This is a genomic window from Haloferax sp. AB510 (assembly GCF_024136985.1).
Taxonomy (GTDB): Archaea; Halobacteriota; Halobacteria; order Halobacteriales; family Haloferacaceae; genus Haloferax.
The window spans coordinates 1-55,046 of record NZ_JAMYJY010000011.1 but is presented as its reverse complement, the minus strand read 5'-3'; the positions used below and the strand labels follow the sequence as shown (position 1 = coordinate 55,046).

Here is a 55,046-nt window from a genome sequence, read left to right as displayed (position 1 = left end):
CGGGAGGTCGCTCCGTGCGGACGCTGACGTGGGCCGCCGAGCGCGCCGAGTCGACCGACGACCCGCGGCGGGCGACCGAGTATCTGACCGCCGCGCGCGAAGCCGCCGAGGCTATCTCCGCGCTCGACCGATAAGCGACCGGCGCACCGTCATCGCTCTCGGCGGTTGAAATCGCCATACAGCAGTCCCTCTGTTTCGGAGCCGCGCACTCATTCTCATCGGCGCTTCAGCGGTACTCCGAGCCGACGACCTCGCGGATTCGCTCGGCGGTGACTTGACCGACGCCGCGGACCGCTTTGAGGTCGTCCTCGTTGGCGGTCATCACCGCCTCGACGCTCCCGAACGCTTCGAGCAGGGTCCGCGCCGTGACCGGACCGATGTCGGCGATGGCGGAGACGACGTACTCCTGTTGTTCGTCGAGCGTCTTCGCGCTCTTGCCGCCGTGGACGCTCACGGTGCGCTCGCGGTCCGTCTGCTCGCGGGTGGCGATGGTCGCCAGCATCTCCGCGGTGTCGTCTTCGTCCTCGGTGAACAGCACGCTCACGTTGAAGTCGACCGCGACCGACGACAGCGCCCCGCGAATCGCGCCGGGGTGGATGTTGCGCTCCTCGTAGAGGTCGCGGCCCTCGATGATGAGAAGCGGCCGGGCGTAGTGGCGCGTGAGGTCCGCTACCTGTTCGAATATCGACCGGTCGCCGCCCGTGAGCGTGTCGAGGAAGTCCGAGACGCTCTTTCGCTCGACCGCGACCCGGTCCGAGAGGACGTAATCGCCGACAGCGAGCGTCTCCAGTCGGGTCGTCAGGTCCTCGCGCTTCGAGAGGGTTCGGGCGATGGTGGAGTCGAGTTCGCGCTGGTCGACGACGATTTCGACGGTCTCCTCGTCGTCCGTTCCCGCCGTAGCGACGGTGGCCGGTTCGTCCGACTCGTCGGCTTCGGACTCCGGCGAGGGGTCGGTATCCGAGTCGGCCGGGTCGCCGTCCCCATCAGCGGACTCCTCGTCGCCGTCCTCCGCCCGCGCCAACTCCTCGTCAGAGGGGCCGAAGTCGGCGAGGCCGGACTGCCCGTCCGAGTCGGTCGTCGCGGCGGCCGCGGTCTGTCCGTTCGAGGCGGACGACGCGGCGGCCGACGCCCCGTTTGCACCGTTCTCGGTCGCGTCGTCGACCCCCCCGTTTCCGGTGGAACTCCCCGCGTTGCCGCCGGAGTTTCCGTCGTCTCCCGCGAACGCCGAGAGGTCGCGCTGGGAGGGGTCGAGTTCCGCCTCGAGGTCGTCGGCCGCGCCCTTGAGGTCGCGAAGCTCGTTTTGCATCGTCTTCTCGCGGCGGCGCGATATCCAGAAGTACGCCTCGTCGCGGGTGTCCTCCGCGAGGAGGACGACCACGCGGCCGTCGGCCTGCCGGCCGGTCCGACCCTTCCGCTGGATGGACCGGATGGCCGTCGGCACAGGTTCGAAAAAGAGCACGAGGTCGACCTCGGGCACGTCGAGGCCCTCCTCCGCGACGGAGGTCGAGACCAGCACCTCGAACTCGCCGTTTCGGAACTTGTCGAGGGTCTCCTGCTGTTCGTTCTGCGTCATCCCGTCGGAGCCCTCGCGGTCGCCCTGTCCGACGAACCGCCGGACAGAGAAACTCTCCGAGAGGAACTCCGTGAGCGCCTCGGCCGTGTCGCGGGACTCGGTGAAGACGATGACGCGCTCGCCATCCTGAATGCCGAGCGTCTCCGCGAGGAGGATGCGCGTCTTCCTGAACTTCGGGTGGAGGCCGTCGAACGACTCGGCTTTCCGCATCGCCTCGCGGACCTTCGGTTCGGCGACGAGTCGCTGGCTGGCCTTCGACGCGCCCGACGACCGGGCCGCGTTACGCTGGCGCTCGAAGTACCGCCGGACCGACTCGACCGATTGGGTCTCCACGAGTTCGACAGCCCGGCGGAGCTTCATCACCTCCGCGTGCGTGGACATCCCCTTGTAGCCCTCCGACTTGTCCGCGTTCATCAGCCGCTGTAGCTCCGCGCGCATCCGGTTGAGCTTCTTCTGCGAGATATCGGGCTTCGTCGACTTGGTGACGCCCAACTGCTTGAGCTTCTCCAGTCGGTCGGTGATGACCTCGTTGAGGGCGTCGCGTATCTCCAGAATCTCGTCGGGGAGTTGGATACGGTTCCACTCCACGTCCGTGTCGTGGGTGTACTCCGACACGTCGGCGTCCTCCTCGGTCATCACCTCCACGTCGACGATACCGAGGTTCTCACAGACTTCGAGGATGGCCTCCTCGTCGCCACCGGGCGAGGCGCTCATCCCCGTGACGAGCGGGTCTTCGGCGTCGGCGTGGTAGCGCTCTGCGATATAGACGTAAGCGTAGTCGCCGCTCGCGCGGTGGCACTCGTCGAAGGTGAGGTGCGTCACGTCCCGAAGCGAGATGCGGTTGCCGATGAGGTCGTTTTCGATGACCTGCGGCGTGGCGATGACGATCTGGGCCTCCTGCCAGAGCGCGGCTCGGTCGTCGGGCCGAACGTCGCCGGTGAAGACGACGATTTCGTCGTCCGGGACGTTCAGCGCCTCGCGGTAGAAGTCGGCGTGCTGCTGGACGAGCGGCTTCGTCGGCGCGAGGAACAGCGACTTCCCGCCGACGTCGTAGAGTCGTTGGGCCGTGACGAGCAGACTGACGGTCGTCTTCCCGAGACCGGTGGGGAGACAGACCAGCGTGTGGCCGTTGCGCGCGGTACCGGCGAGGCGAATCTGATAGAGCCGTCGCTCGATGAACGACGGCGCGAGTAGCGGGTGGTCCACGTACGCAACGTCCTCGGAGGCCGGCATCGGTGACGATTACTCGTCCTTGCCGATAAGGGTTCGCAGAGCGGGGTGAAAGTAAAGCAGTCCGCCGGTGGAAACCGCGGCGGTCGTTACCCCGCGCTGTCGGCGGTGTCGAGGTCGGGGTCGTCTGGTCGCGCGGACGGGAGCGACGCCCCGAGGAGCGACGCCCACTCGGCGACCTTTTCGTTGTGCGGATTGGACATAGCGCTTCCCCAAGGAGATATACTCTCAACTATCGTATATAACGATTGTGCCGATTCGACGGACGGACTCGTACGCGAGACCGGGGGGTCGGCGTTCCACCGGAAACAACGGGGTCAAAAAATCAGGTCGCGCGAGGAACGCGCTCAGTCTTCGCGGTTGCCGGGGCCCCAAGTGTCCGGGACTTCGATGACGTAGCGGCCGTCCTCGCGGAGGGAGATAATGTACTCGTCGCGGTCGTACAGCTCCATGAGATTGAGCTCGTACTGCCCGGGATTGACGATTTTGATGCTCTCGAACTGGTCGTTGAGCTCCTCGCGGAGCTGGTCTAGGTTGGGTCGGTCGTCGGACGACGGCTCGATGACCGTGCCGTCCGCGTCCGTGGGCGCGTCCTCGGCCGTCTGACCGGCCGCCGCGTCGGGGTCTGGGGGCGCTTCGGACGGCGTCTCGGCCGCCGGACCGCGTCGATTCGCGTCGGCGGCCGCGAGTTCTTCGGGCGTGACGACGTCGCTTCGAGCGCTCTTCTGGGAGTTATCCTCGTCCGTTTCGCGCGCGTTGATTTTACCGGGTGCGCGGTCCGGAGGAGAAGCCGAGTCCGCCGAGCTACTGGGTCGCTCCGTTGCGGACTCACCTCGGGATTCGTTCCGCGACGCTGGGGGCTCCTGCGGATCTGCTCCCGGAGACTCACCGGGCGCGGACGGCCACTCGCCCCAACCGCGGGGTTTGTCTTCGGGTTCACTACCCGCGTCGGCCGCGTCACTTGCGTCGGCCGCGTCGGTCGGCGATGGCTCGTTCTGGGTCGAGTCGGCGGTGTCGCCGGTCTCGGTTCGCTGTGGGGCGTCCGGGTTCGCATTCGCGTTTGCCCAGTCGCTGACGGTCATCGACTCCTCGTCGGTCGCGTCGGGGTGGGACTGCTGCTGCGCGCGGTCTCGGACGGCGTCCGCCGCCGAGGAGGTAAGGTCCCGCGTTCCGGCGCCGCCCGTCGACGGCGTGTCGTCGCTGGCGCTCGCGGGAGCGCTCCCGCTCGACGCGGGCTTGAACTGAAACTTGTTGCCGCCGCAGTTCGGGCACCCCGAGAGCATCTCCTTCGAGCCGTCGGGGAACACCTTACCGCACGTGGTGCATTGATGTGGCATTGATGGATGTTGGCGCCGGATGGCGCGTGAGGGCGTTCGTGGTGCCCCCTACTTTCGCGAGACGAGCGCGCTGATGAGATTCTCGTCCTTGTGAAGCGTCTGAATCTGGTTCGCGGGACCAATGACGGTGAGCTTCTGGGTCGACTGTCGGCCCATGAGTCGGTCGAGGAAGCTCTGGTCTGCAGTCTGCGAACGCGGATACGTCTCGATCTCGATTCCGTTGAACTCGTCGGGGCTTATCTCGGCCATCGTGACCTCGATGAGCTTCGACTCCTCGTCGGGCGAAAGGCCCTCCTCGAGGATGACGATGTTGCCGTCGCGGACGCCGTCGAGGATGAGCCGAATCTTCTCCATGCTCGTGAGGTTTGCCATCCGATTCCCGCTGAAGAGGTCTATCTGGACCCCGTCGGAGCCGTTGTCGGAGGCGGTTGCTTCAGGCATGGTGAATCACGCGAAGTACTCCGCGATTTTGGCGTACACTTCGTCCATGTTCTCCCCTTCGAGCGCCGACAACTCGACTGTTTCGTGCTGTGGGTACGCGTTCGCGATGCGCTCGACGTTCGAATCTTCGAGGTCGATCTTGTTCGCGAAGATGAGCACGGGCAGGTCCTGGCTCTCGATGATGCCGATGAGCATCGTGTTGACCTGCGATATCGGGTCCTTCGTGCTGTCGAGCACGTAGATGACGCCGTCGACGTCCTCGCGGAGCCAGTGCATGGCCTCCGCGACGCCCTCGGTCGCCTCACGGGACCGGCGGACGGCGTCGTCTTTCTCCATGTCGTGTTCGAGGAACTCTTTGTAATCGACCTTCGTCGTGACACCCGGCGTGTCGACGATGTCGATGGTGACTTTCTTGCCGTTCCGCTCGATTTCGACGTTCTCTTTCCGCCTGGCGCGGCGAGTCTCGTGAGGGATGTGGCTCTCGGGACCGATGGCGTCACCAGTCCAGTCACGGGCGATACGGTTTGCGAGAGTCGTCTTCCCGGCGTTGGGCGGGCCATATATACCGATCCGCTTCGGCTCGCTCTCCGAAAAGAGCCGGTCGACGACTCGTGAGATGCTGTCTCTTAAATCTGTGAGCAGTCCCATCCTGGGCCTCCCGCACCTCCCGAACGCGTCGTGGAGGGCGTATGGAGGTATCACCCAACCGGACTCACTTAAGCACTACGTCAGACACCAGTCACGTGGGAGACAGGACGACAGAAAGGAACGTCGTGGACAGCGGTCGCGACGGACCGACGCGAGCGGTTCAGAGACGAACGACGAATGAGCGTTCAGCCGCAGCGTACCGAGCGGTCGAACGCGGCCGACCGACCGCCGACAGGGTTCACACGCCGGGACACCCGCTCTTCCAATTGCTACTTCGGGCGTACACGTGTGCGTGCTGAAGAGATTCCTACCGGGAAGTCCACCTGTCTCGCGAAGTCCGTGCCTCGTAACCCCGTCCGTTTCGTCTGCGGGCCGATCCGTGGATATCAGTCGGTCAGTTGGTCAGTCGGGTGAGCACGGACCGAACAGGACGAACCACCCAATGGACCAACAGTATGGGCCGATCGACACGAACAGTAACCACGCGGTCCGGGTTCGGACTCGCGTCGGGGGTCGAGGTAGAGGCCCGCTTCGACGGAGGTGAACATCTCGTCTCGGGACACCCCCACCCCTTCGTTTCGGGTGGAACGGCCCGAAGGGGTGGGTGGGGGGAGACCGCTAGACGGCGGTCGGACGTTAATTCTATTCTAGGGGAGTACGATAATATCTCTTTTTGCCCCAGTACGGTTACGGTATGCGAATATGCGTGATAAAACTATCCCTATGTAAAGGCCACCGAGACCCCCTCCCTCCCCTCTCACGTCTCCACCCGAAACGAAGGGGTGTGGGGCATTCGAGGCCCAGGGGTTTCCCGTCGAACTGGAGATCGACCACTTAATTGCATAGGAAACGGAGGGGTTAGACCGGCCGCAAAATCGATCTCGCCTCAGATTTCACCGAAATCGTGTTTCGGCCGTCTCCACACGAAACAAGGGGGTCACCAGCACCAATTTTTCTCATCGGACACCTACTCGACTCCGACTTCCACTCCATCGACGCGGACCGGTGGGGCTCGTGCCGACTGGAGATTTGGTGCAGAGTCGACCGGGAGTCCAGTGTACGACTGTCGTTCGTCCAAACCTACCGCCGCCGTTCGGAGTCGCGACACGGCCCGCGGTTCGACTCGACAGAGCGCGATTGTTCGAACCGACGCGTTTCAATTCGACGGGACCGTTGCTAGTCCTCACCGTCCAGCCGTCCGATCGTCCAACAGTCCGATCGTCCAACAGTTCGACCGACTCTGCCCGCTGACTGCTCGCCGACTCTGTCCGATTGCGCTCTCCGATCGACTCGAACTACTCCCCTTCATCCGAACCTCCTCTCACCTATCTTTGACTCCCGCCCCTGGTTTCGACTCCGAGACGTTCAACTCCCGGTGTCGATACGACCGCCGACCACATGATGACGATCCCACGATGACGACCCCATCGACTGACCACTCCAGTCCCGCTTTCGAACTGGAGTCACAGAATCTTCGCTTCCGATCGAGTCGGAGTCGTTCGTGTTGAAACGGTCCCGTCCGGCCGAGTTCGGGTCGAACGACGGTAGACAAGTCGGAGAAGTAAGATTTTTGTACCGACTGTTCGTTTGGTTCCTTTGCATCATCTGGAATCGCCTTTTTCGGCGTGATGCGTAGATGCCGGCTATCACCGGCTTCACGCACCTTATGCGCCGCTGCGGGCGACTATTCCACTTGAAACAAAGGGGTATTCACGATGGACGAGGAAGAGAATCCGCGAGGCGGAATACGAGGGGAAGTCGGGAACAGCACGTCGGACGACAGCGCCATCGACGACGACTCCGGCGATGCATCCAGTACCGACGCGTCCGCTGACGATGCGTCCACCGGAGCATCGACAGCCGCCGCCGAGGACGACGTCTCCCCCGAAGACATCGACATTCAGGCGAGCATCGGTCCCGACGCCGACGCCCCCGACGAAGACCTCGACCAGCACAAAGACCCCGACGTCGGTCTCGACAAGGTCGTTCTCAACGACGACGAGGAGTCCAAGGGCCTGTTCGACGACCTCCTCGCCGGCGAGCCGATTTTCGAGAACAAGGAAGTCCTTCGCCCGTCGTACACGCCGCACGAACTCCCCCACCGGACCGACCAGATAAACCAGATGGCGACGATTCTCGTCTCCGCCCTGCGCGGGGAGACGCCGTCGAACATCCTCATCTACGGGAAGACGGGAACCGGGAAGACCGCGAGCGCGAAGTTCGTCAGCCAGGAACTCGAATCCACCTCCCAGAAGTACGACGTACCTTGCGAGGTCGAGTACATCAACTGCGAGGTGACGGACACGCAGTACCGCGTGCTCGCGCAGTTGGCGAACAAGTTCATCGAGAAGAACGTCGAGCGCATCGAGGCCGAACAGGAACGCCTCGACGGGATGCGCACGCGGGCGACGGAAGACCCCAACGCCCTCGAAGATACGCCCTACGACTCCATCGCCGAGATAGACGAGCGCGCGGCGGAACTCGACGACGACGCCGACGAGATGGAGACGGTACCGATGACCGGGTGGCCGACCGACCGCGTCTACACGACGTTCTTCGACGCCGTCGACTACAAGGAGCGTGTGGTCGTCATCATGCTCGACGAAATCGACAAACTGGTCGAAAAGTCGGGCGACGACACGCTCTACAACCTCTCGCGGATGAACTCCGAACTCGACAACTCCCGAATCTCCATCATGGGCATCTCGAACGACCTGAAGTTCACCGACTTCCTCGACCCCCGGGTCAAGTCGAGCCTCGGCGAGGAGGAAATCGTCTTCCCGCCGTACGACGCCAACCAGCTCCGCGACATCCTCCAGCACCGCGCCGACGTGGCGTTCAAGCCCGGCGCGCTCACCGACGACGTGATTCCGCTGTGCGCCGCGTTCGCCGCGCAGGAACACGGCGACGCCCGGCGCGCACTCGACCTACTCCGCACGGCCGGCGAACTCGCGGAGCGCGGGCAGGCCGACACCGTCGAGGAGGCCCACGTCCGGCAGGCGCAGGACAAAATCGAACTCGACCGCGTGGTCGAGGTCGTCCGTACCCTCCCCACGCAGTCGAAAATTGTCCTCTTCGCCATCATCCTCCTGGAGAAAAACGGCGTCCGCAACATCAACACCGGCGAGGTGTTCAACATCTACAAGCGCCTCTGCGAGGAGATTGATGCCGACGTACTGACTCAGCGCCGCGTCACCGACCTCATCTCGGAACTCGACATGCTCGGCATCGTCAACGCCGTCGTCGTCTCGAAGGGTCGCTACGGCCGGACCAAGGAAATCAGCCTCTCTGTCCCCATCGACGAGACCGAGGCCGTCCTGCTGACGGACTCCCGACTCGGCGACATCGAGAGCGCACAGCCGTTCGTGCAGGCGCGGTTCGACAACTGAAGAACGAAATTCGAAATTCCGACTCTGTTACTGCACTCGCGTCACGCCGCGAGCGCGCCGGCTCGCATCGGTGTCTCCGATGGTTCCGATAGCTCCGATGGTTCCGATAGCTCCGATGGCTCGACCTGAAGCGGTGCCGTCGGTGCGTCGGCAGCCGTCGCCTCAATCGTCGTCACGTCGTCGGTCGCCGTGTCGTCAGGCATCACGTCAACAGACTCGACAGGCTCGACGGAGTCGAAAGAGACGGGCGCGACCGGCGTCGTCGTCGCCATCGAGTTGGCGAGCGTCAGGCGGACCCAGCCGAGAAGCGGGATGCGGACCCGCGCGACGCCTTGAATCCACTCGGGTCGGACCGGGTCGGCGATGCCGCTCACCTGGTCGTACCGCGGGTTGTTGTCGCCTTTCGTGATGAAGCCGGCGTAGTCGGCGGGGCAGTTGGCGAGTTCCCGGCAGTTGTTGGCGGACATGTACTCGGGATTCGCCCGGTCGTACCAGTTCTCTCCTTCGTCGACCCAGAACATCGCTCGGTGGATAATCGGGGGCCCTGCCGATCCGGGGTCGTCGTAGACGATGACGCTACCTGGCCCGCCGAACTTCCGGTAGTCGACTTCGGCACCGGTCTCAGCCGTGACGACAGCGGTTCCCTCGACGGATGCGTCCGGGGCGAATCGTTCCGGTCCCGTGATGAACACGAGGTCGCCTTTGTGCATGTGCGGTTCCATGCTCCCGCTTTCGACGGCGACCATCGGTGGCCACACGCCGCTCACCGCGAACAGGAGCAACCCGACGGCCAACACGGCGAGCGCGCTCGTCAGGACTTCGCGGACGAACAGAAGCGGCCCCTCCTCTGCCGTCCGGAGCCGAGTTAGTACGCCTTCGTCGGAGGCGGGACCGCGCCGCGGGTCGGGGGAGGGCGGGCGACCGTCGTCGTCACTCATCACTCCCAGTTTACCCGGACTGGGTTTCAACGTTCTGGGTTTCGGCATCCTTTTTGCCGCGTGTCGCACACTCCAGGTGTGCCACTGGAGACGCCGGCGCGCATCGTCCGGGCGCTCGTCGGTCGCGGCTACAACGCCGAACGCGAGGCCGTGACCCTCATCGCCGGCTCCGACGACCCCGCCAGCACCCTCGCCCGCGTCGTCGAAGCCGTTCCGGACGACGCGCTTCGCATCACCGCCGACCACGTCCGCGAGGTGCTCGCGTCCGCCCCCGCCGCGGACCCACCGGGAACGGAATCGACCGGCCCGGCCGCCGCGCAGGCTGCCGACGCCGACGCGTCTTCCACCGCCGAGCCAGACCCCCCTGTTTCCGCTGCAACATCGCACGACAACGCGGACCACACCGCTCAATCGGCTCCAGCCGAAGCCGAGGGTGGGCCGACCGGACGGAACGTCGACCCGGCGCTTCGGTCCCTCGAAATCGCCAACGACATGACCGGCCAGTCGACGGGCACCGGCGAGTACGACGACTTCGTGAAGGTGTTCCGCGACCGCTACGAGAAGCTCTCGAAGATGCTTCGCGGGCGCGTCAACCACCGTCCCGCGAAGGCCATCTCGAAGATGTCCGGCGGCGAGGACGCGGAACTCATCGGCCTCGTCGACGACGTTCGCTCCACCAAGAGCGGCCACTGGATTATCGACCTCGAGGACACGACGGGAACGTTCCCCTGTCTCGTGATGAAGGACAAAGACATCGCGAGCTACGTCGACGAACTCCTCATGGACGAGTGCATCGCGGTACAGGGGACGCTTTCGGGCGACGCGGGTATCCTCTTCGTCGACTCGATGCACTTCCCCGACGTGCCGCGGAGCCACCGCGCCAACACCGCCGACAGAGACGTGCAGGCGGCGCTCATCTCGGACGTACACGTCGGCAGTCAGGAGTTCATGGCCGGCGCGTGGAATCGATTCGCCGACTGGCTCCACACCGAGGAGGCAGAGCGCATCGAGTACCTCCTCATCGCCGGCGACATGGTCGAGGGCGTCGGCGTCTACCCGAATCAGGACGAGGAACTCGACGTCATCGACATCTACGAGCAGTACGAGGCGTTCTCGGAGCACCTCAAATCAGTGCCCGGCGACCTCGACATCGTGATGATTCCGGGCAACCACGACGCGGTCCGACTCGCGGAGCCCCAGCCCGGCTTCGACGACGAACTCCGCGACATCATGTCGGCCCACGACGCTCGTATTACGAGCAATCCCTCGATGGTCACGCTCGAAGGCGTCAACGTCCTCATGTACCACGGCGTCTCACTTGACGAGGTCATCGCCGAGCTACCGGCCGATAAGGCGAGCTACGACGAGCCACACAAGGCGATGTACCAGCTCCTGAAGAAGCGCCACGTCGCGCCGCAGTTCGGGGGTCACACCCGCCTCGCGCCCGAGGAACTCGACTACCTCGTCATGGAGGACGTGCCCGACATCTTCCACACCGGCCACGTCCACAAGCTCGGCTGGGGCAAGTACCACAACGTCCTCGCGGTCAACTCCGGTTGCTGGCAGGCCCAGACCGACTTCCAGAAGTCCGTCAACATCGACCCCGACGCCGGGTACGCCCCCATCGTCGACCTCGACACGCTGAACATGACCGTCCGGAAGTTCTCCTGAGTCGGCGACCGTTTCGCTCCTGACGACCGTCCGACCCGGCGACCGTTCTCCCGCCCAGGATGTACCCTGATAGCACGCCGGATGTGCGGCGGTCGGGACCATTCCGCCGTCGCTTTTTATCCGCGACGCGCGCAGAACCGGTGATGACTGACGACGCGCTGTTCGACGCGACGAGCCTGAACGACCTGTCGCTCGCTAACCGGACCGGGTTGGCACCGATGACGCGTATCAGCGCCACCGACGAGGGGTTGGCGACGAACGAGATGGCCCACTACTACCGGAAGTTCGCCGACGGCGGCTTCGGCTTTCTCGTCACCGAGGGCGTCTACACGGACGACGCGTACAGTCAGGGCTATCTGAACCAGCCGGGGCTCGTCACCGACGACCACGTCGAGGCGTGGACGAACGTCACGGACGCCGTCCACGAGGTCGACACGCCGATTTTCGCGCAGTTGATGCACGCCGGGGCGCAGTCGCAGGGGAACCCCCATCTCGACGGCGATCGGACGCTCGCGCCTTCCGCGGTCCAGCCCGACGGCCAGAAGGCCGAAGCCTACGGCGGCAGCGGCGAGTTCGCCGTCCCGAAGTCGGCTGACGAGGCGGACCTCGAAACCGTCCGGGAGGGCTTCGTCCGGGCGGCGAGGAACGCGGTCGAAGCCGGCTTCGACGGCGTGGAACTCCACGGCGCGAACGGCTACCTCCTCAACGAGTTCCTCGCGGCGGACGCGAACCGGCGTGACGACGAGTACGGCGGCGGTCCCGAGTCTCGGGTCAAATACCCCGCGGAGGTCCTTTCGGCAGTCGCCGACGCGGTCCCCGAGGAGTTCGTCGTCGGTATCCGCGTCTCACAGGAGAAAGTGACCGACGGCGACTACGAGTGGCCAGAAGGCGAGGACGCGGCCGCGGTCTTCTTCGAGGAGCTGTCGGCGGTCGGAGCCGACTACGTCCACACGACCGAGACCGACGCGACCAGCCCGACCTTCGGCGCGGACGGCCCGTCGCTCGCCGAAGCCGCCGCCGAGTACGTCACGGACGACACGGTCGTTATCGCTAACGGCGGTCTCGGCGACCCCGACGCGGCGCGTACCGCCGTCGACGCCGGCGCGGACCTGTTCACGTTGGGGACGAGCGCGCTCGCCAACCCGGACTGGCCGGCGCGCGTGGCCGCCGGAGACGACCTCGACGCGTTCAACCCGGCGAAGTTCCTCGCGCCGACCGCCGGGCTCTCGGACCACGAGATCCCGTCTGAACCGCCGCTCGCGGACGACTGACGCGCCCTCGACACGGGGCTCTCTGACGCCGAACCGGCGGCTGAACCCCTTCGCTTCCACTCGAACTCCTGTTTTTGCGGCGTCCCGGAGCGCCCTGTTTTCGAACTCCGCGACGCCGATTCGACTACCCGAGGGTCACGTCGAGGTAGAGCATCACGATGACGCCGACCATCGTCCCGAACGTCGCCACGCGCTCGTGGCCGTTCGAGTGCGTCTCGGGGACGATTTCGTCGGAGATGACGAACAGCATCGCGCCGGCGGCAAAGCCCATCGCGTAGGGAAGCAGCGCCGAGGCGTACTGGATGGCCCACGCGCCGAAGACGGCGAGCGGAATCTCCACGAGGCCGGCGCGGATGCCCGCGAACGTCGCGTAGGTCGTGTTTCGGAGGCCGGCGTTGACGGCGGCGATGGAGACTGCCAGCCCCTCGGGAATGTTCTGGATGCCGATGGCGAGCATCAGCGGGATTGCCGTCCCGAGGTCGCCGGAGCCGAAGCCGACCCCGACGGCGAGGCCCTCGGGCATGTTGTGGATGGTGATGGCGATGATAAAGAGGACGACCGAAGCCATCTTCTTCTCCGTTTCAGGGGCGTCCAGCCGTGTCTTCCCGGTCACGAGGATGTGGACGTGCGGAATCCACAGGTCCGCTTGGTCGAGGACGACGACCCCGATGACGAAACCGACGAGGACGGGAATCGGATTCCCGCCCGCCGCCTCGATACCGGGGAGGATGAGGCTCGTGAAACTCGCGGCGAGCATCACACCGGCCGCGAAGCCGAGGAGCGTGTCGAGCGAGCGCTTCGACGGGTCGCGCCAGATGAGAATGAGAAGTGCGCCCAGCATGTTCATGCCGGCGATGACGATGCCGCCGAGGAGACCCTGCATCACCGGACTCGACCCGGCGAGTGAGACGAACAGCTCTTCCACCGCGGTCACGGTCGTCTCACTCCCGGCGGTCGGTTTCCGTGTCGGTCGATCATGGGCCACCAAACGAGAGGGAGGTATGTATGCCCTCCGTCGGCTCTCGCCGACCGCTCTCTCGTTGCGCGCGACGGGAGCGAACTGGGTGGCCGCGACCCGCGGGCAGGACTATTCCGTCTCGTCGAGAACGTACCGGACCGTCGGCGACCCCTCGAACCGCGGGCCGTGACCGACCCGGTCGAAGCCGACGTGCTCGACCGCCTCGCACAGCGGGGCCTCGGATTCGAGGACGAGCACCTCCACCGGCAGGTCCTCGGCGCTGGCGAAGCGGAGCGGCTCTTCGAGCAGCCGCCGCACCGCCGGCTCGGTGCCGCCGAGTCGAGTGACGTGGACGACGCCGTCGCGGACGTCGAAGCCGACGAACCCGAGCACCGGCTCGTCGTCCGCCGGCGCGTCGACGTTCGGGTCAGAGCCCGTGTCGGCGGTGGCGAGGCGGACCGTCCGGTCGCGTATCAGCCGACGCATCGCCCGTATCGGCGCGTCGGCGACGGCGGCGAGCGCCTCGGCGTCGGTGTCCACGGCGTCTCTGACATCCATACCTGAACGTACCGCGGCTTCGGTGATAAATCTCCGCACGCGAGGCGGCGGTACGAGCCGTCTCGTCCCCGGATTCGCGGGTGACGGCAACGGTTGAACCGGAGGACATAGTTATACGTCCCCCCGCGTTAGCCCCTCGCATGTTTACCAACGAAGCCCCGAAGCGACGCGACGCACCGGAGGGACGATGCGCGTAGTCGCGAAGTTCGGCGGCACCTCGCTCGGTAGCGGCGACCGAATCAATCGCGCCGCCGACTCCATCGCCGCGGCCGTCGAACACGGCCACGAAATCGCCGTCGTCGCCTCCGCGATGGGCTCGACGACCGACGACCTCCTCGACGAAATCAAGTTCGAGGCCGACGACCGCGACCGCGCGGAAATCGTCTCGATGGGCGAGCGGACCAGCGTGCGCATGCTCAAGGCGGCGCTGGCCGCCCGCGGCGTCAACGCCCTGTTCGTCGAACCCGGCACCGACGAGTGGCCGGTCATCACGAACGACCTCGGTGAGGTCGACGTCGAGGCGACCCGAGAGCGGGCCGCGAAGCTCGCCGCCGAACTCGACGGCGTCGTCCCGGTCATCACCGGCTTCCTCGCGCAGAACCACGACGGCGAAATCACGACGCTCGGCCGCGGCGGTTCCGACACCTCCGCCGTGATGCTCGGCAACTACATGGACGCCGACGAGGTCGTCATCGTGACCGACGTGGAGGGCGTCATGACCGGCGACCCGCGCGTCGTCGAGGGCGCGCGCAACGTCGGTCGCATCACCGTCGACGAGCTCCGGAATCTCTCGTTCCGCGGAGCAGAAGTCGTCGCGCCGTCCGCGCTCTCGTACAAGGACGCGGCACTCGACGTTCGCGTCGTCCACTACCAGCACGGCGACCTGCTCACCGGCGGGACGCTCATCGAAGGGGAGTTCCACAACCTCATCGACATGCAGGAAGAGCCCCTCGCGTGTCTCACCGTCGCCGGGCGGGCGATTCGTAACCGACCGGGCATCCTCGCGGACCTCTCGACGGCGCTCCGAGACGAGGACATCAACGTCGACTCGGTCGCCTCCGGGATGGACTCTATCACGTTCTACATCCTCGAAGAGGACTCAGACCGGGCCGAGGCCGTCCTCCACGACCGCGTCGTCGCCGACGACGCGCTGTCGTCGGTCACCGTCGAAGACGACATCGCCGTCATCCGCGTCACCGGTGGCGAACTTCCGAACCGCCCCGGAGTAATCTTCGACATCGTCCAACCGCTGTCCGAGGCCGGCATCAACATCCACGACGCCATCACCTCCGCGACCTCCGTCGCCATCTTCGTGGCGTGGGACGACCGCGAAGAGACCCTCGGCATCATCCAAGACGAGTTCTGAGTTCGGTTTCAGTTCCTCTTGACGCTGTTTTCACGCGCTCGCGTCCCCGCCAGCGACGCCGAACAGCCGGTGGTACGCGACGGTCGCCGAGGTCGCTTCGTGGCGAGAGCGGAACAGCTGGCGACACCGATGTACACTCCCGTCCACGAGCGCCGAAAACCGGCCGTCGTCCCTCGATTTTCCGCCTGCAGATTACTTCACATTCGCGGGCCTATTGCGGGCATGAAATCGTACAAGGCGAAGATGGTCGAGCCCATCGAACTCCCCTCGCGCGAGGAGCGCGAGGCCGCCCTCGAACGGGCCGGCTACAACGCGTTCAACCTCGACGCCCGCGACGTGTATATCGACCTCCTGACCGATTCGGGGACGGGCACCATGTCCGCAGAGCAGTGGGCGGCGATGATTCGCGGCGACGAGGCCTACGCCGGAAGCGAGTCGTTCGCCCGACTCGCGGCGTCGGTCCGCGACGTGATGGGCTTCGAGCACGTCGTGCCGACCCATCAGGGTCGCGGGGCGGAGAACGTCCTCTACGGCGTCCTCTTGGAGGACGGCGACGTGGTACCGAACAACTCGCACTTCGATACGACCCGCGCCCACATCGTCAATCAGGGTGCGGAACCGGTCGACTGCCCGTCGCCAGCCTCTCGGGACCCCAACTCGACGGAGACGTTCAAGGGTAACTTCGACATCGACGCGGGCTACGCGCTCGTCGAGGAGGTCGGCGCCGACGCGATTCCCGTCGTCGTCCTCACCATCACGAACAACTCCGTCGCCGGCCAGCCGGTCTCGATGGCGAACATCCGCGCCACCGCCGAGTTCGCCCGCGACATCGACGCCATGTTCGTCATCGACGCCTGCCGGTTCGCCGAGAACGCCCACTTCATCAAGACCCACGAGGCGGGCTACGAGAACCACTCGGTCGCCGAAATCGCCCGCGCGCAGTTCGAACACGCCGACGCCATCACGATGTCCGGCAAGAAGGACGCGCTCGTCAATATCGGCGGCTTCGCCGCGATGCGCGACGAGACGGTGTTCGAACACGCGAAACAGCGAGCCATCCTCTACGAGGGCTTTCCCACCTACGGCGGCCTCTCGGGCCGCGACATCGAGGCGATGGCCGTCGGCCTCCGCGAGGCCGTCACGCCGCCGTACGTGTCCGACCGCGTCGAGCAGGTGGCCGAACTGGGCGACCTCCTCGTCGAGGCCGGCGTCCCCGTCTACCAGCCGACCGGCGGGCACGCGGTCTATCTCGACGCCGGCGAGGTGTTCCCGCACATCCCGAAAGACGAGTTCCCCGGACAGGAACTCGTCTGTGCGCTCTACCTCGAAGGCGGCGTCCGCGGCGTCGAACTCGGCGGCTTCGCGTTCCCCGGCACCGACCGCCCGGACCTCGTGCGCCTCGCGCTCCCGCGGCGTACGTACAGCCGCGAACACCTCGAACACGTCGCCGAGACGGCCGCGAAGGTGATGGACTCCGCCGGCGAGTACGGCGGCCTCGAAATCGTCGAGGAGCCACCGATGAAGGAGCTTCGCCACTTCTCGGCGCGGCTCGAACCGGTGTCGAACTGACGGCCTCAGGATAGCTACTCGATTTTTCCGGATCTGTTGAAATACTCGGATTTTTGATAGAATCCGCGTGACACATACAGAGCGTGTATGCAGCAACTGCTGCGCTCTCTATCACCGGAGGTCGGTTAATGGTCTAATAGAAAGAAACTGTGTACGCCTCAGTTGGACACCACGTGTCTGAGTAAATACGCTCGTGAGTTACAACCCGCTGATTGCGATTCCACCACCGTATAATATAATCAGCAGACCGGCGGCTCGACCAAGCATTATGGAGTCTTCACTCATCTCGACGTCAGCTGCACTTTGTTTGGTCCCCATCGTTCTCGAGGCGCGCCTGATTTTGTCTACAAGAGGGTGGTTCACAACGGCTAACGCACCCATCGCCGCGATTGCAAGCCCGATCCCGAGCCGGAGAAAATCGGCCATAGAGGTACCCAACAGGCAGTCGTATGAATATTTTGCCACTTGGCATACACTTCCACCCCCTTCCGTGAGGACTACCTACTCCATATCCACCACTCGGTACAGCCAATGATGGCAACGTACTGATAGCCGATACGCGCTCTGTATTCAGCACGACCACAGAAACCTCACCGATCACTCTCAAGAGCGGCGTGACACAGACAGAGGGTGAGTTCAGCAGGTGAATGTCTGTTCATTCGGTTCTTTTAGCTATGAAGCAGTCTGTAGATAGATACATCTGCCCGCAGGAGATAAAGTCTCAACTACAATGCAAATCTCAAAGAGAAGGGTATTACAAATCTTGTCAAGTGTTCTAATCGGTTTGTCGGGGTGTCTTAATTCTCAGACTGAGCAAAGTACCGCTCCAGAGAGGCGGAATACGTCAAACGAGATGAACGTGCAGGTACTAGTTAGTAATGAGACAAGCGAATATTTTCAGGGCGATCTAGTCGTTCTTGATCAGTACATGAGCGAAGTGTTGGGTAGTGATGGAAACGGCTGGGAAGCTCAGGAATCAGTTAGTTATGAAGAAACTCTCGACCGAACTAGGAGTGAAAAGCTCACTGCTAAGGTTTATCTACAAAAAAATTCCACGACAGAACTGTTTCAAGCTGAACTTGGGCCGGATACGAAGTCTGATTCAGTGAGAATTCTCGTGAATATCACAAATGGTCCAAAAGTTAGTTTTTCACTGGAATGAAAATCAATTATCTCTTCAATACTTAATATCGAGACCAGCGGGGTCAAGTGACCGACTTGCGCCCTGAGTTCAGCACGCCCACAGAGACCTCCCCAAATCCTGTCAGAAGCAGCGTGCTGAACTCAGAGGATGAGTCTCGCAAATAGATAGTCAATTCAATATTCTAACAATATTTATTTGCAAAGCATACCAATTGAGATGAGTTACAGAAAATGAAAAAGTCCCACACGTTGGTTCTCTTCATTGGCATACTATTTCTGGCTACATTTTTCATCCCTGACTCCCCGTACAGCCCTTCTGTACACAGTGAAGCGTCTCCATCCGCTCCCGACCGCCCAACTCAATTAACCGAGTCGAGCGTCCAGACTTATGCAGTCAAATACGAGGAGCGGTTGCTTCACAACGAACTTATTCAGTCACGTGGGCTGACCCGCGATAGGGGCGATAAGATAATCAGCGAATGTACTGTGACTGAGTTAGAAAGACGGTCGTCCTCAGAGTTTGCCGTCAACATGAGTTGCCACGGAGAAATAAAAGACATCTACAGAATCATCCAACCAACTGACTTCAGTTACGAGGTTACATATCTTATTACACCGGAGTCAACTGAGGAACTTTCAATTCGGGGGTATCCTCTTGAAGGGAGTCGATATCTCAGAGAGCCATATTGATTTTTGTAATGTTGTGTCACTCAATGACCGACTTGCGCCCTCTATGCAGTACGGCCTCAACAAGCTATCAGTGACTGAGGATTTCAACAGAGCCATTTTTCCCTACTTCCCCTCGTACAGCCGACTCGCTAACCGCTCCGGCAGGCCGACCTCGCGCACGCGCTCTGCGACGCGGTCGATGTCGTAGTTGACGCGCTCGGCTTTGATTTCCATCGCGTCGAGGTCGGCGACCGCGTAGGCCGCCCGCGGGTCGCCGTCGCGGGGCTGGCCGACGCTTCCGGGATTCAGGACGATTCCGTCGTCGTAGATACGGTGGCCCTGCACGTGGGTGTGACCCAACACCAGCAGGTCCTCGCCGTCGAGGAGCGACGGCGAGAAGTCGTCGGGATAGGTGTAGCGGTCGGGGTGGTCGGGGTGACCGTGGGCGAGTTTGACCCGGCCGTCGGCAAGGGTGCGTGTCTTCGGAAGCCCGGAGAGCCACTCCATCGACGCCGGCGACAGCGCGTCGCGGGCGTAGTCGACTCCCGCGGCCGCCATGCTGTTGAAGCGGAAGCCGGTCCCCGACGTGACCGCACGGTCGTGGTTCCCCGAGACCGTCGGCACGTCCCGCTCGATGAGTTCGGACACGCACTCGTCGGGCCAGGGGTTGTAGCCGACCACGTCGCCGGCGCAGACCAGCCCGTCGACCGGCGGCATCGATTCGAGCACCGCGTCGAGTGCCGGGAGGTTCCCGTGCACGTCCGAGATGACGCCCAGACGCATGGCTCGGTGTACGGTGTCGCGGCTGAAAAACCTCGGGCCGAGGTGGCTCGTACGACAGCGCGTCCGCCCGCGGCGAGACGCCGAAGTCGCGTTATTCGCCGTTGTAGAAGGCGGTCTCGACCGCGTCGCCGACGGTCGCGGCGGCGGCGCAGACGGCGTGTTCGAACTCGTGATCGTACAGTTCGCGGGCCGCGTCGGCCGCGGTCTCGGCGTCGAGGTCGAACGCGCGCGGGTCGTCTTCCTCGTAGGTCGCCACGAGTGTGGGTTCGGTGACGGCTTCCACGACGAGCGCGTCCTTGCGGACGATTCCGATGAACGCCTCGTCGTCGCCGACGACGCCCGCGATTCGAGGCGTGTCGTAGTCGTCTTTCTCGTAGTCGAGCGCGAGCAGAATCTCGGCGAGGGCGTCGCGGGGTGGGTAGCCGAGGTCGAGTTTCTCCGCGATGGGGTCGACCTGCGAGCCGTTGCCGACGACGACGTAATCGCCGCCCTCGCGGACGCAGTTGTAGGCGATGTAGGGGTTGTCGGTCTCGGGGGCGTCGGGCGTTGGCCCGACGGTCAGGGTGCCGTCCCGGTCGACGACCTGTCGATTCGGGAAGGACCGAGAGGAGACGCGATACGCACCGATTCCGGGGCCAACGACGACGAAACGTCCGACGTACATACACGAGAGTGGATAGAATAGGGGCAAATAGTTGGCGGTTTATGCACGTCTGTCCGTCACCATGGCATAAAATCGCACGGCGGAATCGACACGCAACGTTTACAAATACCCGCGAAGTACGAACTGATGCGAAGTCCCATGGGGTAGTGGCCAATCCTGTTGCCTTCTGGGGGCAACGACCCAGGTTCGAATCCTGGTGGGACTACTTCTCCGATTCTCACGCTCTTTGAGGCCGCGCCGTCCCCTGTTCTCCAGTTGAAACGAAGGGGTAGGTTTCAGAAACCAAAGGGGTCCGTTTCGAGTGGAATTCTCCAGCACGTGATTCTCAAACCCTCGAATTCGGACGATACAGGCCGCGAAAACTGATTAGCGTTCGACCGCGAGGAGCGCCACTCGTTCTTTGACCAGCACCGGGAGGTCGCCGTCGGCGACGTTCAACTCCGTCTCGCCCACGCCGAACACGTCGCGTACGAGGCTCTCGTCGTAGTCGCCGAGAGTCTCTGCGGGTTCGAGGTCGAGCCGGTCGAACAGCGCGGCCTCGGCGTCGGCCTCGTCGCCGCCGTCGACGAGAATCACGACGGGGAGCGTCCCCTCCGAGACGCCGATTTCGAACGCGCGGTTGATCTGCCGGCGGCCGCTGGCGTAGAGGAGGATTTCGACGGCCCGGTCGCGGGCGATTTCGTTGCCGCGGCCGATGGCTCGGTCGGCGAGTGCGGTCGCCCGTTCGAGGTGCTCGCGGTCCACGATGTACCGAGCGTCGAACGCCTGCACCGTCGCGCCCGTCTCGTCGGCTACCTCGCCGACGACCGCGATGAACGAATCGAGGTCCGAGACGGTCGCCTCGGCTTCGACGAGCCTCATTCGAAATCACCCAGACTGGCCTGCTGGTCGGCGCGCTCTTTGGCCGTCTCGAAGCCGGCGTCGTCGGGGACGGCGTCGTCCGGCGCGTCGCCTTCGTCCACCTCGTCCATCGACGGGTTCTTTCGACCTGCGGCTTCGAGAATGTTCTGGGCCGTCTTCCTGCGACCACGGAGAGCGGCGAGGATGCGCGACTTGTCGGCCTCGCGGAGGTCGGCCCGACTCTCGACGCCGGCCTCGAACAGCCGACGGGCGCGCTTTCGGCCGACGCCGCGGACGCCGGCGAGGTCGAGCAGTTCCTCGCGGACGCCGTACTCGACGCGCTTTTTCGCCTCGCGGACCGCGTACACCGAATCGAGGTCGAGTTCGGAGGCGAGTCGCTCGGCCGCACCGAGGAGCCACTCGGCGGTCTCGACCTTCCCGCGGATGTCGCCGGGGCCGACGCCGTAGCGCTCGGTGATGCGGTCCTCGTCCACCTCGCCGACCCAGTCTTCGAGGAGTTTCGCGGTCTTCAGCGCCGACAGCCAGTCTTCGAACGCCACGTCCTCGTACTCCGAGGGAACGCGCCCGAGGAACTCGGGTTCGCGCTCGTAGCACAGTTCGGTGTACGTCTCGCGGTCGCCGGACTTCAGGTAGAGCTGATACATGTCCGGCGTCCGGCAGACGAGGTGGTAGAGACCGAGCGGCGTCGGATACGTCCGGTCCGTCTCGAACTCGTCGGCGTCGCCGTCGCCGCCGTCCGCACCGCCTCCACCGCCGGCGTCGTCGGCGACCATCTCGCTCGCCCGCTGGAAGCCACCGGGCTCATCGTCCGACTCGCTCCGGTCTCGTTTCGGCTTCTCCGGCGTCTCACCCGCGAGGGCCCGGAGCTTCTCGTTCCGGTGGTCCGCGGCCCATTCGAGGCCGTCGATGATTTCCGCGGCGCTCATCGGGTCGAGGTAGAGCCGCGAGACGGTGTGGCCGACGGGCGTCGCCCGAATCGTCTCTCCGTCGAACTCGACGAACCCGTTCACTTCGAGGTAGTCGAGCACGCGGTCTGTCACCTGTCCGAGTCGCTCGGGGTCGTCGGTCTGGGTCGCGTAAAGCGTCTGGTCGAGGAATTCGAGCAGTCCCTCGCGGGTGTGGGCGAAGCCGGAAGCGACCGTCGCGAGCAGATGCGTCCGCAGGGCGGGCTCGGCCGCGAGCTTCGACCGCACGTCCTCGGCGTCGGCCCAGATGTACCGCTCGAACAGCTCGTCGCGGGCGTCCGCGTCCTTCGCGAGCAGGACCGCCTCGCCGTAGGGGTCGAGGCCGGGGCGGCCGGCTCGACCCATCATCTGGTGGACTTCGAGCACGTCCAGCGGCTTCATGCCGCCGTAGTCGCCGTCGTAGCGCTGCCAGTCGCGGACGACGACGCGGCGGCTCGGGGTGTTGACGCCGGCCGCGAGCGTCGGTGTCGCGCAGATACATTTGATGAGCCGGTCGCGGAAGGCGTCTTCCACGAGCGTCCGGTGTTCCGCGGCGAGCCCCGCGTGGTGGAACGCCGCGCCCTTGGCGACCGCCGCGGCGAGGTCCTCGGAGGTCTCGGTGTCGGCCACGTCGCGTATCTCGGCGGCGAGTTCCGCGAGGTCACTCCGCTCGTCGCCGGTGATGTACCGCTCCGTCACGTCGGCCATGCGGCGGGCCGCGGACTCCGCGTTGCGCCGCGAGTTCACGAAGACGAGCGAGGAGCCTTGGTCGCCCTCGCCGTCGCCCTCCAGCGCGTCGGCGACGAGCGCGGGCGTCTGTCGTTCCCCGCGGCCGACCGGTACTTCGCGCTGGCTCCCGTCGGCGAAGGAGACGGCGTTGCCGTAGTGGACACCCATCTTGAGGTCGATGGGTCGCCAGTCGGACTTGACGAGTTTCGCGTCGAGCCAGTCGGCGACGACGCCCGCGTTGCCGACGGTCGCCGAGAGCGCGACGACCTGCAGGTTCGGGTTCAGCCGGCGGAGCTTCGCCAGCGTGACCTCCAGCGTCGGCCCCCGATGGCGGTCGTCGACGAGGTGGACCTCGTCGGCGACGACGCAGGTGAGTTGGTCCATCCACGCCGCGTTGTTCCGGACGAGCGAGTCGACCTTCTCGGAGGTGGCGACGATGATGTCGCGCGAGGAGAGCCACTCGCCGTCGGACTCGTAGTTGCCGGTCGAGACGCCCACGTCGATGCCGTACTCCTCCCAGCGCTCGAACTCGGCTTTCTTCTCGGAGGCGAGCGCCCGGAGCGGGACGATGTACAGCGCCTTCCCGCCGCGCGCGACGCTCGACAGCATCGCCAGTTCGGCGATGAGCGTCTTCCCGCTCGCCGTCGGGACGGCGGCCACGAGGCTCTCGCCGTCTGTCAGGCCGGCCTCGACGGCCTCGGCCTGCGGCGGGTACAGCTCCTCGATACCCTCGTCGCGGAGGGCCTCGGGAATCCCCGTCGGCAGGCCCGTCAGGTCCGCAGTTCGCATTGCATCTCCCTTGGACCGTCCCCCGGTTTAAGCCATCGGGTCGGGTCGGACGCGGGTGCGTCGCCGCCCGCGACGTCGGTCGCACGACCGCGACGCGAGGCGACGCCGACCCACGCCCCCGCGTCGGCAGGGCTTTGTACGGCCCGGCGGTACGATGGCACATGAAAGTCGAGTACGACCGCGACACCTGCATCGGCATGTTCCAGTGTGTCGACGAGTGGGAGGGCTTCGAGAAGAACGTCGACGACGGCAAGGCCGACCTCGTCGACGGCGAGGAGACCGACGACGGCGTCTTCGTCCGCGAGGTTCCGGCGGACGCCGAGTTCGACGCGAAGTTCGCCGCCCGCGTCTGCCCTGTCGAGGCCATCCGAATCCTCGACGACGACGGCGAACAGCTCGTTCCCTGACTGCGACACCGACGACGCCACCGATCTCTCTCGCTTTTCCGGCGCGACCGAACCGTGTGACCGACGACCGTGGGGCGCGTCCTCGAACCCCTCCGTTTCGACTGGAGATTCGGGCGACGATAGAGTGTAAAGGTTAAGCGGCGGGCCCCTAATCGTGCCACTATGAGCCAAGCGACGAAAATCGTGCTCGGTACCGTCAGCGTGTCGGCCCTGCTGGCCGTCGTGTTCGTCGGGATGAGCATCGCCTGAGCGGATGTTCGAGACGCGCACCCTGCCGTCGGACCTCGAATCGGTCCGCGACGAGTACGCCCCCGGCGCGCTCGTCTTGGACGTGGCCGGCGACTTCGACACCATTCCCCCGGAGGCCGCGGAGAACCTCGGGCTGGTGGTCGAGTCGCTCTCCCCGGCGGCGTACCCCGCGGAGTGGCTACCAGACGACGCGCCCCAACAGCTCCGGCGCTACGCGTCGTCCGATTTCACCATCGGGATGCCCGGCGACGGCACCGTGACGTGGTCCCGGCAGACCGACCCACCGGTCGTGCTAGTCAAGTACCGCGCGAAGGGCACGCCCGACGACTTCCTTGATTTCCTCATCGCCGAGGCGTTCGTGCAGGCCGGGAACGACGAGATTCCGGAGCACTTCCTCCCCTTCTTCGGCGAGCGCTACCGCGACCTCGCCGCGGCAACACCCCTCGGCCCGAGCGAGACATATCAGGTCGCCGCCGCCCTCTACGAGGGCTGGGTCGGTCTCCACACCCGCGAGGCGTTCGTGTCGTGGGAGGGCGACCACGAGCGCCTCCACGACGCGTGGGTCGACGCCGGCGGCCGACTCGACGACCGACTCGAAAATCTCTCGCGACTCGTCGCGCTCGGCAGACTCTCGTTCGCCGAAGCGACCGAGTTCGCGTGTTCGGCCGTCAAACACGGCCGGGACCTCCCCGCGCCGTTTTCGGCGCTGGACACCGCGGCGTACCGCGACCACGGGCCGAGCTACGCGGTCAAGTGGGCCGAAAAGACGTTCGCGCAACTCGCGGCGGACGACGACACGGCGTCGGACGGCGACGATGCGGCCACCGACGACTCGGACGACGAGCGACTCGGCGTAGTCGGTCGCGCCCGAGCGCGTCGAGTGCCGTCTCAGAACTCGGTCGTGACGGTGCCGTCCTCGTCGAGATCGACGACGCCGTCGAACAGCTCGCGGAAGCGGTCGAGCGTCTCTTGGTCGTGGACCTCCTTCGAGAGGTGGAACAGTCCCACCGCGTCGAACTCGTCGAGGAGTTCGAGAATCTGCTTCGTCGCCTCGAAGGCGCGGTCCTCGTCGGCGTAGTAGGCCATCTCGGTGACCGAATCGACGCTGAGCCGGAGCTTTCCGTCGTGGCGTTCGAGGAACTGCCGGGTCTTCTCGACGATGGCGTCGAGGTCGTCGGGGGCCGCGACGTAGTAGATGTTGTCCGAACTGCGCCGGGAGTAGCCCCGCTCGATAGAGAGTGTGTCGAGGATAGTAGCGCTGGACTCGTCGACCTCGTAGTGTTCCAGCTTCTGTTCGACTTCGCGCGCGGTCGTCCGCGTCGAGATGACGAGGAAGCGGTCGGTGTCGACCTTGAAGAAGTCCGTGTCGATGCGGTCGGTCTCGCCGATGCTCGGATGAAGGAGCAAGATACCTGTGCCGCCCGGAATCGTTTCGGGCGCGTCTTCGATGGCGAGCTCGTAATCCATACCCCAAGCAGTTACCCTGCCGACTTAATCCTTCATGCCGTCCGGGCCGCGGCGTCCCCGAGTCATGGTGCGTGTTCACACCCGACGAATTACGGTCAGAACAGCGAGTCGGCCGTGGCGGCGCCGATGACGCTGAACACCGCGCCGACGCTCGTCGCCTTGAGCGTGATGCGGAGCACCGCGAGGTCGAGTTCGTACCCCAGGACGGTGACGAGGAGCTCTCCCGACACGTCCGAGAGGAACGTTCCCGGCGCGTCGAACGCGAGCGCGAGGATGAACACGGAGAGGTACGAGACGGTGATGAGCGAGATGAACCGGACGGGAATCCCGCCGACCTCGCGCTCTCTGTCGGGGTCGCGGTCGTCGGCCTTGTAGAGCGCGCCGTAGCCGACCGCGAGCACGATAAAGAGGGTGAGAATCGCCTGCGCGAACGACATGCTCCGCGCGAGCACCCACACCTCCTCGGTGACGACGAACGGTCCCGCGAGGAGGAACCCGCCGACGACCTGCTGGGCGGTGTCGGCGAGCGCGAACCGGCGGCGGACTCCGACCATACCTCGTCGTCGTGACGGCGGTAATTAAAAGGCGCGACGGGTGTGTGGCCGAGTCGTTGCTGGATTCGCCGCCTCCGTGCCCCCGGTCCGAACGCATTTTCACCCCGGCGCGCGAGGCTCCGGTATGAGCGTCCGCGACGAGTTCGACGCCTGGGCGGCCGACGGCCGCGACAAGGGCATGGAGGACCGACACTGGCACACCGCGAAGCACGCACTCGCACGGATGCCCGTCGAGGAAGGCGACACCGTCGTCGACCTCGGAACCGGAAGCGGCTACGCCTTGCGCGCGCTCCACGACACGAAGGGCATCGGCCGAGGCTTCGGTCTCGACGGCTCGCCGGAGATGGTTCAGAACGCCCGCGAGTACACCGACACCGACGACCTCTCGTTTCTCGTCGGCGACTTCGACGACCTCCCGTTCGAGGACGACAGCGTCGACCACGTCTGGTCGATGGAGGCGTTCTACTACGCCGCCGACCCGCACCACACCCTCGAAGAAATCGCCCGTATCCTCAAGCCCGGCGGCACGTTCTACTGCGCGGTGAACTACTACGAGGAGAACGTCCACTCCCACGAGTGGCAGGAACTCATCTCCATCGACATGACCCGCTGGTCCCACGCGGAGTACCGCGAGGCGTTCCGCGACGCCGGCCTCTACGTCGCCGAACAGGACTCCATCGCCGACCTCGACATCGACATCCCGGCGGCCGCCGAGTTCCCGACGGACGACTGGGAGACCCGCGAGGAGATGGTCGAGCGCTACCGGACGTTCGGCACGCTTCTGACCGTCGGCGTCGCGCCCTGACGCGGCGCGAAACTGGCACGGAACCGTCCGACTCGCGTTTCCGACCTACTCGACGATGTGAGCCGACGCCAGGGCGAATCCGACCTCCAGCGTCGTCCCGACCTCGAACGCCGCGTCCGACTTCTCGCCGCCGTCTTCGACCGCCACGACGAGTTCCGTCCCGCCCCAGTCGAGCCTGACCCGCGTCGTCGCCCCCTGAAACTCGGTGTCGACGACGGTCCCGCGAATTTGGTTCGTCTCCGCGCCGACCCGGAGTTGTTCGGGTCGGACGCAGAAGGTGAGTTCGTCGCCGGGTGCGGGACGCGCGGGTCGGTCGCCGTCTCTCCCGTCGCTTTCAGCGCGTTCGACGGATACCGGATCACCGCGCCCGAGGACGCGTCGCCCCTCGGCCAGCGTGAACACCGCGTCGCCGACGCCGACGCGAATCCCCCCCCGTTTCCGGTCGAGACTCGACGACCGCGTCGAGGACGTTGTTCTCGCCGAGGAACTCCGCGACGAACCGCGTCCGCGGGCGGTGGTAGAGTTCGCGGGGCCGACCGACCTGCTCGACGCGGCCGCGGTTGAGGACGGCCACCCGGTCTGAGACCGCGAGCGCCTCCGACCTGGTCGTGGGTGACGTACAGCGTCGTCACGCCGAGTTCCGACTGGATGCGCTTTACCTGTCGGCGGAGGCGGTCGCGGAGTCGGGCGTCCAGCGCCGACATCGGCTCATCGAGGAGGAGGAGGTCCGGGCCGGGTGCGAGGGCCCGGGCGAGCGCGACCCGCTGTTGTTGCCCGCCCGAAAGCGAGTCGGGGTCGCGGTCTTCGAACCCCGCGAGGTCGACGAGGTCCAGCAGTTCCGCGACGCGCTCGTCGCGGGAGCCGCCGCCCGGCGGGTCGGTAAAGCGGAGACCGTAGGCGATGTTCTCGGCCGCGGTGAGGTGCGGGAACAGCGCGTAGTTCTGGAACACGACCCCGACGCCTCGCGACTCGGGCGCGACGCCGGCCATCGACTCGCCGTCGAAGCGGACGGTCCCCTCGGTCGGGGCTTCGAAGCCGGCGATACAGCGGAGCGTGGTCGTCTTGCCGCAGCCAGAGGGGCCGACGAGCGTGAAGAACTCGCCGTCGTCGACCGACAGCGAGACGGAATCGAGCGCCGTCGCCGACCCGTAGCGCTTGGACACCGCGTCGAGTTCGAGTCTCACGGGTTCGCCTCCGAAGTCACGTGCTTCCCTCGCCGGCGGACGGTCATAATTCTCACTTCCCGCGGCTCGCCCTCGTCTTGTTCTCCGGGCTCCCTCATAGCTCGCCCCACCGGCCGCCGAAGCGGTCCACGACGAGGAAGCTGGCGGACGTGACGAGAAGCAGGAGACAGCCCATCGCCGTCGCGGGGCCGAGCCGTCGCCCGAGGAACCGCTCGACTGCGATGGGCATCGTGTAGCTCCCCGCGCCCTCCGCGAGGATGATTGTCGAATCGAACTCGCCGATGCTGATGGCGACGGCGAACGCCGCGCCCGCGACGACGCCGGTCCAGACGAGCGGCAGTTCGATGTCAACGAGCGCGCGGGTTCTGGTCGCGCCGAGCGACCGCGCGGACTCCACGAGCCGGCCGTCGAGCCGGGCGAAAAGCGGCGCGACGTTCCGGGTGACGAACGGGTACGCGCCGACGGCGTGGGCCGCGACGATGGCGAGCGCGCCGGTGACGCGGATTCGCGTCCCAAGCACGTCGACGCCGAACACCAGCCCGCGGAGCAGGCCGAGGCCGACGACGATGCCCGAGACGGCGAAGGGAGCCATCGAGAGCACGTCGATGAGCCCGCGCCCGCGGTACCGGCGGGTCGTGAGGACGGCCATCGTCACGCCCATCGGGACGGCCACGACGAGCGTCCCCGCGGCGAAGGCCAGCGAGTTCAGGATGGCCGGGAGGGGCTTGACCTGAAAGCTCGCGCCGGTCGCCTGCCGCTCGGCGAGGAAGGCGTAGTTGGCGAGGGTGAAGCCGCCGTCGCCGCCGGTGACGCTCGCCAGAATCATGCTGGCGATGGGGACGACGAACACCAGTCCGACGACGAGGGCGTAGCCGGCGATACCGGCCGTTCGGAGCGTCGATTTCGGCGTCCAGTCGGTGGGGAGAACGGACCGGCGAGGAAGCGGATTTGCCGCGCCGCCGGCCGACCGCTGGCTCGCCTCGTACCGGAGGTAGACGGCGGTCAGCGTGATGGAGATGACCGTCTCGATGACCGCGAGGCTGGCGGCCTCGGCGTACGCGAGGTCTCGCACCCGCGAGTAGATGAACACCTCGATGGTCGCCAGTTGGAAGCCGCCGAGCGCGAGGACGATGGGGAACGACGCGAAGGTGAAGATGAACGTCAGGGTCGCGCCGACGCCGATAGAAGGCAGGAGCTGTGGGAGGACCACGTCGCGGAAGGCCCGCCGCGGACTTGCGCCGAGCGAGCGGGCGGTTTCGATGGTCCGGGCGTCCACGCTCTCCCACGCGGCGGTGACGACGCGGGCGACGAGCGGGGCGTTGTAGAACGCGTGGGCGACGATGATGGCTTCAAGCGTGAACAGCAGTTCGACCGGCGGGAGGCCGACGGCGGAGAGCGCGCGGTTCAACGTCCCGTTGCGGCCGAACGTCGCCACGAAGCCGATGGCGACCATGATGGAGGGCATGACGAACGGGAGGATGGTAAGCGAGCGGAGCGTCTCGCGGCCGCGGAACTCGAAGCGCGAGAACAGCCACGCGGCGGGGAGGCCGAGCGCGAGGCTGGCGAGTGTCGAGTAGAATGCCTGTTTCGCGGTGAACCAGATGATGTCGACGAGGTAGAACTCGCTCGTCAGAATCGCCGTGATGGGTTCGATAGTGAGCCGGCCGTCGGCGAGGACGGCGTCGGCGAAGACGGTGGCGACGGGGTAGTAAAACAGGACGAGGAGGACGACGGCGGTGAGCGCCGCGACGAGGGTGAGCAGCCGCTGTTCGAGGGCGCGGGCGACCCGGCGAACCGACACGCGGCTCACCGACTCACCTCACTTTCTGGCGAACTCGCGGGCCCACGCGTCGGTCCAGTCACTCAGGTTGTCCTGAAGCCGGTCGTAGGAGAACGTGACGGCTTCCGGCGGCTCTTGGGCGTACTGCGCGAAGTCCTCGGGCAGTTCCGCGGTGGTCGTCGCCGGGAACTGGACGTTGCGGACGGCGATTTCGGCCTGCACTTCGGGCCGGAGCATGAAGTCCATGAACTCGGCCGCGAGGTCGGGGTTCGACGCGTCGGCGAAGGGAGCCATCCCTTCGGGGTTGGCGTAGCCCTGGTCGTTCAGGAAGCGAATCTGGTGTTTCGCCATGTCCTCGCCGGACTCGGCGGCGTACACCTGGTCGGTCGAGTACGAGACGACCATCGGGGCCTCCCCGTTCGAGTAGGCGTTGTAGGAGTCCTCCCAGTTGCCGAGGACGCGGACGTCGTTTTCCTTCAGGCTCGCCCAGTAGTCGAGGTAGCCGTCTTCGCCCTTGGCGTCGATGGTGTGGAGCAAGAACGCCTGTCCCGTCGCCGACGACGTGGGGTTCTGCGCGAGGAGCGCGCCCGCGTACTCGGACTCCAGTAGGCCGTCGAACGTCTCGGGGGCGACGAAGTCGCCGTCGCCGTAGGTCTCGTTGTAGACGAGCGAGATGTAGCCCGTGTCGTAGGGGACCGCGCGGCCCTGCGGGTCGAAGTTCAGTTGCTCGTTCACGTCGCCGAGTCGGGACAGCCCCTCAGCGGGCGAAAACAGCGCCTCGTCGAGGTTCTCGTCGATGCGGACGAGCATCTGCGCGTCGAGGCCGACGTAGAGGTCCGCGCCGGACTCGACGCCCTGGAGGGCGCGCTCGATGTAGTAGTTCACGCCCGAGTCGGGCGTCTGCCACTCCAGCGTCGCGTCGAATTCGGACTCGAACGTCTCTTTCAGCCACGGGCCGGGGCTCGAACTCGGTGCGTCGACGAACGAGCCGTAGGTGCCGACGGTGAGCGTCGGCGACTCGCCGCCCGCGGTCGTCCCTTGGGTCGTCGTCGCGGTCGCGGTCGTCTCGGTCGCGTCGCCCGAAGCCTCGGTCGTCGTCTGTTCGCCGCCGGTCCCGGTACAGCCGGCGAGGAGCGCGGAGACTCCCCCCGCCCCGGCGGCCTTCAGGAAAGTGCGTCGTCTCATTACTCGGTTGTTGCACTCTGTGGTACTTAACGGGAGTGATGTCCTCGGAGGCGGATAAACGGCCGAATCCGTCGATTTCGAGGCTCGTCACGGGAGAACGACTTTACACTCGGCGGGAGTATCATCGGAGATGACTGGTTCTCGTCCGTACGTCCTCGGCGGTGTGCTCGCCCTGTTCGCGCTTCTCGCGGCGGTCATGCTCGCGGACGTGTTGGCGACGGTGTTTTTCGCTATTACTGTCGCCTATCTGCTCGTCCCCCTCAGGCGACGCCTCGAAGCGCGCGGGGCTTCCCGATGGGTCGCCAGCCTCGCCGCAACCGTCGTCGCGGCGGTCGGCGTCGGCGTCGTGCTCGCGCCGCTCGTCGTCATCGTCTTCCTCCGCCTGAGCGACATCCTCGAACTCGCGGCGCTCCTGCCCGACGTGGTGACCGTCGAGTTCCTCGGAATGGTCGAGACGGTGACGCTCGACGACGTGGTTGCTGTCGGTCTCAACCTGCTCCAGTCGCTCGGCCGCGCCGCCGCAACCGCCGCGCCCGTGGTCCTCATCAAACTCACGCTGTTCGGCTTCCTCGTGTTCTCGCTGCTCCTCAGCGGCGACGCCGTCGGGCGGACGCTCCTCGCGCTGGTCCCCGCCGACTACCGGGATGCGGCGACGGCGCTCAACGAGCAGGCCCGCGAGACGCTGTTCGCCATCTACGTCCTGCAGGCAGCGACCGCCGTCGGCACGTTCGCCATCGGCCTCGTTGTCTTCTGGGCGCTCGGCTACGACTACGTCGTCACGCTCGCCACGGTCGCGGCCGTCCTCCAGTTCATCCCCATCGTCGGGCCGAGCGTCCTGCTCGCGGCGATGGCCGTCTACCACGTCGCGGTCGGCGACCTCGTCGCCGCTGCGCTCGTCGTCACGGTCGGCGGGTTCGCGGTCGCGTGGCTCCCGGACATCCTGATTCGCCCGCGACTCGCGAAGGAGACCGCCGACCTGCCGGGGAGCCTCTACTTCGTCGGCTTCGTCGGCGGCCTGCTCAGCCTCGGCCCGGTCGGCATCATCGCCGGTCCGCTCGTCGTCGCCCTCCTCGCGGAGTCCGTGGACCTGCTCGGCGCGGAGTTACGCGTCGACGACGGCGGAGGCGACGAGACCACGGACGGCGACGGCACCGGCGACGACGCGGCCGAGCCGAACTCCCCGTAATCTCGCCTGTCAGCCCTCGACGACCGCGCCGTCACGTTCCTCCCACTCGGTGAGACTGCCCTCATAGAACGCCACGTCGTCGTAGCCGAGGTGCGAGAGGACGACGTAGGTGTGGCTGATGCGCCGGGCGGTGTTGCAGTAGAGGACGACCCGCCGGTCCGGGGTGACCCCCGCGGCGTCCAGAATCGAGTCGAGTTCGTCCCGTGGCTTCAGCCCGCGCGTCTCGTCGTCGACGAGTTCGCGCCAGTCGAGGTTGACCGCGCCGGGGAGGTGACCCTCGTCGTACTCCGCGGGGTCGCGGGTGTCCACGATGACGGTCTCCGGGTCGTCGAGCGCGGCCTCGACGGCCTCGAAGTCCACGAGCGGCGTCTCGGCCGGCTCGGTTATCTCGTAGACCGTTCCCTCGACTTCGGTCGCCTCGGTCGTTGTCTCGCGCTCGCGGTTCCACGCGCTGAAGTCGCCGTCGAGGAGGTGGAGTCGCTCGGGGTCGTGCCCGTACAGGAGCGCGGTCACGAGAAAGCGGGCCGCAAAGACGCCGTGGGTATCGTCGTAGGCGACCACGTCGTCGTCGGCCGCGACGCCAGCGCCCGACAGGAGGTCGGTCCACGCGTCGCGGCCGGGGAGCATTCCCACGTCGCCGTCGGCGCTCCGGAACTTGTCAAACGGTATCGACACCGCGCCGGGGAGGTGCCCGATGCCGTCGAACTCCCAGCCGTCGCGCACGTCCACCACGCGCACGTCGCCGAGTCGGTCCGCGAGCCACGTCGAAGAGACCACGTCTACCATGTCCCCACGTTTCCGGGCCGCGGATTTAGGTCCGCCCCTCTTCGCACCCCTCGCCACGTGTCCGGGGTAGCGGATGTTGTTGCTGGTTCCGTCGGATACCGGGTTGAAATCGCCCGAGGCGGCCGTTCTCCGAGCCACTTTCGCCGTCTCCCCTACGATATTTGGGATAATATTGCCGCATCACCCGAGGTCAGGCCGTACATGCCGTCGCTGTGAGAGTTATGGGCCTCCCTGTTGTACAGAGAAACGCGATGTCAAACTCCGATTACGCGAAGGACGTACTCGTCTCTGCGGACTGGGTGGAGAGCCACCTCGACGAGTTCCAGAGTGACGACCCGGCGTACCGACTCGTCGAAGTGGACGTGGACACCGAGGCGTACGACGAGAGTCACGCCCCCGGTGCCATCGGGTTCAACTGGGAGTCCCAGCTGCAGGACCAGACGACCCGCGACGTGCTGACCAAGGAGGACTTCGAGGACCTCCTCGGCTCGCACGGTATCTCCGAGGACTCCACGGTCGTTCTCTACGGCGACAACTCCAACTGGTTCGCCGCCTACACCTATTGGCAGTTCAAGTACTACGGCCACGAGAACGTTCACCTGATGAACGGCGGCCGCGACTACTGGGTCGACAACGACTATCCGACGACCGACGAAGTCCCGTCCTTCCCGGAGCAAGACTACACCGCCAAGGGTCCCTTCGAGGACATCCGCGCGTACCGTGACGACGTCGAGAAGGCGGTCGACAAGGGCCTTCCCCTCGTCGACGTTCGCTCGCCCGAAGAGTTCTCCGGCGAGATTCTCGCGCCCCCGGGACTGCAGGAGACCGCCCAGCGCGGCGGCCACATCCCCGGCGCGAGCAACATCTCGTGGGCCGCGACCGTCAACGACGACGGCACCTTCAAGTCCGCCGACGAACTCCGCGACCTCTACGCGGACCAGGGCATCGAAGGCGACGAGTCCACCATCGCCTACTGCCGCATCGGCGAGCGCTCGTCCATCGCGTGGTTCGCCCTTCACGAACTCCTCGGCTACGAGAACGTCACCAACTACGACGGCTCGTGGACGGAGTGGGGCAACCTCGTCGGCGCGCCCGTCGAGAAGGGTAACTGAGCCGCCTCGGCCTCAGTTCGATTCGAACCCGACTGTACGGTTCTTTTTGCGGTTCACATCGGCAGGACGCTGATGCCGACGGCGACGAGCACGCCCGCGCCGAGAAGCACCATCACGCAGTAGCCCATGATGTCGCGGACGGACAGGCCGCTGATGGAGAGCAGCGGGATGGCCCAGAAGGGCTGAATCATGTTGGTCCACGCGTCGCCCCACGAGGCGGCGACGGCGACCCGCGGGATGGACTCGCCGGACGCCTTCGCGGCCGTGACGAGCGTCTCGCCGATGACGGCCCACTCGCCCCCGCCGGAGGGGACGAAGAAGTTCACGAGACCGGCGGTGAAGAAGGCGAAGGCCGGGAGCGTCCCGTCGGGCGCGACGGCGACCATGCCCTGTGCGATTTGCGTGGCGAGGCTGACAGAGCCCTCCGGCGCGTAGGCCATGATGCCCATGATGCCCGCGTAGAAGGGGAACTGGAGGATGATGCCCCAGACGTTCTCGACGGCCTCGACGATGGCCTCGATGTACGCCTTGGGTGTCCCGTGGAACAGCAGGCCGAGGAAGAGGAAACCGAAGTTGACGATGTTCAGGTTGAGGTTGTTCCACGGCATCGTCCCGTTCTGGATTCCCTCGAAGAAGTACAGGCCGACCGCGAGCAGGCCGACGAGGCCGATTGCCACGCCGATGCCGAGCGAGTGCTCGATGCGCGTCGCGAGCGAGGCGTCCTCGGGGACGGCGGTGGAGGCCCACCCGCCCGTCGCCTGCTCGCCGCCGTCGGTCGCCGTCTCGAACTCCGCGGGGTCGATGGGCGTCTTCTTCGCGTCGTCACTCGGGTACATGAGCGCGAACAGCGCCGGCAGGAAGAGGAAGCCGACCGCGACGACCAACACGAGGTTGGCGACCGTGAAGATGGTCCCGCCGGTGCCGAACGTCGTGTCGAGGATGCCCGCCTCGATGAGGAAGTTCCCCTCGGTGTTCAACAGGAGCGGAATCGACCCCGCGAGACCGCCGTGCCAGACGACGAACCCGGAGTACGCCCCGGCGACGACGATGGGGAAGTCGATGCCGCGCATCTCGGTCGCTATCTTCCGGGCGAACAGCGCCCCGACGACGAGGCCGAGACCCCAGTGGACGAACGACGCCGCGGCGGCGACGACCGGCACCATCGCGGCCGCGCCCCGCTCGGTGTTCGGGACGCCCGCGAGGCGCGTCAGGAGCCAGTCCACGGGCTTCGTCTGCGCGAGCGCGTAGCCCGTCATCAGGATGAGCGTCATCTGCATCCCGAACGAAAGCAGGTTCCAGAAGCCGCCGTACCAGCCGTCGATGAGAAGGTTCCCGGCGTGTCCGACCGCGCCGACCCCCTCGGCCGGCGCGACCGACACCAGCGCCAGCACGAACGCCACCCCGGTCAGGATGATGGCGAACAGGAACGCGTCGGGGAGGTACTGTTCGACCAGTTCCGAACTGCGCTCCGCCGCCTGCCTGATAGCGTTTGTCATAGCCCGGATTACTTCATGATAATACAATATATAATGTTTAATATTCGGACGAGTTCGGATCGGTCAAATGTCGGGTGAGGCCCGACTCATCGGCTGTCGAGGCTCCGGCCGGAACCGACGGTCACGGTCACCGTGGAGGGCCGTCGCGGACCCGCGCCGGACTCGCCGCCGCCGATGGGTACAAACCCGAGACGAACATACGGGGGCGTATGTCCGAACTCCTCGACACCCTCCGCGACGACCACGAGACGCCGCTTTCCCGACTGGGCTCCTCGAAGGCGCTGTACGCCGTCACCGGCGGCGAGATGGACGGCGACGCGGTCCGCACGGCCGCCGCGTCCGAGGCCGCGGCCGCCGCCGACCTGTTCGACTGGTGGGCGGACGACGAACCGAACGACGAGGCTGCCGCGCTCTTTTCTGACCTCGCCGACACTGCCCGCGAGCACGCCGACGCCGTCGATGCGGAGCCCGACGGCTCGAAGCCGAACGTCTACGACGTGCTCGCCGAGTTCGAGACGACTGACGGCCGCCTCGGCGGCGCGCTCGCCCGCGCGCTCGTGTCGCTGAAGACCGTCGAGCAGATGGTCGGCTTCTTCGTCGGCGACGCGGACCCGATGGCCGCCAACGACTTCCGCACGCTCAAGTCCGACCTCAACGACCAACTCGACACGCTCGAAGCCACCATGACGACCTCGTCGAAGACGACGCCGTCGCCCGCGAGGCCGCCGACGCGGTGGTCGAAGCCGCCTACGACGAGTACGTCGAGACGCTGGAAGGCATGGGCGTCAAGCCGAAGAACGTCTGCTAACTCACTCGCTCTTTCGCATCTCCGGGTCGCGGAGCGACCCACTCGCCGTAAAATCTGAGCCCTCAGTCCCCGAGTGCCGACAGCGCCGACGCGCGGCGTAACGGGAGAGCTCCAGTAGAAACGAGGGGGTTTGTCAGACGGTCGTCAGACGCCGGGGACTCCCTTGCGGTATTCGAGGACCTCGCTTCGGGCCTCGCGGACCGTCTCGGCGACGTCGCCGTCGAGGTTCTCGGCGAGTTCGTGGAGGACCGTCATGTGGCGGGCGAGTCGCCCGTGGTCCGGTCCCTGCTCGCGCGTCGCCAGCTTCGCGAGCTGGTCGGACTGTTCGTAGAGTCGCTCCTGCACGTCGCCCTCGGTCGCCTCGGCGGCTTCCTTGAGCAGGTTGCTCGCGCGTTCGAGTTCGGCTCGCGTCATACTGGATTATTCGATAGCCCGGCCCAAAACCGTTCCTCCGGCGACAAGCACCGCCTCGCTCAAGTACGCCGCGACCCAAGGACGGGCAATGAGCGAGTCCGGTCCCCTGTCCGCCGACAGACCCGACGCAGACCGTGAATTCCGCGTCGACGCCCCCTTCGACCCCGCGGGCGACCAACCCGAGGCAATCGAGGCGCTGGCCCGCGGCTTCCGCGAGGGCGCCGACGTGCAGACCCTGCTCGGTGTCACCGGTTCCGGCAAGACCAACACCGTCTCGTGGGTGGTCGAAGAGATTCAGAAGCCGACGCTCGTCCTCGCGCACAACAAGACGCTCGCCGCCCAGTTGTACGAGGAGTTCAAGGGGCTGTTCCCCGACAACGCGGTCGAGTACTTCGTCTCCTACTACGACTACTACCAGCCCGAGGCGTACATCGAACAGACCGACACCTACATCGACAAGGACATGTCGATAAACGAGGAAATCGACCGACTCCGCCACTCCGCGACCCGGTCGCTTCTCACCCGCGACGACGTCATCGTCGTCGCCTCGGTGTCCGCCATCTACGGCCTCGGCGACCCGAAGAACTACACCGACATGTCCCTCCGACTCGAGGTCGGCCAGCAGATAGACCGCGACGAACTGCTCGGCGCGCTCGTCGACCTCAACTACGAGCGCAACGACGTGGACTTCCGGCAGGGCACGTTCCGCGTCCGCGGCGACACCGTCGAGGTGTTCCCGATGTACGGCCGCTACGCCGTCCGCATCGAGTTCTGGGGCGACGAAATCGACCGGATGCTGAAGCTCGACCCGCTGGAGGGAGAGGTCAAGTCGTCGGAACCGGCCGTGCTCGTCCACCCGGCGGAGCACTACTCCATCCCCGAAGAACAGCTCGAAGGCGCAATCTCGGAAATCGAGGAGTTGATGGAACAGCGGGTGAAGCACTTCCAGCGACAGGGTGACCTCGTGGCCGCCCAGCGCATCGAAGAGCGTACCACCTTCGACATCGAGATGCTCCGCGAGACGGGCCACTGCTCCGGCATCGAGAACTACTCGGTCCACCTCTCGGACCGCGAGCCGGGCGACGCACCCTACACCCTCCTCGACTACTTCCCCGACGACTTCCTCACCGTCATCGACGAGTCACACGTCACGCTCCCGCAGATCAAGGGCCAGTACGCCGGCGACAAGTCCCGAAAGGACTCGCTGGTCGAGAACGGCTTCCGCCTGCCGACGGCCTACGACAACCGCCCGCTCACTTTCGAGGAGTTCGAAGAGACCGTCGGACAGGCGCTTTTCGTCTCCGCGACGCCCGGCGACTACGAGCGCGAGCACTCCGACCAAATCGTCGAGCAAATCGTCCGACCGACCCACCTCGTGGACCCGAAAGTCGAGGTGACGGAGGCCACCGGCCAGGTCGACGACCTGATGGCCCGCATCGACGAGCGCATCGACCGCGACGAGCGCGTGCTCGTCACGACGCTCACGAAGCGGATGGCCGAGGACCTCACCGAGTACCTCGAAGAGGCCGGCGTCGACGTGGCCTACATGCACGACGAGACCGACACGCTCGAACGCCACGAACTCATCCGGTCGCTCCGCCTCGGCGACATCGACGTGCTCGTCGGCATCAACCTCCTCCGGGAGGGCCTCGACATCCCCGAAGTTTCGCTCGTCGCCATCCTCGACGCCGACCAGCAGGGCTTCCTGCGCTCCGAGACCACGCTCGTCCAGACGATGGGGCGCGCCGCCCGCAACGTCAACGGCGAGGTCGTGCTCTACGCCGACAAGATGACCGACGCGATGGAGGCCGCCATCTCCGAGACGCAGCGTCGCCGCCGCATCCAACAGGAGTTCAACGAGGAACACGGCTACACGCCGACGACCATCGAAAAGGAGGTCGGCGAGACGAACCTGCCGGGGAGCAAGACCGACACCCGCGGCGTCTCCGGCGACGCCCCCGCCGACGCCGACGAGGCGGTCGAACAGATAGCCTTCCTCGAAGACCGGATGCAGGAGGCCGCCGACAACCTCGAGTTCGAACTCGCCGCCGACATCCGCGACCGCATCCAGAACCTCCGCCGCGAGTTCGACGTGGACGCGCTCGAAGACGGCGTCGCGCCCGAGTACCCCGACGAACACGACGGCGACGGCGACGGCGACGACGGCCTGACGCCGCCGGACGAGTTCTGACCGGACGTGTCGTCACCGCCAACCCTGACGTTCGCGGCCGGCGGCCTCCTCTGCCGCGACGACGGCCGACTCTGTCTCGTCCACCGGCCGCGCTACGACGACTGGTCGCTCCCGAAGGGGAAACTCGAACCGGGCGAGACGCTGGTCGAGACCGCCGTCAGAGAGGTCCGTGAGGAGACGCGCTGTACGGTCGACTGCGGCCGGTTCGCCGGGCGCTACGAGTACCGCATCCCCGACGACGCGGGGACGCGGAGCGGCCCGAAGGGCGTGTTCGTCTGGCACATGCGCGTCGTCGACGAACACCCGTTCGAACCCGACGGCGAGGTCGACGCGCGCCAGTGGCTCTCCCCGGCTGAGGCCCTCGAACGGCTCACCTACGAGACCGAACGGGCGCTGGTCAGACGGGCGTTCGAACCCAACGACTGAGCACAGATTTTGGATAGAAACACATGTTACTGGTTTTTCGACGCGCGTCGGTGTGTGGACCGTACCCAAATTGGGGGGTCGACATCAAGACTTATTAGCCCGACCTCGCTATGCCCGTTCCACCGTGATCCGCACCTCGGCGGACGAGCCTGCAATCCACACCGTTCACCACGCCTACCCCAACGGAGGCATTACCTGAATGGTCCGCGGATTCGAGCACTCCGTGCTCGACAGTTCGGGCGACCACCGCACGCCGGTCCACCCGGTGTGCGACGCGGTCGCATCCTCGGGAGACGGTGAACGCGCGCGGGTCGGTGCCGCTGATGACTCGGCAAACGGGCTGTTTTCGACGCGTCACTCCACGCGAGTGCACGCGAACGCTACTGCGAACTGACAACAACGAGAACCATGAGCTCTCAGTCTCTCAGTCACGTTCAGAAGTCGTTCCTGAAGTACCAACACATCCTCGTGTTCATCGCTCCCCTGCTGTTCCTCGTCTCGGTGTTCACCATGGCACCGACGCCGTCGGGTGCAGGCATGGAGTACTGGCTCCAGTACTGGTGGCTGTTCCCGGTGTTCCTCACCGGCGCGACCATCGTGAACACGGTCGGCATCAGCGGGTCGGCGCTCTTCGTCCCGTTCCTCATCTTCATCTTCCCCCTCTTCGCGCACCCGCTCGACTCGTCGACGCTGGTGAAGGTGGGCCTCATCAGCGAGGCGTTCGGCCTCTCCAGTTCGGCCGTCGCCTTCATCCAGTACGGCCTCGTCGACCGGCGACTGGCGCTGACGCTCGTCGGCGGGTCGATTCCGTTCGTCGTCGGCGGCGCGCTCCTGTCGTTCGTCATCCCCGACGTGGTGTTCCACGCGCTGCTCGGAATCGCGCTGCTCGCCGCGTCGTACCTGCTGTTCAACGCCGACCTCGGCCACGACGAACCCGGCTCGTCGGACTCCGACCACGCCGCGGCCACCGACGGCGGCACCGTCTCCGCGAGCCTCCCCAACGACCCCGGTAAGCTCGGCCCCGCGGGCGTCCACACGGCCGACGACGGGACCGTCACCCGCGTCGACCGCGAGGGCGACGACTACACGTACACCCGCGGCGGCTACCTGCGCCGCTTCGCCAACTACAGCGTCGGCGGGATGTTCCAGGGGCTCGCCGGCTTCGGCGTCGGCGAACTCGGCATCATCTCGATGCTCAGCACGAAGGTTCCCGTCCGCGTCGCCATCGGTACGAACCACATCGTGGTCGCGCTGACCGCCATCTTGGCGTCGCTCGTCCACGTCTTCGGCGGCGGCATCGTCGGCGGTCACTCGCTGAGTCTCGCGACGACGCCGTGGAACATGGTCGTGTTCACCGTCCCCGCGACGGTCCTCGGCGGCCAAATCGCGCCCTACGTGTCGAACGCGCTGGAGACTGACGTCATCAAGAACTTCGTCGGCGTCCTCTTCGCCGTCATCTCGATTGCGCTGTTCCTGATGGCGCTGGGCATCTAACGACCCACTCGAACCGTTTTCACCGGCACCACTTTCACAGTCCTCGATTCTGAACCCTCACCCATGTACGACCACATCCTGCTTCCGACCGACGGTAGCGACGCGACCGACGCGACAATCGAACACGCGGCGACCCTCGCCGAAACGTACGGCGCGACGGTCCACGTGCTGTCCGTGGCCGACTCGCGCAACCGCTTCGAGTCGCCCTCGGCCGGCATCGCGCCGGACGTGTGGGAGAAGTCCGAACTCGACCGCGCGGAGTCGGCGGCCGACGCTGCCGTCGAGGCGCTCCCAGACAGTGTCGAGACCGAACGCATCGTCGAGGAGGGCGTGCCTCACTCGACTATCGTCGACTACGCCGCCGACGCCGAGGTCGACCTCGTCGTGATGGCGACCCACGGTCGAACCGGCCTCGACCACTACCTCGTCGGTTCCGTCACGGAGCGCGTCGTCCGGCAGTCGGACGCGCCGGTGTTGACCGTCCGCGCGGCGGACGAAGAATAAGGACCCGCGACTCGCTCGCGGTCCGTGTTACTCGAACTCTTCTGCCAGCGCGGCGCGGTGCTCGCGGCGCTTCTGAAGCGCCGAGTCGCGCAGCTCGCGCTCCTCTTGGGAGTCGCAGACGAGGTCAGGGACCGGAATCGGCTTCTCGTCGTCGTCGAGCGCGACGAAGGTGAAAAAGGAGGTGATGGTCTCGCGGCGGTCGCCCTCGCTCGGTCGCTCGGCGGTCACGTCGACCTTGATGTCCATACTGGTGCGACCGGTGTCGAAGACGTACGCCTCGACGGTCACCACGTCACCCACGTCAATGGGTGCGAGAAAGTCCACGTGGTCCATCGACGCCGTGACCACCTGCCGCTCGGCGAAGCGTCGCCCAGCGATGGCCCCGCAGACGTCCATCCACTCCAGAATCCGCCCCCCGAGAGCGCGTCCGAGGTTGTTCGTGTCGTTGGGCATCAAAATCTCGCTCATCTCGGCGCGGGACGCCGATAGCGACCGCGTGCCGACTGACGATTGCTGTTGCATACCACACGGTCGGTGTCGGACGTGGTTAAATTATTCTACGTCGTGAAAAATAGAAATAAAGGCGATTAATCGCTCGGGTTGTCGATTGTCGACAAACTCCCCTCACATTTCAACAACCTAGGCAATTAATAGTGTTTATTACGTATCGAATAGTGTCTGCGTGAACCGCAGACCGGTGGTGGGACGCCGACGCCCGTCTCTCGCCCGCGTTCGGGGGAACGTTCCCGAGGGTTCCGACCCTCGTTCGACTGGACGACGACGGGGAACCAGTCGCGACCCCGAAGCCGACGTACCGAGTGGCCTCCCGTCTCAGGTCCGTCTCGCGCCTCGCCGAACCGCGACGGCCGGACGACGGGGCTCGCGCCGGTCGCCCCGCAGACCGGACACGACGCTGCACCGGCCCCTCGCGCGTCGGTGGAATCGCGACTGCTTCGCGTGTTCGACTTTTCGCCTACTCGACCCGTTCAGCCTCGACGCCGCCGTCTTCGATTTCGATGTCGACCGCGTCCGCGGAGATGTCCGCCGTCTCGATGCCGTCCAACTCACCGAGTATCTCGCTGATGTCGTCGAGGCCGAGGAGTTCGCGGGTCTCCTCGTCGAACGCCTTGCTTTCGAGGCCCGCGGCCTGCTGTACATCGGAGCCGGTCAGTCCCTTCCCGTAGCGACCGAGCAGCGACGTGAGTTCCTGCGGCAGCACGTACGTCGTCGACGGCGAGGTGCCGATGTTCCCAAGCGTCTCCATGCCTTTGTCGATGATGGCGCGCTCGCCCATCGACTCCGCCGCGCGGGCCCGGAGGACCGTCGAGATGGCGTCACCCTGCGCTTCGAGAATCTGCGACTGCTTTTCACCCTGCGCGCGGATGATGTTCGACTGCTTTTCACCCTCCGCAGTCTCGACGGCGGAGCGACGCTCACCCTGCGCTTCGAGAATCATGGCGCGGCGGCGGCGCTCGGCGGAGGTCTGCTGCTCCATCGCCTGCTGCACGTCGGCGCTGGGGTTGACCTCGCGGACCTCGACGGACTCGACGCGGACGCCCCACTCGTCGGTCGGTTCGTCGAGTTCCTTGCGGATGCGCGCGTTGATGTGGTCGCGTCGCGCCAGCGTGTCGTCGAGTTCCATGTCGCCGAGGGCGGCCCGCAGCGTCGTCTGCGCGAGCAGCGAGACGGCCCGGCGGTAGTTATCGACCTGCAGGAAGGCGCGTTCGGGGTCCATCACGCGGATGTAGACGACGGCGTCAGCCGTTACGGGTGAGTTGTCCTCCGTGATGGCCTCTTGGGAGGGCACGTCGAGCGTCTGAGTTCGCATGTCGAAGCGGTAGGTCTTCGAGACGAACGGCGGGACGACGTTCAGCCCCGGTTCGAGGATACCCTTGTAGTCGCCGAACACGGTGAGCGTCCGCTTTTCGTACGCCTGCACGATTTCGACCGCGTCGTACACCGCGGCGACGGCGAGCGCGAGGACGACGTATCCCGCGAGCGTCAGCGGCGTGACGGGGAAGACCACGACGGCGATGCCGAAGACGATCACCGCGACCGCGAGGGGACCGAGCCAACGCGGGATTCGGCCGGGCTCGCTATCGACCCGCCCTGCGCCCGACGAGGAGGACGACGAGGACGAGGACGCCGAGAGCTTCCCGAGTTGGTAGAACAGGCTGTCCATGGTGGAGAGTGACACCGAGGCGGAATAAAGCTAGCCGGCTACTCGGCCACCCGGCCACCAACTATTTGTCCGCGAACGCCCCACCGCCCGGTATGCGAACCAACCGCGGCCGAATCGACGTGGAGGACCTGCTGAAAATCATCCTCCTGCTCGTCCTCGTCTGGCTCGTCCTCGAAATCATCGGCGAGGTGCTCGGGCTGTTCGGCGCGTTGCTCGGACCGCTCCAGCCGATTCTGGGACTCGTCGTCGCGGCGCTCATCGTTCTCTGGCTGCTCGACCGAATCTGACTCTCCGCGGCGACGATACGCCTTTGTGTCTCTCGCGTGAGTCACGGGCGTGTACAGTCTGAACGTCCCGGTTCCGGGGCGGGTCGCCCGCCTCGCGTCCGACCTGTTTCCGTACCTCGCCCCGTTCGACCGGGTTCGCGACCGACACACGCTCGTCTGCAAGCGGTTCGAAGACACTGAGCTCGACCGCTTGCACGAACAGTTGCGGCGCGCGCTCGCCGGTCAACCGGCGTTCGAAGCCCGCGTGACCGATATCCGGTTCTTCGAAGCGCCGCCGCGCGGAGCCGCGCCGGTCGTCTATCTCGCTGTCGAGAGCCCCGGCCTCGCCGACCTGCACCGCGCGCTCACCGACGAGTTCGGCGCTGTCGACGGACTGGAGGGCGACGACTACGTCCCGCACGTCACGCTCGCCCGCGGCGGCAGTCTCGCCGACGCCCGCGCGGTCGCGAGCCAGTCCATCGAGCCCGTCGAGTGGACCGTCTCGCAGCTCGACATCTACGACTCGTCGTTCCGCGAGACCGCGGCCTCGATTTCGCTTCCGGCCTGACGGCGGGGATTCGACCGCCGTCGCCGTCGGCGGAGCGACGACCCTCGGTGTGCCGCCCCGCCCCGCTCCGCCTCGTCAGTCGCGCGCCCGGAGCCGCATCCCCATCGGCTCTTCGGGGTGCATCGTCAGCGACCCGCGAAGCGAGAACGGCTCGTCGCGGACGTAGTCGAGTTCGTACTGCTGGGCGACGGTACCGAGGATGAGCCGCCCTTCGAGGAGCGAGAGGTGCTTGCCGATACAGTGGCGCGGCCCCCCGCCGAACGGGAAGTACGCAAAGCGCGGGCGGTCGCCGGCCCGCTCGGGTGCCCAGCGGTCCGGGTCGAACGAAAGCGGGTCGTCCCACCAGCGCTCCGAGCGGTGGACGACCCACTGCGGGAGCATGATGGCCGACCCGGCGGGGACGCGGTAGCCGCCGAGGCGAACGTCCACTTTCGGCTCGCGGAACATGACGTACACCGGCGGGTACAGCCGCATCGCCTCGTTCAGCACGCGTTCGGTGTACTCCAGTTCTCGTACGTCTTCGAACGTCGGCGTCCGCCCGCCGAGCACCTCGTCCAGTTCGCGGTGGAGTTTCGCCTCCGCCTCGGGGTGTTGCGAGAGCAGGTACCAGGCGTACGTCAGCGTCAGCGCCGTCGTGTCGTGGCCCGCGAGGAGCATCGTCATCAGCTCGTCGCGGAGGCTCTTCTCGGTCTGCTCGCCCTCGTCGTAGGCGCGGAGCAGAATCGAAAGCAGGTCCATCGGTCGGTCGTCGCCCGTCGCCTCGGCCGGCACCGACGACGCCGGCGTCTCGCCGTACTCGGTCCCGCGGCGCTCCTCGACGATGTCCCAGACGAGCGATTCGAGTTCGGACAGCGCCTCCTTGTACTGGCGGTTCTCCCGCGTCGGGGCCCAGTCGGGCGTCAGGAACCGAAACGGGTCGGGTTCGAACCGCGCGCCGAGCGGTTCGAGGTTCTCCTGTACCCGCCGGATGCGCTCGTCGTCGAGGTCGGTGCCGAACATGGCGTCGACGATTATCTCGACGGTCAGCCGCGCCATCTCCAGTTGCACGTCGACCACGTCGCCGTCGCCCCACGACGACAGCATCGACTCCGTCCGGTCGGTCATCATGCCGGCCATCGTCGAGATGCGCCGCACGTCGAACGCCGGCTGGGCGAGTTGGCGCTGTTTCTTCCACGTCGCGCCCTCGCTCATGAGCAGGCCGTCGCCAAGCAGGTCGCCGATGGCGCGGTCTTGGAACTGCGGCTTTCTGAACTTCGACGCCTCGCTCACGAGCACCGTCTCGACGTCCGCCGGGTTCGTGAGCATGTAGGTGTCGAGCGGGCCGAGGTCGAAGTGGACCACGTCGCCGTAGGCGTCCGCGACGGCCGTCAGGAACGTAAACGGGTCGCGGGCGTACTGTCTGCTCGCGCCGAACAACGGGAGGCCCTTCGGTCCGGGAGGGGTCGCACTCATCACCCTGTGTTGGTTCGAACAGGTAAGAATTGCACGGCGGTCCCGACCGACTTTTCGTGCCGAGTGCGACCCGCTCAGGGCCGCGGCGGGTCGCCGTCGTAGGCGTCGTGGTCGTTGTAGAAGTTCAGCATGGCGAACTTGAGTTTGTTCGGCGCGATGTCGACCATCTCGGCGCGCTCTTCGACCGGGAACGACCCGCGGACGCCGTACTTCCCCATCGAGGAGCTCTCGCGGGTGTAGCGCTTGTCGGCCAGCACGCGGACACCGAAGTCGTCGGGCGCGCGGATGACCCGCCCGAGCGCCTGTCTGGTCTTCCGAATCGTCGGAATCTCAACGGCGTAGCGCCAGCCGGCGTCTTTCTTGCCGCGGTAGGCGCGGTCGTAGGCGTCCTGTACCGCCTCCAACCGCTCGGAGAGGTGCGGATAGGGAACGCCGACGACCACGACGGTTCGGGCGTCGTCGCCGTCGAAGCTCACGCCCTCGGCGAGTGTCCCCCAAAGCGAGGTGAGAAGCACCGCGCCGTCCTTGCCCACGAACTCCCGGCGCATCTCCTCGGCGCGGACGCCCGGTTCGTCCAAGAACAGTTCCGCGTCGATGTCCGGGTTCGCCCGCAGGCGCTCGTGGTAGCGCTCCGCCTCGGCGTACGACGGGAAGAACACGAGCGTGTTGCCCGGCGTGAACGTGGCGGCGTCGGCCAACATCTCCTCGATTGTCTGCTGCGTGCCGGGGTCGTCGCGCTCGGAAGAGAACAGCGCGGGCAGCGACACCGAAAACGTCCGACGGTTCTCCTCGGGGTATTCGAGGCCGTAGGCCATCGTCACCGGGTTTTTGAGGCCCAGAGTACCCTCCGTCACGTCGAACGGGCGGAGCGTCGCCGACATCAGGATGCTCGCGTGGACCTCCTCGAACAGTTCCTTCGTGACCTCTCGCGGGATGCAGGTGTACAGTTCGGCGCGGCCGTAAATCTCGTCGGTACCTCCGTCGCGGCGGACCGACAGCATCGGGTGGCGACCGAGTTCGCCGCCCATCTCCGTCCAGTCGGCAATGAAGTTCGCGGCCTGCAGCGTCTGGCACTCCTTGCGCGTCGTCGCCTCGCCGTTCTTGTACGCGTCTTCGTACTGCTCGTCCAACTGCTTGCCCAACTGGAGCGCGAGTTCGACCTCCACGTCGATGCCGCGGCCCTCGTAAGACTGCAGAAAGTCCATCGTCAGGTCGTCGCGGCGGCCCTGATTGGCGATAGAGAGGTCGTACCAGTTCTCGCCGACCTGCTCGCGCTCGCCGAAGCCGAACGCCTCCTCGTAGCTGTCGCGCAGCGAGTCGAGGAACGTCCCGATGACGTTGCGAGCGCTCTCAGCCCGCGAGTCGTCTTCGTCTTCCAGCTCGTTCATCGCGCTTTCGAGCGTGTTCTCGGTGAGCGCGCGACTGGCGTGGTCACGGGCGGCGCTCTCGATGTTGTGCGCCTCGTCGAACACCGTAATCACGTCGTCGGGATCGCGGTCCAGCCACCGGAAGAACTGCTCGCGTATCATCGGGTCGAGCAGGTGGTGGTAGTTGCAGACGACGAGGTCGATGCCCTCCATGCCCTCCTTGAGCAGTTCGTAGCCGCAGAGGTTCTGTCTCCCGGCGTACTCGAAAATCTCGTCGGGCGTCCGCACGTCGTCGAACAGCCACTGGAAGAACTCGTCGGTGTTCCGCGCGAGGTTGTTGTAGTAGTGCTCGCAGTAGTTGCCCTCCTTCAACTCCTCCAGTTCGTCGTCGATGCTGTCGAGTTCGTCCGTGACGGCGCTCCGCGCGTCGGCCGCGCCGGAGTCGCCCTCACGCATCCCGTCGAGGAGCGACTGCGCCTGCTCTGAGAGTTCGGCCTTGTCGGACTCCTTTTCGACGATGTTTCGCGTCGTATCGCGGAGGGTCTGACACTCCTGAAAGCCCACGTCGATGTGGCACATCGAGGACTTCCCGCGGAACACCACCGCGCGAATGGCCTCCTCTCTGGTGATGGCGCGGGCGTCCTCGACGAACTGGCGCATCTGCTGGTGGACGTTCGTCGTGATGACGACCGTCTTGTCGTGCTCGCGGGCGTACGAGAGCGCGGGCACGAGCGCGGAGATGGTCTTCCCGGTCCCGGTCGCCCCTTCGAGGAGGACGTTCCGCTCGTCGGCGAGGGCGTCGGCGATGCCGGCCATCGCCGCCTCCTGATTGGGGTACGGCTCGTCGTACGGGAAGAACCGCCACGCTCCGTCCGCGTCGCCGTCGTCGGGTGCGCCGTTGGCGTGGGCCACGGGAGAATCTCGGCCGCCATCCGATTAAAAGGCTCGGAGCCCTCGACACCGGTGGTCCCGCGCTCGACGGCGTCCTATGAGATGTTGAAAAGAGCGGCGACCGCCGCAGACCCGCTTATTCTTCGAGCAGTTCGACGATGAGGCCCTTCTGGGCGTGCAGGCGGTTCTCCGCCTGGTCCCAGACGAGCGAGCGCTTGCCTTCGAGCACGTCGCCGGTAATCTCCTCGCCGCGGTGGGCCGGCAGGCAGTGCATGACCTTCGCGTCGGTGTCAGACAGCAGGTCCTCGTTGAGTTGGAACCCCTCGAACGCCTGCAGTTTCTCGTGGCGCTGGTCCTCTTGGCCCATCGAAATCCACACGTCGGTGTAGACCACGTCGGCGTCCGCGACGGCCTCCTCGGGGTCGGTCGTAATCGTCGGGGCCGAGCCGAGTTCGTCCGCCTTTTCGAGCACGTCGTCGTCGACGCCGTACTCCGGCGGGGTCGCCACGGTGAGGTCGATGCCGGCCATCGCACAGCCGAGGACGAACGATTGGCCGACGTTGTTGCCGTCGCCGACCCACGCGGCCTGTACCTCGTCGAAGTCGCCGACGTGTTCGCGGATGGTGAGCAGGTCGGCGAGCGTCTGGCAGGGGTGGGCGTCGTCGGTCAGGCCGTTGATGACCGGCGCGTCGGAGTGCTCGGCGATTTCGAGCAGGTCCTCGTGGTCGAACAGGCGGACCATGATGGCGTCGCCGTAGCGACCCAGCACGCGCGCAGTGTCCGAAAGCGGCTCGCCGTGGCCGAGCTGGATGTCCTCGGGGCCGAGGAACAGCGCGTGGCCGCCCAGTTCGGTCATCCCCGTCTCGAAGGAGACACGCGTCCGGGTACTCGGCTTCTCGAAGAGCATCGCCAGCGTCGCTCGGGTAAGCTGCGTCTCGTCGTCGCCGGACTTGATGTCGGCGGCGCGGGTGAGAACGCGGTCTAACTCCGATGCGCTGATGTCGTCGATGTCGGTGAAGTGGGTGGTTTCGAGCATTGTGTCGTGTGTCGTGTCTCCGTGTCGGTTCGTCGTCTTGGCCAGTCAGTCGCCGCCACTCGGTCGCCTCAGTCGTCAGCGAGGCGCTCGCACACGTCGACGAGCACGTCGATGGCGCTATCGAACTCGGCGAGGTCGAGGTGTTCGTTCGGAGCGTGGTCGAGGTCCGAGTCGCCGGGGCCGTAGGTCGCCATGGGGCAGTCCCACGTGCCGGCGAAGATGTTCATGTCGCTGGTCCCGGTCTTGCGGAGGAGCCGGGGCTTCACGCCGCCGACGTTGCGGATGGCGACGCGGAACGCCCGCGCCACGTCGGTGCGGGGGCTCATCATGACCGGCGGAATGGGCTTGTTCCAGTGGACGCCGCCGCGGGTGAGTTCGCCCTCCGCGACCTCGCGCACGTCGTCGATGGAGAGCCGCGGCGGGACGCGAAACTGTACGTCAACCGTCGCCTCGACCGCGAGACCGTCGTCGGTCGGGCCGCCGTCGAACGTCACGGGCTTGGTCGTCACCGTGTCGAAGACGCCGTCGCGCTCCTCGTCGAAGAAGTCGGCCACGCGGGACCACCACGCGACCGCGGACTGGATGGCGTTCTCCTCGGGGCGCGAGGAGTGACCGAGTTCGCTCGTCGCGATGTACGTTCCCGAGAGGAACCCGCGGTAGCCGAGCGTGACGCCGTCCCAGCCCGAGGGTTCGCCGTTGACGACCGCGTCGGGCTCCTCGCGGTCCTCCACGAGGTGCCACGCGCCGCGCGAGGAGGTCTCCTCGCCGACGACGCCGACGAACGAGACACCCGTCTCGACGGCCGCCGCGGCCATCGAACAGAGCGGCCCCGTCGCGTCGACGCTGCCGCGACCCCAGAGGACGCCGTCTTCGATTTTCACCGGCACGTCGCCGGGGACGGTGTCGATGTGGGAGGTGAGAAGCACCGCGTCGTCGGCCGGCGCGCGGACGTTGCCGACCTCGTCTATCCAGACCTCGCGGTCGTGCGCCTCGAAGAACGCTTTCAGGACCTCGGCGGCCGCCTCCTCCTCGCCCGACACCGAGGGCGTCGAGACCATGTCGTAGAGGAGGTGGCGCGCGTCGGCCCACTCGCCCTCGTCGAGGGCGTCGGTACTGGTGTCCGAGACGGCGGTGGTGTCGGCGTCGGCGTCGGCCGCTCCCGCTTTCTCCACGTCCGCCTCGTCGTCTTCGCGTTCGATTTCGGCGTTCATGATAACACGTTCGTCATGGCGTCGACCGCGCGGTCGGCGTGCTCCTCCTCGATGACGAGCGGCGGCAGGAACCGGACGACCGTCCGGCCCGCGGGGAGCGCGAGCAACTGTTCGGACAGCGCGAGGTGCTTCAGCGTGCGGTTCGCGCCGCGTTTGACCTCGACGCCGATCATGAGGCCGTCACCGCGGACCTCGCGGACCGGCAGATCGTGTTCCTCGACGGCCGCTTCGAGTTCCGTCGTGAGGTAGTCGCCCACCGCGGCCGCGTGGCCGGGCAGGTCCTCTTCGACGATGGTGTCGAGGGTGGCGTTCGCCGCCGCACAAACCACGGGGCCGCCGGAGAACGTCGAGCCGTGGGAGGCCGCGCCGTCCGCAATCCAGTCGGCACAGAGCGTCGCGCCGAGCGGCAGTCCGTTGGCGATGCCCTTCGCGCTCGTCAGGATGTCGGGGACGACGCCGACGTTCTCGCAGGCCCACAGCGACCCGGTGCGACCGATGCCGGTCTGAATCTCGTCGAAGACGAGCGCGGCACCCGCGTCCTCGGTCAGGTCGCGGGCGGTCTGGAGATACTCGGTCGTCGCGGGGTTGATGCCGCCTTCGCCCTGAATCGGTTCGAGGAAGACCGCGGCCGTCTCGTCGTCGACGGCTTCGGCGAGTTCCTCCTCGTCGCCGTAGCTGACGAACTCGACGCCGCCGGCGACCGGCTCGTAGGGCTTCTTGTACTTCTGTTTCCACGTGAGCGCGAGGCTCCCGAGGGTGCGGCCGTGGAAGGCGCGCTTCGTGGCGACGATTTTCTGGCGGCCGGTCGCCGAGCGGGCGAACTTCATCGCCGCCTCGTTTGCCTCCGTGCCGGAGTTACAGAGCCAGACGTTCGAGATGTCGCCGGGCGCGAGCGTCGCCAGCTTCTCGTAGAGTTCGGTGCGGACCTCGACGGGGTACGACGCCTGCACGTAGGTCAGCTTCGCGGCCTGCTCCTGAATCGCGGAGGTGACCGCGGGGTGGGAGTGGCCGAGCGCCGCGACGGCGTAGCTCGCGCCGAAGTCGAGATACTCGGTTCCGTCGTCCGAGTAGAGATACGGCCCCTCGCCCGACTCGATGGCGATGGGTTTCTCGTTGAAGACGAAGCCGCTCATTGTTCGGCCCCCCCAGCTTCGACCAGCGCGCCGGGCGTCACGTGCGTGCCGCCGCCGTTGAGCGCCGTCACGATGGGGTCGTTCAGGTTCGCGTCGGAGACGACGACCTCGGCGGCCCCGCCGTCGAGGGCCTCCTTCGCGGCCATGACCTTCTTGGTCATGAACCCTTCAGCGGCCGATTCGAGCGCCGAGAACTCCTCGGGCGTGTCGGCCGTCTCGATGAGCGTGGATTCGTCGTCGGGGTCGGCGTAGACGCCTTTCACGTCGGTGAGGACGACGAGTTTCGCGCCGAGCGCGCCCGCGACTGCGGCGGCGGCGCGGTCGGCGTCGGCGTTGACCGGTACGCCGTCGTCGGCGAGCATCGGAACGGTCACGATGGGCGTGTAGCCGCCGTCGAGGAGCGTTTCGAGGAGCGTCGCGTTCACCGAGGTAATCTTCCCGGAGTGGTCGCCGCGCTTGATTTTCTTCTTGCCGTCTTCGACGACCCGGACGGCCGACTTGCGCGGGCCGGTCAGGAGGCCGCCGTCGACGCCCGAGAGGCCGAGCGCGTCGACGCCCGCCTCGCGGAACAGCGCGGTCAGGTCCGTGTTGAGCTTGCCCGGCATCACCATCGAGAAGACCTCCATGGTGCGCTCGTCGGTGAAGCGGCCGGAGACGCCCGAGGGCGACTCGACGTAGGTCGGCTCCTCGCCGAGTTCTTCGAGCGTCTCGTCGACTGCGGTCGAGCCGCCGTGGACGACGACCACGTCGGTGCCGTTGGCGACGAGGTGGGCCACGTCGGAGACGGCTCCCTGCGGGTCGACGGCCTTCGCACCGCCGATTTTGACGACGACCGGCGGCTCCTTGCCGCCATCGGTGAGTAGATTCGCTTCGTTGTCGACGAGCTGTTCGTGTGCCGCGAGCAGTTCCTCGCGTGTGTATCCTGTCATAGTCGAAATGGTGCGTAAATAGTGTGTCGGGGGCGAGCGTTCGGGTGCGGTGCGGTCAGGGCGAGCCGATGGGGTGGAAGCCGGTGAAGTCGAGTCCGGCGGTCTCGTCCAGCCCGAGCGCGATGTTGGCGGCGTGGACCGCCTGCCCCGCGGAGCCTTTCATCATGTTGTCGATGGCCGAGAAGACGACGAGTCGTCGGTTTCCGGGGTCGATTTCGAAGCCGACCTCGCCGAAGTTCGTCCCGGCGACCGACTTCGGTTCCGGGTAGCGGTAGACGCCGCCGCCGCCGGCGACGGTGCGCATGAACGGTTCGTCGCCGTAGGAGCCGCGGAACGCTTTCCACATGTCGCCCTTCGAGACGGGGCCGTCGGGGAAGACGTGACAGGTCGCCGCCGCGCCGCGGACCATGTCGACCGCGTGGACGGTAAACGAGACCGAGAGGCCGAGGTACTCCTCGATTTCGGCCTCGTGGCGGTGGCCGGTCGGCGCGTAGGGGCGGACGATGCCCGAGCGCTCGGCGTGCGACGACGCCTTGCTCGCGCCCGCGCCGCCCTCCGACGAGCCGACTTTCACGTCCACGACGACCTGCTCGTCGCCGGAGAGGATGCCGGCGTCGAAAAGCGGCTTGAGGCCGAGAATCGTCGCGGTCGCGTTACAGCCGCCCGCGGCGATGAGGTCCGCGCCGGGGAGGTTCTCGCGGTTCAGTTCGGGGAGCGCGTACTCCGACTGTTCGAGGTATTCGGGGCAGACGTGGCCGTCGTACCACTCGTCGTACTGCGCCGCCTCGGAGAGACGGAAGTCCGCAGAGAGGTCGACGACGGTGTCCGCCGCGTCCTGAAAGGCGTCGATGTGCTCCATCGAGACGCCGTGGGGCGTCGCCGTGAACAGCACGTCGACCGATTCGAGGTCCTCCGGCGAGGTGAAACGGAGGTCGAGGTGACGAAGGTTCGGATGGACGTGGCCGACGGTCTTGCGCTCGTAGGAGCGGCTCGTCGCCTGTTCGACGTCGAAGTTCGGGTGGCCGTCGAGCAGGCGGAGCAGTTCGCCGCCGGTGAAGCCGGAACCGCCGACGACGCCCGCGGTGAGTTGGTCGCTCACGCCGAGACCTCCGCCAGCGACTGCTCGCCGTCGACCTTGGCTTCGAGCCAGTCGACGACCGTCGCGGGAACGTCCGCCTCGACGGCGTCGTTGAGCGCCTTGAACTCGACGGTGTGGTTGACCTCGTGGACGGTGTAATCGTCACCCGCTTCCATGAGGTCGACGCCGAGCAGGCCGCCGCCGACCGCGTCGGACGCCTGCTTCACGAGTTCCTTCGCGCGGTCGTCGAGTTCGAACTCCTCGACACTCGCGCCCTTCGCGGCGTTCGTGAGCCAGTGGTCCGACGAGCGGACCATCGCGGCCACGGGTTCGCCGTCGGTGGCGAGCACGCGGATGTCGCGGCCCGGCTTCTCGACGAACTCCTGGATGTAGAACACCTTGTGCTCGTAGTTGCCGAGCGTCGACTTGTGTTCGAGGATGGCCTCGGCGGCCGACTCGGAGTCGATTTTCGCCATCAGGCGGCCCCACGAGCCGACGACCGGCTTGAGGACGCAGGGGTAGCCGAACTCCTCGACGATTTCCATCGCCGAGTCGACCGTGAAGGCCACTTTCGTGTTCGGCGTGGGAACGCCCGCGTCCGCGAGCGCGAGGCTGTTTTTCGCCTTGTCGGCGCAGATGTCGGCGGTCTCGTGGGAGTTGACGACCGGGATTCCGTACGACTGCAGGAAGCGCGTGATGTAGATACTCCTGCTCGTCGCCAGACAGCGGTCGACCACCACGTCGAGCCCGTCGAACGATTCCGGCGGCTCCGTGAGGTCGAACTGCTCTTTCCGAACGTCTATCTTCGTCACCTCGTGGCCGCGGTCGCGAAGCTCGTTGAGCAGGAGCTTCTCGTCGCGGCGAATCCGGGAATAGAGCAGTCCAACGTGCAATTTACTCTCCCCAGTCCTCTTCGAGTTCGGGCGCTTCTTCGAGTGTCACGGGGTCGAGGGAGACGACCTCAAGCTCTGCGCCCGTGGCGGGGCTGTCGATGATTTCGCCGACTTCGACGTCGGCCGGCAGCTCGATTTCCTCTCCGCTCAGCGGGTCTTCCGCGGTGATGGTGTCGCTCATTACATCCGTGGCTGGTCGACGGATAGTATTAAAGCCGTCGAAAATTACGCGACGGAAATTAATGCAAAGAAGTCTCTAACGGGTGTTATCTGTCGAATCGGCCGACAGTACGGATCGGCCGAACGACGCGTCGAGCTTGGGTGCCACGCTCACTCGACGCCGGAGACGGGACCGGTCGTCGGACCGGTCGACCCGTCTCCCGCGCCGGGCGTGGTCGTCGTCGCCGCGGTTCCGGTCGGGGTCGTCGGAGCCCCGCCGGTCGTCGCGGCGCAGTCGCTCG

At 66.1% G+C, this 55,046-nt stretch carries 46 protein-coding genes, 1 tRNA gene and 3 pseudogenes; 19 read left to right on the top strand and 31 right to left on the bottom strand.

What is annotated here, in order from left to right:
• Window positions 1-226: 226 nt before the first annotated feature.
• The 4 genes from NKF06_RS03905 to NKF06_RS03890 form a co-directional block, all read right to left on the bottom strand.
• The gene (locus NKF06_RS03905; RefSeq protein WP_253244578.1) at window positions 227-2,806 is read right to left on the bottom strand and encodes a DEAD/DEAH box helicase; all 2,580 of its coding nucleotides are present in this window, start codon (window positions 2,804-2,806) and stop codon (window positions 227-229) included.
• Between the two features lie 344 nt (window positions 2,807-3,150).
• Window positions 3,151-4,140 (bottom strand): Zn-ribbon containing protein, encoded by a 990-nt coding sequence (locus tag NKF06_RS03900; protein ID WP_256477196.1) that lies wholly within the window; start codon window positions 4,138-4,140, stop codon window positions 3,151-3,153.
• 48 nt (window positions 4,141-4,188) lie between these two features.
• Entirely contained in the window at window positions 4,189-4,581 is a 393-nt protein-coding gene (locus NKF06_RS03895; protein WP_004044951.1) for a DUF2073 domain-containing protein, read from the bottom strand.
• A gap of 6 nt (window positions 4,582-4,587) precedes the next feature.
• Window positions 4,588-5,229, bottom strand: coding sequence for an Era-like GTP-binding protein (locus NKF06_RS03890; RefSeq protein WP_004974066.1), 642 nt, complete (start codon window positions 5,227-5,229; stop codon window positions 4,588-4,590).
• A 1,715-nt stretch (window positions 5,230-6,944) separates the two neighbouring features.
• Here NKF06_RS03890 and NKF06_RS03885 point away from each other — a divergent pair.
• The gene (locus NKF06_RS03885; protein WP_253244577.1) at window positions 6,945-8,618 is read left to right on the top strand and encodes an ORC1-type DNA replication protein; all 1,674 of its coding nucleotides are present in this window, start codon (window positions 6,945-6,947) and stop codon (window positions 8,616-8,618) included.
• 41 nt (window positions 8,619-8,659) lie between these two features.
• On the opposite strand, the gene NKF06_RS03880 is transcribed toward NKF06_RS03885, so the two are convergent.
• A complete protein-coding gene (locus NKF06_RS03880) occupies window positions 8,660-9,556 on the bottom strand; it encodes a S26 family signal peptidase (protein ID WP_253244576.1) in 897 nt (298 codons plus the stop codon).
• 78 nt (window positions 9,557-9,634) lie between these two features.
• On the opposite strand from NKF06_RS03880, the gene NKF06_RS03875 reads away from it, so the two are divergent.
• Window positions 9,635-11,227: a DNA-directed DNA polymerase II small subunit gene (locus NKF06_RS03875; protein ID WP_253244575.1), complete on the top strand. Its 1,593-nt coding sequence runs from the start codon at window positions 9,635-9,637 to the stop codon at window positions 11,225-11,227.
• A 143-nt stretch (window positions 11,228-11,370) separates the two neighbouring features.
• Window positions 11,371-12,498, top strand: a complete 1,128-nt coding sequence (locus NKF06_RS03870) for an NADH:flavin oxidoreductase (RefSeq protein ID WP_253244574.1) — start codon at window positions 11,371-11,373, stop codon at window positions 12,496-12,498.
• A 124-nt stretch (window positions 12,499-12,622) separates the two neighbouring features.
• Here NKF06_RS03870 and NKF06_RS03865 read toward each other — a convergent pair whose 3' ends face one another.
• Together NKF06_RS03865 and NKF06_RS03860 are read right to left on the bottom strand one after the other, a co-directional pair.
• Window positions 12,623-13,432: a ZIP family metal transporter gene (locus NKF06_RS03865; RefSeq protein ID WP_058827479.1), complete on the bottom strand. Its 810-nt coding sequence runs from the start codon at window positions 13,430-13,432 to the stop codon at window positions 12,623-12,625.
• Between the two features lie 153 nt (window positions 13,433-13,585).
• Window positions 13,586-14,014, bottom strand: coding sequence for a hypothetical protein (locus NKF06_RS03860; RefSeq protein WP_058827452.1), 429 nt, complete (start codon window positions 14,012-14,014; stop codon window positions 13,586-13,588).
• A 187-nt stretch (window positions 14,015-14,201) separates the two neighbouring features.
• Between NKF06_RS03860 and NKF06_RS03855 the strand changes: the two genes are divergently transcribed.
• Both NKF06_RS03855 and NKF06_RS03850 read left to right on the top strand, forming a co-directional pair.
• Complete coding sequence (locus tag NKF06_RS03855; RefSeq protein WP_058827453.1) at window positions 14,202-15,380, top strand: aspartate kinase; 1,179 nt, start codon at window positions 14,202-14,204, stop codon at window positions 15,378-15,380.
• 222 nt (window positions 15,381-15,602) lie between these two features.
• Complete coding sequence (locus NKF06_RS03850) at window positions 15,603-16,949, top strand: tryptophanase (protein ID WP_058827454.1); 1,347 nt, start codon at window positions 15,603-15,605, stop codon at window positions 16,947-16,949.
• A 198-nt stretch (window positions 16,950-17,147) separates the two neighbouring features.
• Here NKF06_RS03850 and NKF06_RS03845 read toward each other — a convergent pair whose 3' ends face one another.
• Window positions 17,148-17,375: a hypothetical protein gene (locus tag NKF06_RS03845; RefSeq protein ID WP_253244573.1), complete on the bottom strand. Its 228-nt coding sequence runs from the start codon at window positions 17,373-17,375 to the stop codon at window positions 17,148-17,150.
• 427 nt (window positions 17,376-17,802) lie between these two features.
• Here NKF06_RS03845 and NKF06_RS03840 point away from each other — a divergent pair, with 427 nt between their 5' ends.
• On the top strand, window positions 17,803-18,111 hold the full coding sequence (locus NKF06_RS03840) for a hypothetical protein (RefSeq protein ID WP_253244572.1): 309 nt from the start codon (window positions 17,803-17,805) through the stop codon (window positions 18,109-18,111).
• Between the two features lie 773 nt (window positions 18,112-18,884).
• On the opposite strand, the gene NKF06_RS03835 is transcribed toward NKF06_RS03840, so the two are convergent.
• Window positions 18,885-19,544 (bottom strand): metallophosphoesterase family protein, encoded by a 660-nt coding sequence (locus NKF06_RS03835; RefSeq protein WP_058827455.1) that lies wholly within the window; start codon window positions 19,542-19,544, stop codon window positions 18,885-18,887.
• 91 nt (window positions 19,545-19,635) lie between these two features.
• Window positions 19,636-20,208, bottom strand: a complete 573-nt coding sequence (locus NKF06_RS03830; protein ID WP_253244571.1) for an IMP cyclohydrolase — start codon at window positions 20,206-20,208, stop codon at window positions 19,636-19,638.
• Window positions 20,209-20,340: 132 nt separating this feature from the next.
• Here NKF06_RS03830 and NKF06_RS03825 point away from each other — a divergent pair.
• A tRNA-Gln gene (locus tag NKF06_RS03825) sits at window positions 20,341-20,413 on the top strand.
• A 161-nt stretch (window positions 20,414-20,574) separates the two neighbouring features.
• On the opposite strand, the gene cgi121 is transcribed toward NKF06_RS03825, so the two are convergent.
• Entirely contained in the window at window positions 20,575-21,069 is a 495-nt protein-coding gene (gene cgi121, locus NKF06_RS03820; RefSeq protein WP_058827457.1) for a KEOPS complex subunit Cgi121, read from the bottom strand.
• Complete coding sequence (locus NKF06_RS03815; protein ID WP_253244570.1) at window positions 21,066-23,531, bottom strand: ATP-dependent DNA helicase; 2,466 nt, start codon at window positions 23,529-23,531, stop codon at window positions 21,066-21,068. Before NKF06_RS03815 ends, cgi121 begins: the two co-directional genes overlap by 4 nt.
• A gap of 161 nt (window positions 23,532-23,692) precedes the next feature.
• Between NKF06_RS03815 and NKF06_RS03810 the strand changes: the two genes are divergently transcribed.
• A complete protein-coding gene (locus NKF06_RS03810; protein WP_058827459.1) occupies window positions 23,693-23,938 on the top strand; it encodes a ferredoxin in 246 nt (81 codons plus the stop codon).
• Between the two features lie 253 nt (window positions 23,939-24,191).
• Window positions 24,192-24,983, top strand: a pseudogene (locus NKF06_RS03805) (hypothetical protein); the annotation flags it as partial.
• Between the two features lie 92 nt (window positions 24,984-25,075).
• Here NKF06_RS03805 and NKF06_RS03800 read toward each other — a convergent pair.
• Window positions 25,076-25,654 carry an ATPase involved in flagella biogenesis gene (locus NKF06_RS03800; protein ID WP_042665303.1) on the bottom strand — a complete coding sequence of 193 codons (579 nt, stop codon included), beginning with the start codon at window positions 25,652-25,654 and terminating at the stop codon, window positions 25,076-25,078.
• A gap of 95 nt (window positions 25,655-25,749) precedes the next feature.
• The gene (locus tag NKF06_RS03795) at window positions 25,750-26,208 is read right to left on the bottom strand and encodes a DUF2391 family protein (RefSeq protein ID WP_253244569.1); all 459 of its coding nucleotides are present in this window, start codon (window positions 26,206-26,208) and stop codon (window positions 25,750-25,752) included.
• A 124-nt stretch (window positions 26,209-26,332) separates the two neighbouring features.
• On the opposite strand from NKF06_RS03795, the gene NKF06_RS03790 reads away from it, so the two are divergent.
• A complete protein-coding gene (locus tag NKF06_RS03790) occupies window positions 26,333-27,013 on the top strand; it encodes a class I SAM-dependent methyltransferase (protein WP_253244568.1) in 681 nt (226 codons plus the stop codon).
• A 45-nt stretch (window positions 27,014-27,058) separates the two neighbouring features.
• On the opposite strand, the pseudogene NKF06_RS03785 reads toward NKF06_RS03790, so the two are convergent.
• The 3 genes and pseudogenes from NKF06_RS03785 to NKF06_RS03775 all read right to left on the bottom strand — a co-directional run bounded on the left by NKF06_RS03785 (window position 27,059) and on the right by NKF06_RS03775 (window position 31,162).
• Window positions 27,059-28,197 (bottom strand): annotated as a pseudogene (locus NKF06_RS03785) (ABC transporter ATP-binding protein).
• A 94-nt stretch (window positions 28,198-28,291) separates the two neighbouring features.
• On the bottom strand, window positions 28,292-30,007 hold the full coding sequence (locus NKF06_RS03780; RefSeq protein WP_058827464.1) for an iron ABC transporter permease: 1,716 nt from the start codon (window positions 30,005-30,007) through the stop codon (window positions 28,292-28,294).
• A 9-nt stretch (window positions 30,008-30,016) separates the two neighbouring features.
• Window positions 30,017-31,162: a thiamine ABC transporter substrate-binding protein gene (locus NKF06_RS03775; protein WP_253244567.1), complete on the bottom strand. Its 1,146-nt coding sequence runs from the start codon at window positions 31,160-31,162 to the stop codon at window positions 30,017-30,019.
• Window positions 31,163-31,292: 130 nt separating this feature from the next.
• On the opposite strand from NKF06_RS03775, the gene NKF06_RS03770 reads away from it, so the two are divergent.
• Window positions 31,293-32,348 (top strand): AI-2E family transporter, encoded by a 1,056-nt coding sequence (locus NKF06_RS03770; protein WP_253244566.1) that lies wholly within the window; start codon window positions 31,293-31,295, stop codon window positions 32,346-32,348.
• A gap of 9 nt (window positions 32,349-32,357) precedes the next feature.
• Here NKF06_RS03770 and NKF06_RS03765 read toward each other — a convergent pair whose 3' ends face one another.
• Window positions 32,358-33,134 (bottom strand): rhodanese-like domain-containing protein, encoded by a 777-nt coding sequence (locus NKF06_RS03765; protein ID WP_058568798.1) that lies wholly within the window; start codon window positions 33,132-33,134, stop codon window positions 32,358-32,360.
• 251 nt (window positions 33,135-33,385) lie between these two features.
• On the opposite strand from NKF06_RS03765, the gene NKF06_RS03760 reads away from it, so the two are divergent.
• The gene (locus NKF06_RS03760; RefSeq protein WP_058827468.1) at window positions 33,386-34,246 is read left to right on the top strand and encodes a sulfurtransferase; all 861 of its coding nucleotides are present in this window, start codon (window positions 33,386-33,388) and stop codon (window positions 34,244-34,246) included.
• Between the two features lie 53 nt (window positions 34,247-34,299).
• On the opposite strand, the gene NKF06_RS03755 is transcribed toward NKF06_RS03760, so the two are convergent.
• Window positions 34,300-35,742 carry a TIGR00366 family protein gene (locus NKF06_RS03755; RefSeq protein WP_253244565.1) on the bottom strand — a complete coding sequence of 481 codons (1,443 nt, stop codon included), beginning with the start codon at window positions 35,740-35,742 and terminating at the stop codon, window positions 34,300-34,302.
• 209 nt (window positions 35,743-35,951) lie between these two features.
• Between NKF06_RS03755 and NKF06_RS03750 the strand changes: the two are divergent.
• Window positions 35,952-36,550, top strand: a pseudogene (locus tag NKF06_RS03750) (transcription antitermination protein).
• A 144-nt stretch (window positions 36,551-36,694) separates the two neighbouring features.
• Here the strand turns inward: NKF06_RS03750 and NKF06_RS03745 are convergent.
• Window positions 36,695-36,964, bottom strand: coding sequence for a hypothetical protein (locus NKF06_RS03745; protein WP_042665326.1), 270 nt, complete (start codon window positions 36,962-36,964; stop codon window positions 36,695-36,697).
• 88 nt (window positions 36,965-37,052) lie between these two features.
• Between NKF06_RS03745 and uvrB the strand changes: the two genes are divergently transcribed.
• From uvrB to NKF06_RS03725, 4 genes are all read left to right on the top strand, one after another.
• On the top strand, window positions 37,053-39,155 hold the full coding sequence (uvrB, locus tag NKF06_RS03740; protein WP_253244564.1) for an excinuclease ABC subunit UvrB: 2,103 nt from the start codon (window positions 37,053-37,055) through the stop codon (window positions 39,153-39,155).
• A 6-nt stretch (window positions 39,156-39,161) separates the two neighbouring features.
• A complete protein-coding gene (locus NKF06_RS03735; protein ID WP_253244563.1) occupies window positions 39,162-39,581 on the top strand; it encodes an NUDIX hydrolase in 420 nt (139 codons plus the stop codon).
• 408 nt (window positions 39,582-39,989) lie between these two features.
• On the top strand, window positions 39,990-41,075 hold the full coding sequence (locus tag NKF06_RS03730; protein WP_253244562.1) for a sulfite exporter TauE/SafE family protein: 1,086 nt from the start codon (window positions 39,990-39,992) through the stop codon (window positions 41,073-41,075).
• Window positions 41,076-41,138: 63 nt separating this feature from the next.
• Entirely contained in the window at window positions 41,139-41,579 is a 441-nt protein-coding gene (locus tag NKF06_RS03725; RefSeq protein WP_058827473.1) for a universal stress protein, read from the top strand.
• Window positions 41,580-41,606: 27 nt separating this feature from the next.
• On the opposite strand, the gene NKF06_RS03720 is transcribed toward NKF06_RS03725, so the two are convergent.
• Both NKF06_RS03720 and NKF06_RS03715 read right to left on the bottom strand, forming a co-directional pair.
• On the bottom strand, window positions 41,607-42,101 hold the full coding sequence (locus NKF06_RS03720) for an acyl-CoA thioesterase (RefSeq protein WP_058827474.1): 495 nt from the start codon (window positions 42,099-42,101) through the stop codon (window positions 41,607-41,609).
• A gap of 451 nt (window positions 42,102-42,552) precedes the next feature.
• The gene (locus NKF06_RS03715; protein ID WP_253244561.1) at window positions 42,553-43,761 is read right to left on the bottom strand and encodes an SPFH domain-containing protein; all 1,209 of its coding nucleotides are present in this window, start codon (window positions 43,759-43,761) and stop codon (window positions 42,553-42,555) included.
• Between the two features lie 92 nt (window positions 43,762-43,853).
• On the opposite strand from NKF06_RS03715, the gene NKF06_RS03710 reads away from it, so the two are divergent.
• Window positions 43,854-44,048, top strand: coding sequence for a hypothetical protein (locus NKF06_RS03710; RefSeq protein WP_004974006.1), 195 nt, complete (start codon window positions 43,854-43,856; stop codon window positions 44,046-44,048).
• A 49-nt stretch (window positions 44,049-44,097) separates the two neighbouring features.
• Window positions 44,098-44,595 (top strand): 2'-5' RNA ligase family protein, encoded by a 498-nt coding sequence (locus NKF06_RS03705; RefSeq protein ID WP_058827475.1) that lies wholly within the window; start codon window positions 44,098-44,100, stop codon window positions 44,593-44,595.
• A 75-nt stretch (window positions 44,596-44,670) separates the two neighbouring features.
• Here NKF06_RS03705 and NKF06_RS03700 read toward each other — a convergent pair whose 3' ends face one another.
• From NKF06_RS03700 to lysW, 9 genes are all read right to left on the bottom strand, one after another.
• A complete protein-coding gene (locus NKF06_RS03700) occupies window positions 44,671-46,047 on the bottom strand; it encodes a cytochrome P450 (protein WP_253244560.1) in 1,377 nt (458 codons plus the stop codon).
• Between the two features lie 74 nt (window positions 46,048-46,121).
• Window positions 46,122-48,326, bottom strand: coding sequence for a helicase C-terminal domain-containing protein (locus NKF06_RS03695; protein WP_253244559.1), 2,205 nt, complete (start codon window positions 48,324-48,326; stop codon window positions 46,122-46,124).
• A gap of 115 nt (window positions 48,327-48,441) precedes the next feature.
• Window positions 48,442-49,341 carry an ornithine carbamoyltransferase gene (gene argF, locus NKF06_RS03690; protein ID WP_253244558.1) on the bottom strand — a complete coding sequence of 300 codons (900 nt, stop codon included), beginning with the start codon at window positions 49,339-49,341 and terminating at the stop codon, window positions 48,442-48,444.
• A gap of 68 nt (window positions 49,342-49,409) precedes the next feature.
• Window positions 49,410-50,552, bottom strand: coding sequence for a [LysW]-lysine hydrolase (locus NKF06_RS03685; protein WP_253244557.1), 1,143 nt, complete (start codon window positions 50,550-50,552; stop codon window positions 49,410-49,412).
• Window positions 50,549-51,685: an acetylornithine/succinylornithine family transaminase gene (locus NKF06_RS03680; RefSeq protein ID WP_253244556.1), complete on the bottom strand. Its 1,137-nt coding sequence runs from the start codon at window positions 51,683-51,685 to the stop codon at window positions 50,549-50,551. The genes NKF06_RS03685 and NKF06_RS03680 overlap by 4 nt, the downstream gene beginning before the upstream one ends.
• Window positions 51,682-52,614, bottom strand: coding sequence for an acetylglutamate/acetylaminoadipate kinase (locus tag NKF06_RS03675; RefSeq protein ID WP_253244555.1), 933 nt, complete (start codon window positions 52,612-52,614; stop codon window positions 51,682-51,684). Before NKF06_RS03675 ends, NKF06_RS03680 begins: the two co-directional genes overlap by 4 nt.
• A 55-nt stretch (window positions 52,615-52,669) precedes the next feature.
• On the bottom strand, window positions 52,670-53,713 hold the full coding sequence (gene argC / locus NKF06_RS03670) for an N-acetyl-gamma-glutamyl-phosphate reductase (RefSeq protein ID WP_058827975.1): 1,044 nt from the start codon (window positions 53,711-53,713) through the stop codon (window positions 52,670-52,672).
• Window positions 53,710-54,585, bottom strand: a complete 876-nt coding sequence (gene lysX / locus NKF06_RS03665; protein ID WP_253244554.1) for a lysine biosynthesis protein LysX — start codon at window positions 54,583-54,585, stop codon at window positions 53,710-53,712. The genes argC and lysX overlap by 4 nt, the downstream gene beginning before the upstream one ends.
• A gap of 1 nt (window position 54,586) precedes the next feature.
• Window positions 54,587-54,766 carry a lysine biosynthesis protein LysW gene (lysW, locus tag NKF06_RS03660; RefSeq protein ID WP_004045057.1) on the bottom strand — a complete coding sequence of 60 codons (180 nt, stop codon included), beginning with the start codon at window positions 54,764-54,766 and terminating at the stop codon, window positions 54,587-54,589.
• Window positions 54,767-55,046: the final 280 nt, after the last annotated feature.

Excerpts from the sequence above, each read along its gene's own strand:
- NKF06_RS03815 (WP_253244570.1), bottom strand. The coding sequence starts at position 23,531 with ATGCGAACTGCGGACCTGACGGGCCTGCCGACGGGGATTCCCGAGGCC.
- NKF06_RS03725 (WP_058827473.1), top strand. The coding sequence starts at position 41,139 with ATGTACGACCACATCCTGCTTCCGACCGACGGTAGCGACGCGACCGAC.
- NKF06_RS03755 (WP_253244565.1), bottom strand. The coding sequence starts at position 35,742 with ATGACAAACGCTATCAGGCAGGCGGCGGAGCGCAGTTCGGAACTGGTC.
- NKF06_RS03775 (WP_253244567.1), bottom strand. The coding sequence starts at position 31,162 with ATGAGACGACGCACTTTCCTGAAGGCCGCCGGGGCGGGGGGAGTCTCC.
- NKF06_RS03830 (WP_253244571.1), bottom strand. The coding sequence starts at position 20,208 with ATGTACGTCGGACGTTTCGTCGTCGTTGGCCCCGGAATCGGTGCGTAT.
- NKF06_RS03770 (WP_253244566.1), top strand. The coding sequence starts at position 31,293 with ATGACTGGTTCTCGTCCGTACGTCCTCGGCGGTGTGCTCGCCCTGTTC.
- NKF06_RS03700 (WP_253244560.1), bottom strand. The coding sequence starts at position 46,047 with ATGAGTGCGACCCCTCCCGGACCGAAGGGCCTCCCGTTGTTCGGCGCG.
- NKF06_RS03760 (WP_058827468.1), top strand. The coding sequence starts at position 33,386 with ATGTCAAACTCCGATTACGCGAAGGACGTACTCGTCTCTGCGGACTGG.
- NKF06_RS03680 (WP_253244556.1), bottom strand. The coding sequence starts at position 51,685 with ATGAGCGGCTTCGTCTTCAACGAGAAACCCATCGCCATCGAGTCGGGC.
- NKF06_RS03720 (WP_058827474.1), bottom strand. The coding sequence starts at position 42,101 with ATGCAACAGCAATCGTCAGTCGGCACGCGGTCGCTATCGGCGTCCCGC.
- lysW (WP_004045057.1), bottom strand. The coding sequence starts at position 54,766 with ATGAGCGACACCATCACCGCGGAAGACCCGCTGAGCGGAGAGGAAATC.
- cgi121 (WP_058827457.1), bottom strand. The coding sequence starts at position 21,069 with ATGAGGCTCGTCGAAGCCGAGGCGACCGTCTCGGACCTCGATTCGTTC.
- NKF06_RS03800 (WP_042665303.1), bottom strand. The coding sequence starts at position 25,654 with ATGGATTACGAGCTCGCCATCGAAGACGCGCCCGAAACGATTCCGGGC.
- NKF06_RS03860 (WP_058827452.1), bottom strand. The coding sequence starts at position 14,014 with ATGGATGTCAGAGACGCCGTGGACACCGACGCCGAGGCGCTCGCCGCC.
- NKF06_RS03730 (WP_253244562.1), top strand. The coding sequence starts at position 39,990 with ATGAGCTCTCAGTCTCTCAGTCACGTTCAGAAGTCGTTCCTGAAGTAC.
- NKF06_RS03895 (WP_004044951.1), bottom strand. The coding sequence starts at position 4,581 with ATGCCTGAAGCAACCGCCTCCGACAACGGCTCCGACGGGGTCCAGATA.
- NKF06_RS03890 (WP_004974066.1), bottom strand. The coding sequence starts at position 5,229 with ATGGGACTGCTCACAGATTTAAGAGACAGCATCTCACGAGTCGTCGAC.
- NKF06_RS03790 (WP_253244568.1), top strand. The coding sequence starts at position 26,333 with ATGAGCGTCCGCGACGAGTTCGACGCCTGGGCGGCCGACGGCCGCGAC.
- NKF06_RS03810 (WP_058827459.1), top strand. The coding sequence starts at position 23,693 with ATGAAAGTCGAGTACGACCGCGACACCTGCATCGGCATGTTCCAGTGT.
- NKF06_RS03795 (WP_253244569.1), bottom strand. The coding sequence starts at position 26,208 with ATGGTCGGAGTCCGCCGCCGGTTCGCGCTCGCCGACACCGCCCAGCAG.
- NKF06_RS03685 (WP_253244557.1), bottom strand. The coding sequence starts at position 50,552 with ATGAACGCCGAAATCGAACGCGAAGACGACGAGGCGGACGTGGAGAAA.
- NKF06_RS03870 (WP_253244574.1), top strand. The coding sequence starts at position 11,371 with ATGACTGACGACGCGCTGTTCGACGCGACGAGCCTGAACGACCTGTCG.
- NKF06_RS03845 (WP_253244573.1), bottom strand. The coding sequence starts at position 17,375 with ATGGCCGATTTTCTCCGGCTCGGGATCGGGCTTGCAATCGCGGCGATG.
- NKF06_RS03765 (WP_058568798.1), bottom strand. The coding sequence starts at position 33,134 with ATGGTAGACGTGGTCTCTTCGACGTGGCTCGCGGACCGACTCGGCGAC.
- NKF06_RS03675 (WP_253244555.1), bottom strand. The coding sequence starts at position 52,614 with ATGACAGGATACACACGCGAGGAACTGCTCGCGGCACACGAACAGCTC.
- NKF06_RS03855 (WP_058827453.1), top strand. The coding sequence starts at position 14,202 with ATGCGCGTAGTCGCGAAGTTCGGCGGCACCTCGCTCGGTAGCGGCGAC.
- NKF06_RS03850 (WP_058827454.1), top strand. The coding sequence starts at position 15,603 with ATGAAATCGTACAAGGCGAAGATGGTCGAGCCCATCGAACTCCCCTCG.
- argF (WP_253244558.1), bottom strand. The coding sequence starts at position 49,341 with ATGCTCGAAACCACCCACTTCACCGACATCGACGACATCAGCGCATCG.
- NKF06_RS03885 (WP_253244577.1), top strand. The coding sequence starts at position 6,945 with ATGGACGAGGAAGAGAATCCGCGAGGCGGAATACGAGGGGAAGTCGGG.
- NKF06_RS03710 (WP_004974006.1), top strand. The coding sequence starts at position 43,854 with ATGCGAACCAACCGCGGCCGAATCGACGTGGAGGACCTGCTGAAAATC.
- NKF06_RS03880 (WP_253244576.1), bottom strand. The coding sequence starts at position 9,556 with ATGAGTGACGACGACGGTCGCCCGCCCTCCCCCGACCCGCGGCGCGGT.
- uvrB (WP_253244564.1), top strand. The coding sequence starts at position 37,053 with ATGAGCGAGTCCGGTCCCCTGTCCGCCGACAGACCCGACGCAGACCGT.
- NKF06_RS03715 (WP_253244561.1), bottom strand. The coding sequence starts at position 43,761 with ATGGACAGCCTGTTCTACCAACTCGGGAAGCTCTCGGCGTCCTCGTCC.
- NKF06_RS03905 (WP_253244578.1), bottom strand. The coding sequence starts at position 2,806 with ATGCCGGCCTCCGAGGACGTTGCGTACGTGGACCACCCGCTACTCGCG.
- NKF06_RS03900 (WP_256477196.1), bottom strand. The coding sequence starts at position 4,140 with ATGCCACATCAATGCACCACGTGCGGTAAGGTGTTCCCCGACGGCTCG.
- NKF06_RS03745 (WP_042665326.1), bottom strand. The coding sequence starts at position 36,964 with ATGACGCGAGCCGAACTCGAACGCGCGAGCAACCTGCTCAAGGAAGCC.
- NKF06_RS03835 (WP_058827455.1), bottom strand. The coding sequence starts at position 19,544 with ATGCGTCTGGGCGTCATCTCGGACGTGCACGGGAACCTCCCGGCACTC.
- NKF06_RS03840 (WP_253244572.1), top strand. The coding sequence starts at position 17,803 with ATGAACGTGCAGGTACTAGTTAGTAATGAGACAAGCGAATATTTTCAG.